This window comes from Ensifer sp. 1H6 (assembly GCF_001976035.1).
Classification (GTDB): domain Bacteria; phylum Pseudomonadota; class Alphaproteobacteria; order Rhizobiales; family Rhizobiaceae; genus Ensifer; species Ensifer canadensis.
The window spans coordinates 54,000-110,226 of the sequence record NZ_MOAI01000006.1 but is presented as its reverse complement, the minus strand read 5'-3'; the positions used below and the strand labels follow the sequence as shown (position 1 = coordinate 110,226).

General features: G+C 62.6%; 55 protein-coding genes and 2 pseudogenes (2 of these 57 only partly in view). 40 read left to right on the top strand and 17 right to left on the bottom strand.

The genetic code is table 11. The features are described from left to right. A pseudogene (gene coaBC, locus BKP54_RS09240) lies at window positions 1–850 on the top strand (bifunctional phosphopantothenoylcysteine decarboxylase/phosphopantothenate--cysteine ligase CoaBC); it begins 370 nt to the left of the window's first position. Between the two features lie 203 nt (window positions 851–1,053). Here the strand turns inward: coaBC and BKP54_RS09230 are convergent. Further along, on the bottom strand, window positions 1,054–1,860 hold the full coding sequence (locus tag BKP54_RS09230; RefSeq protein WP_025425646.1) for a class II glutamine amidotransferase: 807 nt from the start codon (window positions 1,858–1,860) through the stop codon (window positions 1,054–1,056). Between the two features lie 279 nt (window positions 1,861–2,139). On the opposite strand from BKP54_RS09230, the gene BKP54_RS09225 reads away from it, so the two are divergent. The 7 genes from BKP54_RS09225 to BKP54_RS09195 all read left to right on the top strand — a co-directional run bounded on the left by BKP54_RS09225 (window position 2,140) and on the right by BKP54_RS09195 (window position 11,051). Continuing rightward, window positions 2,140–3,270, top strand: a complete 1,131-nt coding sequence (locus tag BKP54_RS09225) for a Gfo/Idh/MocA family oxidoreductase (protein ID WP_025425645.1) — start codon at window positions 2,140–2,142, stop codon at window positions 3,268–3,270. Window positions 3,271–3,387: 117 nt separating this feature from the next. Continuing rightward, window positions 3,388–4,251 carry a MurR/RpiR family transcriptional regulator gene (locus BKP54_RS09220; protein ID WP_025425644.1) on the top strand — a complete coding sequence of 288 codons (864 nt, stop codon included), beginning with the start codon at window positions 3,388–3,390 and terminating at the stop codon, window positions 4,249–4,251. A 115-nt stretch (window positions 4,252–4,366) separates the two neighbouring features. Further along, window positions 4,367–6,304, top strand: a complete 1,938-nt coding sequence (gene iolC, locus BKP54_RS09215; protein ID WP_025425643.1) for a 5-dehydro-2-deoxygluconokinase — start codon at window positions 4,367–4,369, stop codon at window positions 6,302–6,304. Between the two features lie 88 nt (window positions 6,305–6,392). Then, on the top strand, window positions 6,393–8,246 hold the full coding sequence (iolD, locus tag BKP54_RS09210) for a 3D-(3,5/4)-trihydroxycyclohexane-1,2-dione acylhydrolase (decyclizing) (RefSeq protein ID WP_025425642.1): 1,854 nt from the start codon (window positions 6,393–6,395) through the stop codon (window positions 8,244–8,246). A 245-nt stretch (window positions 8,247–8,491) separates the two neighbouring features. Next, complete coding sequence (gene iolE / locus BKP54_RS09205) at window positions 8,492–9,394, top strand: myo-inosose-2 dehydratase (RefSeq protein ID WP_025425641.1); 903 nt, start codon at window positions 8,492–8,494, stop codon at window positions 9,392–9,394. Between the two features lie 235 nt (window positions 9,395–9,629). Then, entirely contained in the window at window positions 9,630–10,430 is an 801-nt protein-coding gene (gene iolB, locus BKP54_RS09200; RefSeq protein ID WP_025425640.1) for a 5-deoxy-glucuronate isomerase, read from the top strand. 216 nt (window positions 10,431–10,646) lie between these two features. Then, a complete protein-coding gene (locus tag BKP54_RS09195; RefSeq protein ID WP_025425639.1) occupies window positions 10,647–11,051 on the top strand; it encodes a GFA family protein in 405 nt (134 codons plus the stop codon). Window positions 11,052–11,131: 80 nt separating this feature from the next. Here BKP54_RS09195 and BKP54_RS09190 read toward each other — a convergent pair whose 3' ends face one another. Beyond that, complete coding sequence (locus BKP54_RS09190) at window positions 11,132–11,761, bottom strand: DUF2268 domain-containing putative Zn-dependent protease (protein WP_158071679.1); 630 nt, start codon at window positions 11,759–11,761, stop codon at window positions 11,132–11,134. A 229-nt stretch (window positions 11,762–11,990) separates the two neighbouring features. Here BKP54_RS09190 and BKP54_RS09185 point away from each other — a divergent pair, with 229 nt between their 5' ends. The 4 genes from BKP54_RS09185 (at window position 11,991) to BKP54_RS09170 (ending at window position 15,126) form a co-directional block, all read left to right on the top strand. Beyond that, on the top strand, window positions 11,991–12,803 hold the full coding sequence (locus BKP54_RS09185) for an AraC family transcriptional regulator (RefSeq protein ID WP_025425637.1): 813 nt from the start codon (window positions 11,991–11,993) through the stop codon (window positions 12,801–12,803). Window positions 12,804–12,955: 152 nt separating this feature from the next. Continuing rightward, window positions 12,956–13,858: a DMT family transporter gene (locus tag BKP54_RS09180; protein WP_025425636.1), complete on the top strand. Its 903-nt coding sequence runs from the start codon at window positions 12,956–12,958 to the stop codon at window positions 13,856–13,858. A 34-nt stretch (window positions 13,859–13,892) separates the two neighbouring features. After that, the gene (locus BKP54_RS09175) at window positions 13,893–14,603 is read left to right on the top strand and encodes a phenylalanine--tRNA ligase beta subunit-related protein (RefSeq protein ID WP_025425635.1); all 711 of its coding nucleotides are present in this window, start codon (window positions 13,893–13,895) and stop codon (window positions 14,601–14,603) included. Window positions 14,604–14,757: 154 nt separating this feature from the next. Continuing rightward, the gene (locus BKP54_RS09170; protein WP_225906196.1) at window positions 14,758–15,126 is read left to right on the top strand and encodes a hypothetical protein; all 369 of its coding nucleotides are present in this window, start codon (window positions 14,758–14,760) and stop codon (window positions 15,124–15,126) included. A 61-nt stretch (window positions 15,127–15,187) separates the two neighbouring features. Here BKP54_RS09170 and BKP54_RS09165 read toward each other — a convergent pair whose 3' ends face one another. After that, window positions 15,188–16,771 carry a peptide chain release factor 3 gene (locus BKP54_RS09165; RefSeq protein ID WP_025425633.1) on the bottom strand — a complete coding sequence of 528 codons (1,584 nt, stop codon included), beginning with the start codon at window positions 16,769–16,771 and terminating at the stop codon, window positions 15,188–15,190. 90 nt (window positions 16,772–16,861) lie between these two features. On the opposite strand from BKP54_RS09165, the gene dut reads away from it, so the two are divergent. Continuing rightward, the gene (dut, locus tag BKP54_RS09160) at window positions 16,862–17,335 is read left to right on the top strand and encodes a dUTP diphosphatase (RefSeq protein WP_025425632.1); all 474 of its coding nucleotides are present in this window, start codon (window positions 16,862–16,864) and stop codon (window positions 17,333–17,335) included. Window positions 17,336–17,399: 64 nt separating this feature from the next. Here dut and BKP54_RS09155 read toward each other — a convergent pair whose 3' ends face one another. Next, window positions 17,400–17,837 carry an Lrp/AsnC family transcriptional regulator gene (locus tag BKP54_RS09155; protein ID WP_025425631.1) on the bottom strand — a complete coding sequence of 146 codons (438 nt, stop codon included), beginning with the start codon at window positions 17,835–17,837 and terminating at the stop codon, window positions 17,400–17,402. A gap of 133 nt (window positions 17,838–17,970) precedes the next feature. On the opposite strand from BKP54_RS09155, the gene BKP54_RS09150 reads away from it, so the two are divergent. Both BKP54_RS09150 and BKP54_RS09145 read left to right on the top strand, forming a co-directional pair. Next, window positions 17,971–18,885 (top strand): DMT family transporter, encoded by a 915-nt coding sequence (locus BKP54_RS09150; RefSeq protein WP_025425630.1) that lies wholly within the window; start codon window positions 17,971–17,973, stop codon window positions 18,883–18,885. Further along, on the top strand, window positions 18,882–19,187 hold the full coding sequence (locus BKP54_RS09145; RefSeq protein WP_025425629.1) for an NIPSNAP family protein: 306 nt from the start codon (window positions 18,882–18,884) through the stop codon (window positions 19,185–19,187). The genes BKP54_RS09150 and BKP54_RS09145 overlap by 4 nt, the downstream gene beginning before the upstream one ends. Window positions 19,188–19,469: 282 nt before the next feature. Here BKP54_RS09145 and BKP54_RS09140 read toward each other — a convergent pair whose 3' ends face one another. Further along, complete coding sequence (locus tag BKP54_RS09140) at window positions 19,470–20,102, bottom strand: LysE family translocator (RefSeq protein ID WP_025425628.1); 633 nt, start codon at window positions 20,100–20,102, stop codon at window positions 19,470–19,472. Between the two features lie 174 nt (window positions 20,103–20,276). Here BKP54_RS09140 and BKP54_RS09135 point away from each other — a divergent pair, with 174 nt between their 5' ends. Both BKP54_RS09135 and cysK read left to right on the top strand, forming a co-directional pair. Next, window positions 20,277–20,894 (top strand): LysE family translocator, encoded by a 618-nt coding sequence (locus BKP54_RS09135; protein WP_057204309.1) that lies wholly within the window; start codon window positions 20,277–20,279, stop codon window positions 20,892–20,894. Between the two features lie 137 nt (window positions 20,895–21,031). Beyond that, window positions 21,032–22,000 carry a cysteine synthase A gene (gene cysK / locus BKP54_RS09130; protein WP_025425626.1) on the top strand — a complete coding sequence of 323 codons (969 nt, stop codon included), beginning with the start codon at window positions 21,032–21,034 and terminating at the stop codon, window positions 21,998–22,000. A gap of 467 nt (window positions 22,001–22,467) precedes the next feature. On the opposite strand, the gene BKP54_RS09125 is transcribed toward cysK, so the two are convergent. Both BKP54_RS09125 and BKP54_RS09120 read right to left on the bottom strand, forming a co-directional pair. Beyond that, entirely contained in the window at window positions 22,468–22,959 is a 492-nt protein-coding gene (locus BKP54_RS09125) for an SRPBCC domain-containing protein (RefSeq protein WP_025425625.1), read from the bottom strand. A 351-nt stretch (window positions 22,960–23,310) separates the two neighbouring features. Continuing rightward, a pseudogene (locus tag BKP54_RS09120) lies at window positions 23,311–24,842 on the bottom strand (YifB family Mg chelatase-like AAA ATPase). A 331-nt stretch (window positions 24,843–25,173) separates the two neighbouring features. Here BKP54_RS09120 and BKP54_RS09110 point away from each other — a divergent pair. Both BKP54_RS09110 and BKP54_RS09105 read left to right on the top strand, forming a co-directional pair. After that, window positions 25,174–25,938: a TylF/MycF family methyltransferase gene (locus BKP54_RS09110; RefSeq protein ID WP_225906194.1), complete on the top strand. Its 765-nt coding sequence runs from the start codon at window positions 25,174–25,176 to the stop codon at window positions 25,936–25,938. A 62-nt stretch (window positions 25,939–26,000) separates the two neighbouring features. Further along, complete coding sequence (locus tag BKP54_RS09105) at window positions 26,001–26,375, top strand: hypothetical protein (protein WP_025425623.1); 375 nt, start codon at window positions 26,001–26,003, stop codon at window positions 26,373–26,375. Window positions 26,376–26,590: 215 nt separating this feature from the next. On the opposite strand, the gene gshB is transcribed toward BKP54_RS09105, so the two are convergent. The 8 genes from gshB to rsmI form a co-directional block, all read right to left on the bottom strand. Further along, window positions 26,591–27,538 carry a glutathione synthase gene (gshB, locus tag BKP54_RS09100; protein WP_057204313.1) on the bottom strand — a complete coding sequence of 316 codons (948 nt, stop codon included), beginning with the start codon at window positions 27,536–27,538 and terminating at the stop codon, window positions 26,591–26,593. Between the two features lie 209 nt (window positions 27,539–27,747). Then, window positions 27,748–28,740 (bottom strand): endonuclease, encoded by a 993-nt coding sequence (locus tag BKP54_RS09095; RefSeq protein WP_025425621.1) that lies wholly within the window; start codon window positions 28,738–28,740, stop codon window positions 27,748–27,750. Next, window positions 28,737–29,852 (bottom strand): sn-glycerol-3-phosphate import ATP-binding protein UgpC, encoded by a 1,116-nt coding sequence (locus tag BKP54_RS09090; protein WP_025425620.1) that lies wholly within the window; start codon window positions 29,850–29,852, stop codon window positions 28,737–28,739. Before BKP54_RS09090 ends, BKP54_RS09095 begins: the two co-directional genes overlap by 4 nt. A gap of 64 nt (window positions 29,853–29,916) precedes the next feature. Further along, on the bottom strand, window positions 29,917–30,759 hold the full coding sequence (gene ugpE / locus BKP54_RS09085) for a sn-glycerol-3-phosphate ABC transporter permease UgpE (protein WP_025425619.1): 843 nt from the start codon (window positions 30,757–30,759) through the stop codon (window positions 29,917–29,919). A 10-nt stretch (window positions 30,760–30,769) separates the two neighbouring features. Next, a complete protein-coding gene (locus tag BKP54_RS09080; protein WP_025425618.1) occupies window positions 30,770–31,765 on the bottom strand; it encodes an ABC transporter permease subunit in 996 nt (331 codons plus the stop codon). Between the two features lie 5 nt (window positions 31,766–31,770). Next, window positions 31,771–33,069 (bottom strand): extracellular solute-binding protein, encoded by a 1,299-nt coding sequence (locus BKP54_RS09075; RefSeq protein WP_025425617.1) that lies wholly within the window; start codon window positions 33,067–33,069, stop codon window positions 31,771–31,773. Window positions 33,070–33,229: 160 nt separating this feature from the next. Beyond that, on the bottom strand, window positions 33,230–33,598 hold the full coding sequence (locus BKP54_RS09070; RefSeq protein ID WP_025425616.1) for a YraN family protein: 369 nt from the start codon (window positions 33,596–33,598) through the stop codon (window positions 33,230–33,232). Further along, entirely contained in the window at window positions 33,588–34,517 is a 930-nt protein-coding gene (rsmI, locus tag BKP54_RS09065) for a 16S rRNA (cytidine(1402)-2'-O)-methyltransferase (RefSeq protein ID WP_025425615.1), read from the bottom strand. The genes BKP54_RS09070 and rsmI overlap by 11 nt, the downstream gene beginning before the upstream one ends. Before the next feature lie 255 nt (window positions 34,518–34,772). Here rsmI and dnaN point away from each other — a divergent pair, with 255 nt between their 5' ends. The 7 genes from dnaN (at window position 34,773) to BKP54_RS34965 (ending at window position 39,955) form a co-directional block, all read left to right on the top strand. Beyond that, window positions 34,773–35,891: a DNA polymerase III subunit beta gene (gene dnaN / locus BKP54_RS09060; RefSeq protein ID WP_057204315.1), complete on the top strand. Its 1,119-nt coding sequence runs from the start codon at window positions 34,773–34,775 to the stop codon at window positions 35,889–35,891. Between the two features lie 222 nt (window positions 35,892–36,113). Beyond that, the gene (gene pmtA / locus BKP54_RS09055) at window positions 36,114–36,716 is read left to right on the top strand and encodes a phospholipid N-methyltransferase PmtA (RefSeq protein WP_025425613.1); all 603 of its coding nucleotides are present in this window, start codon (window positions 36,114–36,116) and stop codon (window positions 36,714–36,716) included. 12 nt (window positions 36,717–36,728) lie between these two features. Beyond that, window positions 36,729–37,325 (top strand): histidine phosphatase family protein, encoded by a 597-nt coding sequence (locus BKP54_RS09050; protein WP_025425612.1) that lies wholly within the window; start codon window positions 36,729–36,731, stop codon window positions 37,323–37,325. Further along, entirely contained in the window at window positions 37,322–38,026 is a 705-nt protein-coding gene (gene pyrF / locus BKP54_RS09045; RefSeq protein WP_025425611.1) for an orotidine-5'-phosphate decarboxylase, read from the top strand. Before BKP54_RS09050 ends, pyrF begins: the two co-directional genes overlap by 4 nt. A gap of 140 nt (window positions 38,027–38,166) precedes the next feature. Then, window positions 38,167–38,454: a DUF1330 domain-containing protein gene (locus BKP54_RS09040; RefSeq protein WP_025425610.1), complete on the top strand. Its 288-nt coding sequence runs from the start codon at window positions 38,167–38,169 to the stop codon at window positions 38,452–38,454. Between the two features lie 119 nt (window positions 38,455–38,573). Continuing rightward, entirely contained in the window at window positions 38,574–39,554 is a 981-nt protein-coding gene (locus BKP54_RS09035) for a complex I NDUFA9 subunit family protein (RefSeq protein WP_025425609.1), read from the top strand. Window positions 39,555–39,793: 239 nt separating this feature from the next. Beyond that, window positions 39,794–39,955 carry a hypothetical protein gene (locus BKP54_RS34965; RefSeq protein ID WP_025425608.1) on the top strand — a complete coding sequence of 54 codons (162 nt, stop codon included), beginning with the start codon at window positions 39,794–39,796 and terminating at the stop codon, window positions 39,953–39,955. Window positions 39,956–40,156: 201 nt separating this feature from the next. Here the strand turns inward: BKP54_RS34965 and BKP54_RS09030 are convergent, their stop codons facing one another. Continuing rightward, on the bottom strand, window positions 40,157–40,963 hold the full coding sequence (locus BKP54_RS09030; protein ID WP_025425607.1) for an undecaprenyl-diphosphate phosphatase: 807 nt from the start codon (window positions 40,961–40,963) through the stop codon (window positions 40,157–40,159). 162 nt (window positions 40,964–41,125) lie between these two features. Between BKP54_RS09030 and BKP54_RS09025 the strand changes: the two genes are divergently transcribed. The 10 genes from BKP54_RS09025 (at window position 41,126) to BKP54_RS08980 (ending at window position 52,727) form a co-directional block, all read left to right on the top strand. After that, the gene (locus tag BKP54_RS09025) at window positions 41,126–41,818 is read left to right on the top strand and encodes a glutathione S-transferase family protein (RefSeq protein ID WP_025425606.1); all 693 of its coding nucleotides are present in this window, start codon (window positions 41,126–41,128) and stop codon (window positions 41,816–41,818) included. A 10-nt stretch (window positions 41,819–41,828) separates the two neighbouring features. Then, window positions 41,829–43,001: a tRNA epoxyqueuosine(34) reductase QueG gene (queG, locus tag BKP54_RS09020; protein ID WP_025425605.1), complete on the top strand. Its 1,173-nt coding sequence runs from the start codon at window positions 41,829–41,831 to the stop codon at window positions 42,999–43,001. Then, window positions 42,989–43,864 carry an SDR family oxidoreductase gene (locus BKP54_RS09015; RefSeq protein ID WP_025425604.1) on the top strand — a complete coding sequence of 292 codons (876 nt, stop codon included), beginning with the start codon at window positions 42,989–42,991 and terminating at the stop codon, window positions 43,862–43,864. The genes queG and BKP54_RS09015 overlap by 13 nt, the downstream gene beginning before the upstream one ends. A gap of 472 nt (window positions 43,865–44,336) precedes the next feature. Beyond that, complete coding sequence (locus BKP54_RS09010; protein WP_025425603.1) at window positions 44,337–44,711, top strand: septal ring lytic transglycosylase RlpA family protein; 375 nt, start codon at window positions 44,337–44,339, stop codon at window positions 44,709–44,711. Window positions 44,712–44,859: 148 nt separating this feature from the next. Then, window positions 44,860–46,149 carry an RsmB/NOP family class I SAM-dependent RNA methyltransferase gene (locus BKP54_RS09005; RefSeq protein ID WP_025425602.1) on the top strand — a complete coding sequence of 430 codons (1,290 nt, stop codon included), beginning with the start codon at window positions 44,860–44,862 and terminating at the stop codon, window positions 46,147–46,149. A 211-nt stretch (window positions 46,150–46,360) separates the two neighbouring features. Next, window positions 46,361–47,641: an imelysin family protein gene (locus BKP54_RS09000; RefSeq protein WP_025425601.1), complete on the top strand. Its 1,281-nt coding sequence runs from the start codon at window positions 46,361–46,363 to the stop codon at window positions 47,639–47,641. 49 nt (window positions 47,642–47,690) lie between these two features. After that, on the top strand, window positions 47,691–49,229 hold the full coding sequence (locus tag BKP54_RS08995) for a di-heme oxidoredictase family protein (protein ID WP_057212524.1): 1,539 nt from the start codon (window positions 47,691–47,693) through the stop codon (window positions 49,227–49,229). Next, window positions 49,229–50,353, top strand: a complete 1,125-nt coding sequence (locus BKP54_RS08990; RefSeq protein WP_025425599.1) for an imelysin family protein — start codon at window positions 49,229–49,231, stop codon at window positions 50,351–50,353. The genes BKP54_RS08995 and BKP54_RS08990 overlap by 1 nt, the downstream gene beginning before the upstream one ends. Before the next feature lie 207 nt (window positions 50,354–50,560). Beyond that, a complete protein-coding gene (locus BKP54_RS08985; protein ID WP_025425598.1) occupies window positions 50,561–51,550 on the top strand; it encodes a magnesium transporter CorA family protein in 990 nt (329 codons plus the stop codon). Between the two features lie 85 nt (window positions 51,551–51,635). Further along, a complete protein-coding gene (locus tag BKP54_RS08980; RefSeq protein WP_025425597.1) occupies window positions 51,636–52,727 on the top strand; it encodes a DUF1513 domain-containing protein in 1,092 nt (363 codons plus the stop codon). A 9-nt stretch (window positions 52,728–52,736) separates the two neighbouring features. Here the strand turns inward: BKP54_RS08980 and BKP54_RS08975 are convergent, their stop codons facing one another. Further along, on the bottom strand, window positions 52,737–53,291 hold the full coding sequence (locus BKP54_RS08975; RefSeq protein ID WP_025425596.1) for a GNAT family N-acetyltransferase: 555 nt from the start codon (window positions 53,289–53,291) through the stop codon (window positions 52,737–52,739). A gap of 84 nt (window positions 53,292–53,375) precedes the next feature. Here BKP54_RS08975 and BKP54_RS08970 point away from each other — a divergent pair, with 84 nt between their 5' ends. The 4 genes from BKP54_RS08970 to guaA form a co-directional block, all read left to right on the top strand. After that, window positions 53,376–53,828, top strand: coding sequence for a TspO/MBR family protein (locus tag BKP54_RS08970; RefSeq protein ID WP_025425595.1), 453 nt, complete (start codon window positions 53,376–53,378; stop codon window positions 53,826–53,828). A gap of 90 nt (window positions 53,829–53,918) precedes the next feature. After that, window positions 53,919–54,371, top strand: a complete 453-nt coding sequence (locus tag BKP54_RS08965; RefSeq protein ID WP_025425594.1) for a PaaI family thioesterase — start codon at window positions 53,919–53,921, stop codon at window positions 54,369–54,371. Continuing rightward, complete coding sequence (locus BKP54_RS08960) at window positions 54,368–55,006, top strand: 5'-methylthioadenosine/S-adenosylhomocysteine nucleosidase (RefSeq protein ID WP_025425593.1); 639 nt, start codon at window positions 54,368–54,370, stop codon at window positions 55,004–55,006. The genes BKP54_RS08965 and BKP54_RS08960 overlap by 4 nt, the downstream gene beginning before the upstream one ends. Before the next feature lie 94 nt (window positions 55,007–55,100). Next, a protein-coding gene (gene guaA / locus BKP54_RS08955; RefSeq protein WP_025425592.1) for a glutamine-hydrolyzing GMP synthase crosses the window boundary here: on the top strand, window positions 55,101–56,227 show its 5' portion. Its footprint extends 436 nt past the window's final position; 1,127 of the gene's 1,563 nt are visible here — the first part of the coding sequence; its start codon is at window positions 55,101–55,103; the stop codon falls past the right edge of the window.

The window sequence follows — 56,227 nt, the reverse complement described above, 5'->3', positions numbered from 1 at the left end:
TGAACCCGAAGATGTGGGCGCACCCGGCAACCCGGCGCAACCGCGCGACGCTCGCCGCCGACGGCATCCATTTCATCGGCCCTGAAGCCGGCGAAATGGCGGAGAGCGGCGAGGCCGGAGAAGGACGGATGAGCGAGCCGCTGGCGATCGTCGCTGCCGTCGAAAACCTGCTTGCAGGCGGCGCGAAGCCACTTGCCGGACGCAAGGCGGTCGTCACATCCGGCCCGACGCATGAGCCGATCGACCCGGTGCGCTACATCGCCAACCGCTCGTCGGGCAAGCAGGGCCACGCCATTGCCGCGGCGCTCGCCAGGCTCGGCGCGGATGTGACGCTGGTGTCCGGCCCTGTGACGATCCCCGATCCCACAGGTGTCAACGTGATCCATGTCGAGCGCGCCGAGGAAATGCGCGATGCAGTGCTTGCCGCCCTTCCCGCCGACGTTGCGGTGATGGTCGCGGCCGTTGCCGACTGGCGGGTGGCAAGTGCGGCCGGCAACAAGATCAAGAAGAAGCCGGGCGAAGCGCCGCCACCGCTTCAATTGGCCGAGAACCCGGACATCCTCAAGACGGTCGGCCACCATGCAAACCGGCCGAAGCTGGTCGTCGGCTTTGCCGCCGAGACGGAGAACGTCGCCGACAACGGCCGCTCGAAGCTCGAGCGCAAGGGTGCCGATTACATTCTCGCCAACGACGTCTCGCCGCAACCGGCATCATGGGTGGCGATCGCAACCGGGTGAAGCTGATCTCGGCCGACGGCAACGACGACTGGCCGGAGATGGACAAGGAAGCGGTTGCCGAAAAATTGGCGGCGCTGATTGCGGCTGAGCTGGAGCGAAGAGAACAGGGTTGATCAATCGCCGTACCTGGCCAAAAAGCCCCTCACCCTAACCCTCTCCCCGCAGGCGGGGCGAGGGAACGTGCCCTGTGTGGATGAAGCATCCGCAGCAAAAGGAACGCGCGAGTGCGGCGTATCCCTTCTCCCCGTGAAAACGGGGAGAAGGTGGCGGCAGCCGAATGAGGGGCCGCTCACTGCCCACCGATATGCTGAAAGCCTCAGGCCGAACGGTGCTTGCGTACCGGCGCGCCCTGCGTCGAGAACAGCCTGACATCGACGCCGTTTTCGCCGACGATCACGGCCGTGCCGTCAGGAATTTCGACCCAGGCGCCGTCGTCGTCGTTGAGCGGTTCGGAGACAAGACAGTAACCGCCGCTCGGGCCCATGGGTGCTGCGTAGAGCGTCGGCGCCTTCCAGTCGGAGGCATAGCGCACCGCATAAAGATCGTTGCCGTCAGAGAAGGCGGCGGTGAAGCGCACCAGAACCTGGCGCTCCAGATGTTCGGCAAGCTGTTCGATGAAGGCCAGCGCTTCGGCGATCGCGCCGAGCGGATTGTGGTCGAGACCAAACTGCATGGCGAGCAGGAACAGGAGTTCGGAATCCGTCGTGCCGGTGCGGGCCGAATAGAGGTCGTTGTCGAGCATGCTCTCCATCGGCCGGCGCAGATGTTCGAAGTCGCCGATCTGGCCGTTGTGCATGAAGGACCAGCGCCCGAAGACGAAGGGATGGCAGTTGTCGCGCCGGGTGCCGCCACCGGTCGACGCCCGCACATGGGCGAGGAACAGCGGCGAGCGGATCTGGCGGGCAATGCTCTTCAGATTGCAGTCGGACCAGGCGGGGAGAATGTCGCGGTAGCGCCCAGGTTCCGGATGGTCGCCGTACCAGGCAATGCCGAAGCCGTCGCCGTTGGTCGCCGTCTTTGCCCGCGTGGCGCAATGGGACTGCTCGATCAGCGAGTGCGCCGGAGAGGTCACCAGTTCCTCGAGATAGAGCGGCTCCCCGCGATAGGCTGCCCAGCGGCACATGCTGAAATCACTCCGGTTTCGCACCGTTCATACGGATGCGATTCGTTAACCATGAGCGATGTTCCGACGAAACATGGTAAAAATGCGTTAACAAATTCATCCAGGCTCTGCCGGGACCGTATTCTCGGCCACCCGATCGCGCTGTCTCGACAGAAACATCAACCAAGGCGCCTCCATAGACCTCCAATATATTTTCGAACAAATATTCCATGTTGACAAATCTTGCACATTTCATTTCATTCCGAGCCACGACACGGTCGTTGACCCCGGAGGAATGGCATGAGCAGCAAGAAGAAACTGGGTGTGGGCCTGATTGGCACGGGCTTCATGGGCAAGGCGCATGCGCTCGGCTTTACCATCGCCGCGCGGGTGTTCGATCTGCCCTTCGAGCTTGACCTGGTTTCGGTTGCCGATGTGACCACCGAAAGCGCGGAAAACGCCCGCCGGCGTCTCGGCTTTCGCAAGGCGACGGCGGACTGGCGCGAACTTTTGACCGACCCCGACATCGACATCATCGACATTACCACGCCGAACCTTCTGCACAAGGAGATGGCGTTGGCGGCCATTGCCCATGGCAAACATGTCTATTGCGAAAAGCCGCTGGCGCCGATGGTCACTGACTGCGCCGAAATGGTCGCGGCTGCGGAAAAGGCCGGCGTCACGACCCAGGTCGGTTTCAACTACCTGAAAAACCCGCTGATCTTCCTCGCCAAGGACATCATCGAGAGCGGCGAGATCGGCGAGATCCGCTCCATGCGCGGCGTCCATGCCGAAGACTTCATGGCCGATGCCTCGGTGCCGTGGGGCTGGCGGCTGAACCCGGCCAGCGGCGGCGGCGCGCTTGCCGATATCGGCAGCCACATCATCGCCTCCATGCGTCACCTCGTCGGGCCGATCAAATCGGTGCTTGCCGAAACCATCATCCAGATCCCTGAGCGCCCCGTCTCTGCCGGCGCCAGCGAGATGCGCGCCGTCGAGGTCGACGACATCACCCGTGCCTTCGTGCGCTTCGAAAACGGCGCGACCGGCAGCTTCGAGGCCAACTGGATCGCCACCGGCCGCAAGATGCAGCACGATTTCGAGATCTACGGCTCCAAGGGCAGCATCGTCTTCACGCAGGAGCGCCTGAACGAGATCCGCGTCTACTCCACCGGCGACGATATTCGCAGCCGCGGCTTCCGCACCATCTGGGCCGGGCCCGAGCATCCGCCCTACGGCGCCTTCTGCGTGGCACCCGGCCACCAGATCGGCTTCAATGATCTGAAGGCCATCGAGGTGAACGAGTTCCTTGAGGCGATCGCCAAGGGCAAACCGCCATCGACCGATTTCCGCGAGGGTTATGAGGTGCAGAAGGTGCTCTCGGCCACCTATCAATCGGCAAAGACCAACGAATGGGTCCAGATCGGCTGACGAAAAGTCGGAATGGAAAAGGCGGCAAAAAATGGAATGCCTGTTCTATCCCAGCCGCCGCTATTCGATTAGTGTGAGGTCACTAGAGAACACGGGTCAGACTGGAGACAGACAAGAATGGCAACGCCTGAAACGACGACGGAGGTCCCGCAGGATTTCGAAGCGCTGAAGGCGGTCATTCTGGAGCGAAAGGCGCAGCTGCCGAAACGGTTGAAGCAGGTGGCCGCCTATTCGCTTGACAATCCCGACGAGATTGCCTTCGGCACCGCCGCAAGCATCGCCACCTCGGCCGACGTCCAGCCGTCGACCCTGGTGCGCTTTGCCCAGCACTTCGGCTTCGAGGGCTTCTCCAGCCTGCAACAGATTTTCCGCGCCCGCCTGCGCGAGCGCACGCCTGGCTACGAAGACCGGCTGAAGGCACTGAGCGAGAACGAACACAGCAAGCTCGAGAGCGGCTCGATCTTCAACGGCTTCGTCGCCGCCGCCCACCGCTCGCTCGACAACATCGCAACCTCGGTCGACCCGGAAGCCTTTGAGCGCGCGGTCGACATCCTCGCCAAGGCCGAGACGGTCTATCTGATCGCCAAGCGCCGCTCCTATCCGATCTCCAGCTACATGGCCTATGCCTTCGGCAAGCTGAAGGTGAAATACCAGCTGGTCGGCACGGCCGCCGGCATCGATGACGACATGCTGGCGATGGCTGGCAAGAACGATGCCGCGTTTGCCGTCAGCTTCTCGCCTTACGCCTCCGAAAGCGCCACCCAGGCGCGGCTGCTTGCCGAGCGCAAGGTGCCGGTGGTGTCGCTGACCGACTCGGCGTTCTCGCCGCTGGCGGAATCTTCCAAGGTCTGGTTCGAACTGGTCGAGGCGGATCACGCCGGCTTCCGCTCGCTTTCCGCCAGCATGGCCTTCGCCATGGCGCTGACAGTCGCCATTGCCGAGAAGCGTCGCCGCCTGCTTGAAGAGACGAGGACGGAATAGAACGGATAGAATGAAAATTCTATATTGACGAAACGCCGGAATTTATGTTTCATACCTGCATCACCCACAGAACGAGAATGGTCGGGGCCGCAAAGGCGTCCGCGGGGAGGAAGCAGTGAGCCAGAACGTTTCGCCACAGGGAGCAAAGCCGCTCGACCTCATCACCATAGGCCGGGCATCGGTCGACCTCTATGGCCAGCAGATCGGCACCCGGCTTGAGGACGTTGCGAGCTTTGCCAAATCGGTCGGCGGCTGCCCCTGCAACATCTCCGTCGGCACCGCGCGGCTCGGGTTGAAGTCGGCGCTTTTGACCCGCGTCGGCGACGAGCAGATGGGCCGTTTCATTCGTGAGCAGCTGACCCGCGAAGGCGTCGAGACCCGCGGCATGGTAACCGACCCGGAGCGCCTGACGGCGCTCGCCATCCTCGCCGTCGAGAACGACAAGTCCTTTCCGCTGCTGTTCTACCGCGACAACTGCGCCGACAATGCGCTGTGCGAAGACGACGTTTCTGAAGACTTCATTCGTTCGGCGCGGGCCATCCTGGTTTCCGGCACGCACTTTTCCAAGCCCAACACCGATGCGGCGCAGCGCAAGGCGATGCGTATCGCCAAGGAAAACGGCGCGAAGATCGTCTTCGACATCGACTACCGCCCGAACCTCTGGGGCCTTGCCGGCCATGATGCCGGCGAAAGCCGCTACATCGCCTCCGACCGCGTCTCGGCCCATCTGAAGACAGTTCTCGCCGACTGCGACCTGATCGTCGGCACCGAGGAAGAAGTGTTGATCGCGTCGGGCGAAAGCGACCTGCTGCAAGCGCTGAAGACGATCCGGGCGCTGTCCACGGCGACGATCGTCCTGAAGCGCGGCCCGATGGGCTGTATCGTCTATGACGGTCCGATTTCCGATAACCTCGAAGACGGCATCGTCGGCAAGGGTTTCCCGATCGAAGTCTACAATGTGCTCGGCGCCGGAGACGCCTTCATGTCCGGCTTCCTGCGCGGCTGGCTGAAGAACGAACCGCATGCGACCTCCGCGACCTGGGCCAACGCCTGCGGCGCCTTTGCCGTCTCCCGCCTGCTCTGCGCGCCTGAGATCCCGACCTGGACCGAGCTGCAGTTCTTCCTGGAGAAGGGCAGCAAGGAACGGGCGCTGCGCAAGGACGAGGCGATCAATCACGTGCATTGGGCGACCACGCGCCGCCGCGAAATCCCGCTGTTGATGGCGCTGGCGATCGACCATCGCAGCCAGCTGGAAGATGTGGCCGCCGGCAACCCGGAGCTACTTGCCCGCATCCCGGCCTTCAAGGTTCTGGCAGTCAAGGCGGCGGCACAGGTGGCGGCCGGCCGTTCCGGCTTCGGCATGTTGATCGACGACAAATACGGCCGCGACGCGCTTTATGCTGCCGGCGCCCACCGCGACTTCTGGATCGGCAAGCCGATCGAGCTTCCGGGCTCGCGGCCGCTGCAGTTCGAATTCAGCCAGGACCTCGGCAGCCGCCTGATCGACTGGCCGGTCGACCACTGCATCAAGGTGCTGTCCTTCTACCATCCGGACGACCCGGCCGAGATGAAAGCGACGCAGGTGGCCAAGCTGCGCTCGGCCTTCGAGGCGGCTCGCAAGGTCGGCCGCGAAATCCTGATCGAGATCATCGCCGGCAAACACGGCAAGCTCGACGACCAGACCATTCCGCGCGCGCTCAACGAGCTTTACGATGCCGGCCTCAAGCCCGACTGGTGGAAGCTCGAGCCGCAGGCAAGCCGCAGCGCCTGGGCAGCGATCGATGCGGTCATCGAAAAGCGCGATCCGCTCTGCCGCGGCGTCGTGCTGCTCGGCCTCGAAGCCCCCTACGAGGCGCTGAAGGACGGCTTTGCCGCGGCCCGCACATCGAAGACGGTCAAGGGTTTTGCCGTCGGCCGCACCATCTTTGCCGATGCCAGCAAGGCCTGGCTCGGCGGCACCATGACCGACGAGCAGGCGATCGCCGACATGGCCGGAAAATTCAAGGCGCTGGTGGATCTCTGGCTGCAACTGGGTGAAACAAAGGCGGCGTAGGATCGGCGGAGTCCTTAACTCGATTCCGATCTGAGAAATTATACAGTCGGCGAAACGGGACGATTTCGCCACGAGGAGGAAACAGAGTATGAGCCAGAAGACCGTGCGCCTGACCATGGCACAGGCCGTGGCGCGGTTCCTGACCCGCCAGATGACCGTCATCGACGGCAACAAGGTACCGATCTTCGGCGGCGTCTTCGCCATCTTCGGCCATGGCAACGTCGCCGGCGTCGGCGAGGCGCTGCACGGCATCAAGGATACGCTGCCCACCTACCGCGCCCAGAACGAGCAGGGCATGGCCAATGCCGCGATCGCCTTTGCCAAGGCGAGCTTCCGCCGCCGCTTCATGGCCTGCACCACCTCGATCGGCCCCGGGGCGCTGAACATGGTGACGTCGGCAGCCCTTGCCCACGTCAACCGCCTGCCCGTTCTTTTCCTGCCCGGCGATGTCTTCGCCAATCGAAGGCCCGATCCGGTGCTGCAGCAGGTGGAAGGTTTTGCCGACGGCACGATCTCGGCCAACGACTGCTTCCGTCCGGTTTCGCGCTATTTCGACCGCATCACCCGGCCGGAGCAGATCATCCCGGCGCTGCGTCGCGCCATGCAGGTTTTGACGGATCCGGCCGATTGCGGCCCGGTCACGCTCTCGCTTTGCCAGGACGTGCAGGCGGAAGCCTATGACTATCCGGAAGCCTTCTTCGACGAGAAGGTCTGGTCTTCGCGCCGCATCGAGCCCGATGCCGATGAGCTCGCCTCTGCTATTGCTGCGCTGAAGGCAGCCGAGAAGCCGGTGATCGTCGCCGGCGGCGGCGTGCTCTATTCGGAAGCCAGCAAGGCGCTGGCCGCCTTCGCGGAAAAGCATGGCATTCCGGTTGTCGAGACCCAGGCCGGCAAGTCCTCCCTGCCGCACAGCCATCCGCTCAACATGGGTTCGGTCGGCGTCACCGGCACGTCAGCCTCCAACCAGCTGGCGGAAGCGGCCGACGTCGTGCTCGCCGTCGGCTCGCGGCTGCAGGACTTCACCACCGGCTCCTGGTCGCTGTTCAAGAACGAAGGGCTGAAGATCGTCGGCCTCAATGTCCAGCCGTTCGATGCGGCCAAGCATGAGGGGCTGCCGCTGGTCGCCGATGCGCGCATCGGCCTCGAACGCATTTCCGCCGGGCTCGGCAATCACAAGGCCGACACCGCCTGGACCGACAAGGCCAAGGCCGGCAAGGCCGAGTGGCTGAAGGCCGCCGACAAGGCGACGGCAACCACGAATGCGGCGCTGCCTTCGGACGCACAGGTCATCGGTGCGGTCCAGCGTGCACGCGGCGGAGCGGAGACGGTCCTCGTCTGTGCGGCAGGCGGGCTGCCCGGCGAGTTGCACAAGCTCTGGCAGGCGGAAACGCCCGGCGGCTACCACATGGAATACGGCTTCTCGACCATGGGCTATGAAGTCGCAGGCGGCCTCGGCGCCAAGCTCGCCCGCCCCGACAGCGACGTCATCGTCATGGTCGGCGACGGCAGCTACATGATGCTGAATTCAGAGATCGCCTCGTCGATCATGCTCGGCGCCAAGATCACCATCGTGCTGCTCGACAATGCCGGCTACGGCTGCATCAACCGGCTGCAGATGGCAACCGGCGGTGCCAACTTCAACAACCTCTTGCGCGACACGCACCATGTCGAGCTGCCGGTGATCGATTTCGCTGCGCACGCCGCGGCGATGGGCGCGCTCACGCGCAAGGTCGGCTCGATTTCCGAACTGGAATCGGCGCTGAAGGAAACGGCAGGCGAAGCCCGCACGACCGTGATCGTCATCGACACCGATCCGCTGATCACCACCGACGAAGGCGGCCATTGGTGGGATGTCGCAGTCCCCGAGGTTTCCAACCGTACGGAAGTCAACGAGGCCCGCAAGGGCTACGAGAAGGCGCTGACCTCCCAGCGCTTTGGCTGAGATTGCCCTTTCGGCGCCCGCGTTGTCCACGTGGGCGCCGTTGCGCATTTATGCCCCTCACCCTAACCGTCTCCCCGCCTGCGGGGAGAGGGAACTTCGGAGAGCGCGGCATATCCCTTCTCCCTGCAAGCGGGGAGAAGGTGGCGGCAGCCGGATGAGGAGCCATCGTCGCCCTCCCCTGCCGTACGAGTGAGACACAACAAACCTTCCGCCCCAAGCGGATGACGCAAGAGAAAGTGAAAGACATGATCCGCTACGGAACCAATCCGATCGCCTGGAGCAACGACGACGATCATTCGATCGGCGCGCATCTGACGCTCGAGGATTGCCTCTCCGATTGCCAGAAGATCGGCTTCGACGGCATCGAGAAGGGCCACAAGATGCCTTCCGATCCGGAAGCACTGAAGGCAAAGCTCGCCTCCTACGACCTCGTCTTCGTCTCCGGCTGGCACTCGACCAACCTGCTCACCCATGACGTCGAGACAGAGAAGAAGGCGATCCAGCCGCATCTCGACCTCCTGAAGCACAATGGCTGCAAGGTGGCGATCGTCTGCGAGACCTCGAACGCCATTCACGGCGATGACACCAAGTCGGTCGCCAACGACAAGCCGGTGCTGCCGGCAGACCAGTGGAAGAAATTCGGTGCAGACCTCGAAGCGATCGCGCAATATTGCGCCGACCAGGGCGTCGATCTCGTCTACCATCACCACATGGGCACGATCGTCCAGACCGGCGAGGAAATCGACCTGTTGATGCAGAACACCGGTCCGGCAACCAAGCTTTTGCTCGACACCGGCCATGCCTGGTTCGGCGGCTCCGACCCGGCCGAGGTTGCGAAAAAATGCATGCACCGCGTCCGCCATATCCATTGCAAGAACGTGCGCACTGCCGTGCGCAAGGTCGTCGAAGGCGAAGGCCTCTCCTTCCTCGAAGGCGTGCGCCGCGGCGTCTTCACCGTTCCGGGCGACAGCGAAGGCGGCGTCGATTTCCTCCCCGTCCTGAAAATCGCCGCCGAACACAATTACGATGGCTGGCTGGTGATCGAAGCCGAGCAGGATTCCGCCGTGCGCAATCCCTTCGAGTATCAGTCGCTCGGACTGAAATCGCTGAAGGCGTTTGCCAAGGAAGCCGGGCTCGATCGGGCTTAGCAGCCCCTCATCCGGCTGCCAGGTTCGAGGGGAACGCCCCTCATCCGGCTGCCGCCACCTTCTCCCGCTCGCGCGGAGAAGGGAAATGCCGCTAGCTCCGCGCCCCCCCTCGCAGCGTAAGGCGAAGAAGATCAGGCGCACTCCAGAATCCCCTCTCCCCGCTTGCGGGGAGAGGGCTAGGGTGAGGGGCAGGCCAAGAATGCCGCCGCCAAGTAAGAAGTCAGGAGACCGCCAAATGTCCAAACTGCTCGTCAAACCGAAGGCCAAGTCCGGCCTGATGCAGAACGTCACACCCGAAAGCGCCGGCTGGACCTATGTCGGTTTCGCGCTCAATCGGCTGAAGCCGGGCGAGACGACGCAGGGCGAGGCGGGCGACAAGGAAATTTGCCTTGTGCTGGTTTCGGGCAAGGCGAAGGTTTCGGTCGATGGCGAGGATTTCGGCGAGCTCGGTGAGCGCATGACGCCGTTCGAGGGGCAGCCCTATGCCGTCTACGTGCCGAAGGGCAGCCGCTGGCAAGTGGCGGCGACGACCGATCTCGATCTTGCGATCTGCTCGGCCCCGGGCGGCGAGGGTTTCAAGGCCAAGGTGATCAAGCCGGGAACACACCCGCAGCTGACCCGCGGCAAGGGCACCAACACCCGCTATGTCACCAACATCATGCCCGAGGACGACAGCTCCGCCCAGTCGCTGCTGGTGGTCGAAGTGATCACGCCGGGCGGACACACCTCTTCCTACCCGCCGCACAAGCACGACCAGGACGATCTGCCCGCCGAGAGCTACCTGGAAGAAACCTATTATCACCGCCTGAACCCGCCGCAGGGATTTGCCGTGCAGCGCGTCTATACCGACGATCGCTCGCTGGACGAGACCATGGCGGTGGAAGACGGGGACGTGACGCTGGTGCCGAGGGGATATCACCCCGTTGCGGCCGTGCACGGCTACGACGTCTATTATCTCAACGTCATGGCCGGGCCGAAGCGGGTCTGGAAGTTCCACAACGCCCGCGAACACGAGTGGCTGTTTACCGGCGTTTAGGAGCGACGTGGCGCACCTACCGATCAGGACCTTAGGTGTGCGCCGATCCGTACGGCACCGTGCCGTACCGTTGCACTGGGATGGACGGATGCGGGCCGCCCCAGAGCCGTTAGTGCGAAGCGGCTTTCCTTCAGGAAATGCGAAAAATGGAGCGTTTCCGTGACTCCGTTTAGGACGGAAACGCTCTAGGTTATGGTCTTTCAGGGAGGCTTTGCCATGCGGATCGACGGACAATGCCATTGCGGCTTCGTGACCTATGAGGCGGAGATCGATCCGGACGATGTCGCGATCTGCCACTGCACCGATTGCCAGCAACTGACGGGAACGGCCTACCGGGTGTCGGCCGGCACGGCCCGCGAGAATTTCCGACTGACCGGGGGCGAACCAAAGCTCTACGTCAAGACCGCAGAGAACGGCCGCAAGCGGCTGCAGTTCTTCTGCCCGAACTGCGGTTCGCCGGTTTACACCACCGGCACGGACGAGGACGCCGAAGAGGTCGGCATTCGCCTCGGGACGATCAACCAGCGCCGTGAGCTCACCCCGAAATCACAGATCTGGCGCTCGTCCGCCCTGCCCTGGATCAACGACGTCGGTGCACTGCCCGGTCACGACAGGGATTAATCCCGGTCATGCCTCGGCCGTCATCCTTATTTTCAAGTGTGCCCAGGCTTGGCCGATCACCTCGGGTGCCGGGGTTCCGGTCATCTGCGACGGACGCGCGTCGGGTTGGCCGCGAGGTAGGCTTTGACGAGATGATAGCCGATCGAATAACCGGCCCAGCGGGGAAGCGGGTTGCCATGGCTGCTCCAGCCGAAGAACCAGGCGCTGTGGTTGTAGGCGTCGGCCCAGAGCTCCAGCTCGGCCTGCTCGATAACCCCCAACCAGTCTTCGGCAGGGATAGCGTGGTTCCAGCGATTGCCATCGCCACCGTTGATCTCGGCGTCGAAAGCGTCCGCCAGGCCCTCGGTGACCAAGACTTCTCCCAGCCTGAAACCATAACCGCACATCGCGTGGCGGAAGGAATGGTGAAGTTCGTGCGTGAGCGTCTTTCGCAGCTCGCCATTGGCGAGACTGGCGGCGAAGTTGGGATTGTCCGGATCGAGCGTGACCGTCACGAGCCCGCGGCGGTAGCAGGCACCCGACAACCCAAGCTCCGGAATCGTCTCGCCCGGCCGGCGCTCGACGATGACATCGACGGGCGCAGCCCTGTCGGCCGCGGAAACGCGGCCGCCGACACGCTCTGCCGTCACTTGCACGTCTGCGAGGATCTGCTCGCGCCATTGTGCAAGGGCTCCATCGGCTTCGAGGAAGTGAACGCGCAGGTCCAGCATTCGGCACATCTCCGGTCGTCATCGTCATTCGACGGCGGAATTTAAGCATGCGGCCGTCGATTGCAACGCCGGAAGGACAAAAGCATCAGCCCATGCCTGCGCCCATTGTCGCGCCGACCTTGCGGCCGTCGCAGCGGTTACAGTCGATCGCCATGGCCGGAAAGGCGCGGCCGGTGTAAGAAAGAACTGAAACATCCGACGGGCCACCAGTGCCCGACCAGGCGAGGCGATGGCAAAGGGCCGATTCACGATATTCCCCGGCCGCATTGGCGGCATCGAGGCCGTCGAGGCGGCGTCGGGGCACGTGTTTGCCCGCCACACGCATGAGCAATTCGGCATCGGCCTCATCCACCAGGGCGCCCAGAAATCGCTGAGCGGTCGCGGCATGGTGGAAGCCGGCGCCGGCGACATGATCACGGTCAACCCCGGCGAGGTCCATGACGGCATGCCGATCGGCGATGCGGGACGGTCCTGGCGGATGCTCTATTTCGAGCCTTCCGCAATCGCCGACGCCATGGAGGACATCAGCCAGGGCAGGACGCGAAGTGCAGAATTCACCGCTCCCGCCTTCCATGATGAGCGAACGTCGAAACACTTCCAGGCTCTTTTTAGCGCGATCACCGCACCCGATGGCGATCGGACGGGGATGCAGGGCGAGGAGCACGTCCTGACGCTGCTGGCCGATGTGATGCGCGTGCGTGAGGGGAAAACGCATGGCGGACATGTGCCGTCGGCGATGCGCAGAGCGCAAAGCCTGATCGACGACGATCCGACCGTCGCCATCACCCTGTCCGACCTTGCGCAGGCAACCGGCCTCAGCCGATTTCAGGTGGTGCGCGGTTTTTCGAAAACCTTCGGGCTCACGCCGCATGCCTATCTCGTGCAACGCCGCATCGATCTGGCGCGGCGGCTGATTGCGCGGGGCGTGCCGCTTGCCGAGGCGGCAGTGGAAGGCGGCTTTGCCGACCAGAGCCACATGACCCGAATCTTCGTGCGCAAGTACGGCATTTCGCCGGGCGCCTATGCCGATGCATTCCATTGACCTGAAGACGCGCTTTGCGTTCTTGTTTTCGCGGATGTCGTCAATGCAGAATCGCTACACAGTTTTGCTCGCCACGCCTTAACGCCTGCAATTCCGTTCAAGACCGAAAGATCCGGATGAGGTTTTCTGCGCGCCAACGCAGGAGTGGCCGCATGACGGAAAAAATTCAGGGATACCTCTACCTCTCGCTGGCGATGATCACGGTCGGCAGCACGGTGATTGCCAGCAAGCTGATCGCTTCCGGCTTACCGCCGTTTAGCGCCACCGCCTTGCGCTTCGCGGTCGCCTTTCCGCTGTTCTTCACCTTGGTGCGACTGACCGGCACGCCTTGGCCAAGGTTGGAGCGGCGCGAGTGGCTGATCCTGCTCTTGCAGGCCGGAGCCGGCAGCGTCGGCTACACGACACTTCTGATTGCCGGGTTGCGCTACAGTTCGGCGACGGATGCCGGCGTCGTTATCGGCACTCTACCGGTCGTCTCTGCCGGAATCGCCATCCTGCTGCTCGGCGAACGGCCCAGCCGCTCGACCCTTGTCGCGATCGGGCTGGCGGCAGCGGGCGTTCTGACCATCGTGCTTCGGCCCGACGATGGTGCACACCATTCGCCGCTCGGCATCACTCTCGTCTTCGGCGCGGTGATCTGCGAAGGGTTGTTCATCCTGATCAACAAACGCATCCGAACGCCGATCGCACCTCTCGCCTTGTCCACCATCATGGCCGGCATGGGCGTTGCCGTCGCCATCGTGCCCGCTCTGTTCGAAGCGCCGTCGCAGCAAGGGGTCACGATGCAGTCGCTGGCAGCCGTGCTTTATTATGCCCTGGTCCCGACCGTTGCCGGCTTCATCCTCTGGTACGCAGGATCCGCCAGGGTGAGCGGAACGGAAGCCTCGGTTTTCACCGCTCTTGCACCCGTCTCCGCCGTGCTGCTGGCCTTCGTCATTCTCGGCGAACCCGTCAGCATCAACCAGCTCGCCGGCATCGGCTGCGTGCTTGTCGCCGTCCTCAGTCTTGCCATGCCGCATTTCCGGCCCAAGACTGCCGGCCAAACGCAGAGCTGACGCCGTCATCATCTCTTCCACTTCGAGGCATCCCATGCATTTCCAGCATTCAGACAGCATCTGGCGTGATTTTCCCGAGCTTGCAGCCGGCGCGCTCCACGTCGAGGGCATTCGCAGCGACGTTTCGGTCGCCGATGCCGTCGAGCGGTTTCAGGCGATCGCCAGGGACGTTCTTGCAACGCGCGCCGAAGGCGAACTTGCGGAAATTCAGGCGTGGCGCCGCACCTTCGCCAGGATGGGACTGAAGCCGACGCAGTATCGCTGCGCGTCCGAAGCCTTGCTGCGCCGGTTCAGGAAGGAGGGCGACCTGCCGTCGATCCATCCGTTGATCGACCTGTGCAACGCCGTGTCGCTGGCCTTTGCCATGCCCATCGCCGTCTTCGACGTTTCCCGCATCTCCGGCAATCTCGAGGTTACCCGCGCGGGCGGAGACGAGGTCTATGCAACCTTCTCCGGTGAAACGGAACACCCTGAACCTGATGAAGTGATCTTTCGCGATGCGGAGGGACGCGCCCATGCGCGCCGATGGACCAACCGGCAAAGCGGCTATTCGGCGATCCACCCGCAGACCACGTCGGCCCTCATCGTCGCGGAGGCGCTGCATGAAACCGCAGCGGCTGACGTGGCCGAACTCGTTGCCGCATTGGAGGAAGCCATCGCCGCCGCCTGGCATGTCCGCCCGACCTCTATGCTGCTCAGCCGAGCGGCGCCGCGGTTTGCCTTTGCCACACATGAGAGTCTTTGACGCAAGGCCACCGGTCATACTATCGCAGCCTCCCGGCAGCCTGCAGCGCCCCACGTCAAAAGGGGCGCGATGCTGCCGTTCTTTAAATTTGCCGCAAAGTTCCGCCTTTAACTCGACCCCGATTTAAGGATCATGCGGCGAGCAAGAGGCGATGATGACTGAAGGTACGCGATCAAAACTCGGTCTGGCGCGGCGAATGCTGTTCGATAATGGCGGGCTCGAAGAGATTTTTCGCCATGTGCGCAACCTGGTGATGGCGACCTTGGTGATCGCCGCCGGCATGCATGCGATCGAGAATGGCCGCAGCCTGGAGATCAAGGGCCTGCCCAACATCGCCGTGGCGGGCTACATCGTCTCCGTCATCGGCACAGTCCTGTTTCTGCTCAACCTGGCGGATGGTCTGCACAGGCTGTCGAAGGTGCGCCGGCACCTGGCGCTGCAGATCCTGCTTTTGGCGATCTACGTCTTCATAACCCTCAGGGTGACGCAGCTGGTGCTGGCGCTGCGCATGTCGGCCTTCTGATCGGCCGATGGTCAGCCGGCGAACGCCGCCGGCTGACAGTGTCATCGTTCACGCCGCCTTCTCACGCCGCTTTGGCGACGTGATATTCCTTGATCGCGACCATCTTGATCGCGGGATAACGTTCAGCCTCATAGCGCAGCGAGAAGCTGTCCTGCGCCAGGAACACCGGGTCGCCGTCGAGGTCGCGGGCGATATCGCCGCGACGGGCAGTGACGAACTTGTCGAGGTCACCAGGCTGATCGGCCGAAATCCAGCGGCAGACAGAGAAGCGCGACATTTCGAAGGAGACAGGCAGGCCGTATTCGGCCTGCAGGCGCTCCTTCAGAACGTCGAGCTGCAGCGCGCCGACGACGCCGACGATCGCCGGTGAGCCGTCTTCCGGCGAGAACAGCTGCACGACGCCCTCCTCCGCCATCTGCTGCAGGGCTTCCTTCAGCTTCTTGGCCTTCATCGCATCCTCAAGTCGCACGCGGCGCAGGATTTCCGGCGAGAAGTTCGGCACGCCCTGGAAAACGAGATGTTCGCCTTCCGTGAGCGTGTCGCCGATGCGCAGGGTTCCGTGGTTCGGAATGCCGACGACATCGCCCGCATAGGCCGTGTCGGCCAGCTGGCGCTGTGAAGCGAAGAAGAACTGCGGGGCGCTCAGACCCAGCTGCTTGCCGGTGCGCGACAGCCGCGCCTTCATGCCGCGCTCCAGCTTGCCGGAGCAGACGCGCGCAAAGGCGATGCGGTCGCGGTGGTTCGGGTCCATGTTCGCCTGAATCTTGAAGACAAAGGCGGTCATCTTGTCGTCGGTCGCATGCACCGTGCGCGTGTCGGCAACCTGGTCGCGCGGCGGCGGGGCGATCTCGCCAAGCGCGTTGATCAGGTCGCGCACACCGTAGTTGCGGAGCGCCGAGCCGAAGAAGACCGGCGTCAGGTGACCTTCAAGGAAGGCTTTCTTGTCGAACGGCTTGCAGGCCTCGATCGCCAGCGACGTCTCTTCGATGAAAGCATCGCGCTCGTTTTCCGGCAGGCGGTGAGCCACCATCTCAGGACCGTTGACCCTGGTCAGCACTTCCTGCGTATCGGCACCGCGCACGGTGTTGTCGGCAAGGTGATAGGAGCCGCAGAAGGTCTTGGAGCGACCGATCGGCCAGGTCACCGGCGCACAATCGAGCGCCAGCTTTTCTTCGACTTCATCGAGGATCTCGAAGGGGTCACGGCTCTCGCGGTCCATCTTGTTGACGAAGGTGATGATCGGGATGTCGCGCATGCGGCAGACTTCGAACAGCTTCAGCGTCCGCGGCTCGATACCCTTTGCCGCGTCGATGACCATGATCGCCGCATCGACCGCCGTCAGCGTGCGGTAGGTGTCGTCGGCGAAGTCTTCGTGACCGGGGGTGTCGAGAATGTTGAAGACATTGCCGCCATATTCGAAGGTCATCACCGAGGTGACGACCGAGATGCCGCGCTCGCGCTCGATCTTCATCCAGTCCGAACGGGTCTGGATGCGATCCTTCTTGGCCTTGACCTCGCCGGCGAGTTGGATGGCGCCGCCGAACAGCAGCAGCTTTTCGGTGAGTGTGGTTTTACCCGCGTCCGGGTGGGCGATGATCGCAAATGTGCGGCGGCGGGAGACCGCCTCGGCGAGACTTTCGGCCATGTCGTAGATTCCTGTGAGTTGCGGCGTCTTTACAGGCTCAGCCCTCATTATGCAATTGACCGGCGCAGTGAGCGCCCGGCTTATGAAACGATGACCATGCACACGCCCCAGACAAAACCCGCCTTGACCTTCATCCGCCTGCCGCATGCCGAGGCGTTGGACCTGCCGGCCTATGAGACCGAGGGTGCTGCCGGCATGGACCTGCGCGCCGCAGTGGCAGTCGGCGAGCCGATGACGCTTGCGCCAGGAAAGCGGGCGCTGGTGCCGACCGGCTTCATCTTCGAGATCCCGGCCGGCTATGAGGCGCAGATCCGTCCGCGCTCGGGCCTTGCCTTCAAGCACGGCATCACCTGCCTCAACACTCCGGGCACGATCGACAGCGATTATCGCGGCGAGGTGAAGGTTCTGCTGGTCAACCTCGGCGACGAGGACTTCGTCATCGAACGCGGCATGCGCATTGCGCAGATGGTGATCGCGCCAGTGACACAGGTGAGCGTTCGGGAAGCCGACAGCGCCAGCGACACGGCACGCGGTGCCGGTGGCTTCGGCTCCACGGGCGTCTAGACCATTTCCAGGAAAAGTGCGAAGCGGTTTTCCGTCCGGAATTGCGTGATCTCGAAACGTTGGATCAGATAAGCGGCGGCAAGCGCCGCTTGACCGGTGTCGACTTGACGATCGACGTATTGGTCTGCGCCTTCTCGGCGATGCGATCGAGCAGCGTGTCCAGTTCCCCCATATCGCGCACGAACAGCTTGGCGATGAAGCAATCGTCGCCGGTGACCTTGTCGCATTCGACGATCTGCGGCGTCTCCTGGATCAATTTCTCGACGATATGCAGCATGCCCGGCATCGGCCGCACGCGGATGATCGCCTGCAGCGGATAACCAAGCTTCACCGGATTGAGGGCGATGGTGAAGCCGTCGAGGACGCCGCGTTCCTCCAGTTTGCGCAAACGTTCGGCGGCACTTGGCGAGGACAGACCCACCTCCTGCGCCAGCTCCTTCAGCGACACGCGCGCATTCGCCGCCAGGATACCCAGAATGCGGCGATCGAGTTCATCGAGCATGGGCAACCTCATAAGCCAAAAGATCGAAACCATCTTAGATGATGAGGTATAATAGCAGAAACACCTGCGATCCTCCATATAAACCTGCGCTCTGGCCGATTAATCTTGGAGCCTCAACCGAGGAGTGATCGCCATGGGCGCAGACATTAAAAGAGGCAGTGCGGAGATGACGGCGGCCATGCTGATATCGGGCACGATCGGCTGGTTCGTGCTGATGTCGGGCCAGCCGGTGACGAGCGTCGTCTTCTGGCGCTGCGTATTCGGCGCGGTGACGCTGGTGGCGATCGCGGCCATGCTCGGCCTGCTCGACCGGCGCCATTTCACCCGGCGGACGGTGCTCCTGTCGATTGCCGGCGGCATCGCCATCGTCGTCAACTGGCTCTTGCTGTTTGCGGCCTATTCGCATGCCTCGATCTCGATCGCGACGATGGTCTACAACACCCAGCCGTTCATGCTTTTGGGGCTCGGAGCCTTGTTCCTCGGCGAAAAGATCACCGCGACCAAGGTGTTCTGGCTTTCGATCTCCTTTGCCGGCATGCTGGCGATCATTTCAGCCAAGCCCGGCGGCGGCTTTGCGCCGGAGGATTACCTGATCGGCATCGCGCTTGCGATCGGTGCCGCCTTCTTCTACGCGATCGCGGCCCTGTTGACGAAGTTGCTCAAGGGAACGCCTCCGCATCTGATCGCGTTGATCCAGGTGGTCACCGGCACGCTGATGCTGGCGCCGATGGCGCTTGCCGCCCCGGCACCTTCCGGCGCCGAACAGTGGTCGATCCTGATTGCCGTCGGCGTCATCCATACCGGCATCATGTATGTGCTGCTTTACGGCGCGATCCAGCGGCTGCCGACGCACATGACCGGGGCGCTATCCTTCATCTACCCGATCGCTGCCATCGTCGTCGATCGGCTGGCTTTCGGCCATGCGCTGCAGCCGATCCAGATCTTCGGTTCGATCGCCATCCTGGTCGCCGCAGCCGGCATGAATCTCGGCTGGAAACTTCGCCTGCCCTCGCCTATCAAGCGGAGACGCGAAGGGAGAACCGCATGATCACCTGCTATCTGAAATACGTTATCGACCCTTACAAGCTGGCCGAGTTCGAGCACTACGCCAAGCTCTGGATACCGCTCGTCAACCGGCTCGGCGGCACCCATCACGGCTATTTCATGCCGCACGAGGGCGCAAACAACATCGCACTGGCGCTCTTCACCTTCCCGAGCCTGGCCGAATATGAAGTCTATCGCGGGAAAATGGCCAAGGACCCGGAATGCCTGGAGGCTTTCGCCTTCGGCGAAAAGACGCGCTGCATCGTCAGCTACGAGCGCAGCTTCATGCGGCCGGTGTTCGAATAGGAAAGACCACGCCGCGTGTCGCCGTAGAGCGGCGCGCGGCAGCGAATTGCCTGAAGCCCGATAGAGGCCGCTTATCTGAAACGCGTCGCGATCTCTACAGCGCCGCGCGTCCTATTAGACGCGCAAAGGTCGCTGTAGCACTTTGAATGGCTGCATGTTTTTATCGCTAAATCGAATAGGATTTAACGAAACATGCAGTAGGATTCGCTGACTGCGCTTTAAGCTTTGGTTTTTGCGCATGTCGTGATCGCAAAGCCGCTGCCCACTTTTGCGCGACATGTGTCAACGGCGCGCTTCGGCGGCCATGCTGAGGGCAAAGCCGAACAGTGCCGTGCCCATCGCCCAGCGCTGCACGACCATGAACAGGGGACGCCCGGCCAGGAAGGCGGCGATAGAACTTGCCGCCAGCGCAATCATCGCGTTGACCGAGACACTGGTGGCGATCTGGATCGAGCCGAAGATCATCGACTGCGCCAGCACATTGCCCGCCTCCGGGCGGATGAACTGCGGCAGGAGCGAGAGATAGAGCACGGCCACCTTCGGGTTGAGCAGGCTCGTCAGGAAGCCCATCAGGAACAGCTTGCGCGGACCGTCCTTCGGCAGGTTCTTGATCTGGAACGGCGAGCGCCCGCCGGGCCTGACCGCCTGCCAGGCGAGATAGACGAGATATCCGGCACCGGCGAGCCGCAGGACATCATAGGCGAAAGGCACGGCCAAGAGCAGCGCGGTGATGCCGAGCGCCGCCGAGACCATATAGACGACGAAACCGAGCGCGACGCCGCCAAGCGAGATCAGGCCGGCCGCCGGCCCCTGGCTGATCGAGCGGGAGATCAGGTAGATCATGTTCGGCCCGGGTGTCAGCACCATGCCGAGAGCAATGAGGGCAAAGCCGATGATGTTTTGGATCTCGGGCATAACGCGCGCCTTTATTGAGTATTTCCCAAAGCTCTACGCATCTCCAAAAACCGGGCAACGCCAGACTTGTCACCCGATCAATTTTGTCGCGAAATTGCCGCTCGCCCGCCGATCCCGATTTCCATTTTCGACGCTCTTTGGTAAAAGCGGCGTCGCCACCCGGGAGGAACGATCATGACGCTTGCAGCCCTGCTTGCCTATAGCGGCGCTCTCTTCATCGCAGCCATCATTCCCGGCCCCGGCGTGACGGCGCTCGTTGCGCGAGCGCTCGGCTCCGGCTTTCGCGAGACCTTCTTCATGGGGCTCGGCCTGATCCTCGGCGACATGGTTTACCTGACCGCCGTGGTGCTCGGTCTGGCGCTGATCGCCCAGACCTTCACGACCGCTTTCCTGATCGTCAAGTTCGCCGGCGTGCTCTACCTCGGCTACATCGCATGGAAGCTTTGGACCGCCGGCCTGTTGCCGCAGGACATCAAGGCGAAGACATCCGCAAGCGTGTCGATGTCGTTCCTTTCGGGCCTATTCGTCACGCTCGGCAACCCGAAGACAATGCTGTTTTATGTGGCGCTGGTGCCGACGCTGATCGACATTGCGGTGATCGGGCCGCGCGAATACGGGCTGCTTTTGATCGCGACGTTCCTCGTGCTGCTGACCGTGCTTCTGCCCTATATCCTGCTTGCCGCACGGGCGCGCACGCTGCTCAAACAGCCCAAGGCATTGCTGGCGCTGAACCGCGTTGCCGCTGGCGTGCTGGCAGGCACCGCCGCCTATATCGCTACCCGCGCCGCCTGAAAAAACATTCCCCGGACTGGGCTTCCGCCGGTGGTTTTTCCTCCGGCTGATCGTCGCGTCGCGGTTACCGTTCTGGAATAGAACGGGCATGGCCCCTATTGTCACAACCAAATCGTCACACCCAAGGGAGAAACTTAATGTCTGACACGCGCAAGCCCGGCCGCGGCCGCGTCTACTCCTCGATCACGGAAACGATCGGCGACACTCCCATCGTGCGGCTCGACAAGCTTGCCAAGGAAAAGGGCGTGAAGGCCAACCTTCTCGCCAAGCTCGAATTCTTCAACCCGATCGCTTCGGTCAAGGACCGCATCGGCGTTGCCATGATCGAGAGCCTGGAAGCGCAGGGCAAGATCGTTCCCGGCCGCACGACACTGGTCGAGCCGACCTCGGGCAACACCGGCATTGCGCTCGCCTTCGTCGCCGCCGCCAAGGGCTACAAGCTGATCCTCACCATGCCGGAAACCATGTCGGTCGAGCGCCGCAAGATGCTGGCGCTGTTCGGCGCCGAGCTGGTACTGACCGAGGGCGCCAAGGGCATGAAGGGCGCGATCGCCAAGGCGCAGGAGCTGGTCGAGACCTTGCCGTATGCCATCATCCCGCAGCAGTTCGAAAACCCGGCCAACCCGGAAATCCACCGCAAGACGACGGCCGAGGAGATCTGGAACGACACCGACGGCAGCGTCGACATCCTCGTCTCGGGCATCGGCACCGGCGGCACAATCACTGGCGCCGGCCAAGTGTTGAAGGCACGCAAGCCGTCGATCAAGGTGATCGCCGTCGAGCCAGAGGAATCGCCCGTGCTTTCGGGCGGAAACCCTGGCCCACACAAGATCCAGGGCATCGGCGCCGGCTTCGCGCCCGCGATCCTCGACACCAGCGTCTATGACGAAGTCGTCACCGTCAACAGCGGCGAAGCCGTCGAGATCGCCCGGCTCGTTGCCCGGCTCGAAGGCGTGCCGGTCGGCATCTCCTCGGGTGCGGCCCTCACCGCCGCCATCGAGATCGGCCAGCGCCCGGAAAACGCCGGCAAGAACATCGTCGTCATCATCCCATCCTTTGCCGAGCGGTACCTTTCGACGGTTCTGTTCGAAGGCCTGGGCGCGTAAGCCGATCATTGCAAAGTGCAAACGAAAGGGCGCTTCGGGCGCCCTTTTTTGTTGCCCACTGCTGGACTGCGGGCGTCACCGCCGGCCCCGCGTGCGCCAAACCGGACCTTCAAACCACGTCGCTGGCCTGAAACACCGGCATCCGTTCTCTTCATTGAGAATGTTCCGGTTTAAACGGAGGCGCAAAAGCGCTCTATCTTCTTGTTTTTACGAATTCTGACGAGATTCCGCTTCGTACTTTTTCTCGAAGCGCTCGAAAGCGCTTCACGATCTCCAGGATTCGCTTGCTGCCCTTTCAGCTCTTGTTTTTTGCGCATGTCGTGATCGCGAACCCGCTGAACACTTTGCGCGACATGCTTTTCGCGCCGCGATCTTTCAGATTCGCTTTCTGCGCTTTAAGCTCTTGTTTTTGCGCATGTCGTTATCGCAAAACCGCTGCACACTTTTGCGCGACATGCTTTAGGAAGCTATGCTCTGGGGTTTCGCTCGGTGAAACCAGCAAGATTGGCAAGCGTCGATGAAAGACCCGCCTCGTGATCCTCCCGCGATATGCCTTCAGGAACATTCGCGCAGGTTACACGCACCCGGGTGCCACCGGATATCGTCTCCGGTGCCCAGGTGATCGTCATGATCCCGGCAAATGCCGGATCTTCGGATTCGAACTCCACCTGCTGCACGACGCGTTCATTCGGGCGCAACTCGACGAAGCGCCCCTCGACAATATCGGTCTCATCCGACGTCTTGCCGCGATTGCCATGTTCGGATTTATCGTAGACGAGCGCCATGCGATAGCGACCGCCCTCTTTCGCCTCAAATGCATGGACATGGCCCGTCATCCCCTCCGGGGGCAGCCATCGCGTCACGGCTTTCGGATCAAGCAGTGCCAGATAAACCACCTGCGCGGACGCCACGATCACACGTTCGGCGCTATCCGTTCGTCTGAGCGAACCGTTCGTCATGACAAACCTCCCAAATTGAGCAGTGCGGCAAGTATCCGGTGCCGTCATCAAGATAGGGCACTCGACCGTTTCCGCCTATTGCCGACGGCAAGCGCGGAAGAAGCGTTGCAATGACCACTCGAGAGAACCTGCAACGAAGGACGACCATCGCCGCAGAGCGCCGCGACTCCGCCAGTCAGACATGGCGCCCAGTGGACGCGGCAAGGCTCCAAACTTGCCCCGTTAGTTTCCAACTTGGGTCGATGCGCATGTCAGGAATTGTGCGGCAGCATACAAAAGCAAAGTCGCCGACTTCCGAAACCGCAATTGCAGGTAACGCGGACGGCGACTGCCCGACGCCGTCAACGACCGTCAGGCGGCCGCTTGCAGACGCTCGCCGGCGATGCGGTAGGAGATCGCTTCGGCCAAGTGCAGCCGGCCGACGGTCGCGCTGCCATCGAGATCTGCGAGCGTACGCGCCACCTTCAGGACGCGGTGGTAGCCGCGCGCTGAGAACTTCAGTTTTTCGGCAGCGTCGCGCAGCAACTGCAGGCCGGCTGCATCCGGTTCGGCAATGCGTTCGATCATCGCCGTCGAGCAGCGTTCGTTGCTGGATGGCTCGCGACTGCCGAGCGCGGCGAAGCGATCGATCTGCAATTGCCGGGCGCGGGCGACACGTCTTGCCACAGCAGCACTGGCCTCTGCCGCCATCGGCCGGATCAGGTCTGCGGCGCTGACAGCCGGTACGTCGATGCGCAGATCGATCCGGTCCATCAGCGGGCCGGAGATGCGCGCCTGGTAATCGCTCATGCAGCGCGGGCCACGGGCGCAGGTGCGGCCGGGTTCACCCGCCATGCCGCACCGGCACGGGTTCATCGCTGCCACCAGTTGGATCGCGGCGGGATAGGTGACGCGATGGTTGGCACGGGCAATGATGCATTCCGCCGTTTCCAGCGGCTGACGCAGGGCATCAAGCACCTGCGGGGGGAACTCGGGAAACTCGTCAAGGAACAGAACGCCGTTGTGGGCGAGCGATGCCTCGCCTGGTTTCGCTCGCAAGCCGCCACCGATCATCGCCGCCATGGTGGCGGAATGGTGCGGCGTGCGGAACGGCCGCCGGTCGGACAGCTTGCCGCCCGGCAACTGGCCGGCGATCGAGTGGATCATCGAGACTTCGAGAAGCTCGGCAGGCGTCAAGGGCGGCAGGATCGACGGCAAACGCGAGGCCAGCATCGATTTGCCCGAGCCCGGCGGTCCAACCATCAGCAGATTGTGGTTGCCGGCGGCGGCGACTTCGAGCGCCCGCTTGGCGCTCTCCTGTCCCTTGATATCGGCAAGATCAGGCAGATCGGTAGCGCCGGCGCGAATGGCAGGCTCCGGCCGGGAGAGCACCTGCGTGCCCCTGAAATGATTGGCGATGGCGATCAGGCTGCGGGGTGCAAGAATATCGATCTCGGCGCCGGCCCAGGCGGCCTCCGGACCGCTTTCGGCCGGACAGATCAGCCCCTTGCCGAGCGCATTGGCGCCAATTGCGGCCGGCAGCGCGCCGGCGACGGCCGCGACCGTACCGTCGAGATTGAGCTCGCCGATCACCACATAGCCATTCAGCGCGTCGCCGGGGATGGCACCGAGCGCGGCCATCAGCCCTAGCGCGATCGCGAGATCAAAGTGGCTGCCTTCCTTGGGCAGATCCGCGGGCGCGAGATTGACGGTGACTTTCTTGGCTGGCAGCGCTAGACCAGACGCATGAAGGGCTGCCTGCACCCGCTCGCGGCTTTCGGCCACGGCCTTGTCGGGCAGGCAACGATCTGCATGCCGACCCGCCCGGGTGCAACCATCACCTGAACGTCGACCGGCACACCTTCTATCCCCTGGAATGCAACCGTACTGACCCGCGCAACCATGACCGCCTCTTCGACCAGGGCGGCCCGCCATGCCGCCGCAACCCCGGTGGTTGCAGCGATAAATCTTGCACGGAAAACACACAAAAACAAGAACAATAACAGAACATCACGCCTTGCGTCGCGCAGATGCTTGAGCAGCACATCGCTCGACCGTCCCACCGTCACCAGACGTGCTGAAACCCAGAGATCGCCCGCCGGCCATCGGCGCGCGTTCGCAATCGGTCTCGAAACGTATCAACCGCTTGCGCTCAACTTGGATCCAAGCGGCCACAGGCGGATTGCCGATGCCATTCGAACGCCTACTTAGTCCTCATGTTTCCAGAGGGGATTGATGATGGTTGGCATCCGCGAACTGAAAAAGCGCACTCGATACTTTCTACATGGAGACAAAACGCTGCCTGGGTATGCCGCTGACGGCCTCAGGACGACGAACAAGAACACGTCGTTCATGGACGAGCCGCAGTTTGCAGCAGCATGGACCATTGCCGAGGAAGGCAACCGGGAGGCCTGGCGGAAGCGCGGCCGCGTTCCCGATGTTCGCTGGCGCGCGCACACGTGCTGTTGGGCGGCATCGCGGGCGCTTCGCCTGGAAGGCGACTTTGTGGAATTCGGCGTGAACGCCGGTCTTCTGTCAATGACGGTGTGCCGGTATCTCGGTTTCGAAGCGCTCGATCGCAAATTCTGGCTGTTCGACACGTTCGGCGGCATCCCGCACGGGCACATGACCGACGTGGAACGCCGCCTGACAACGCAGCGAAACACCGGCATCTACGAGGACGTTTTTGAGGTCGCGAAGCGCAACTTTGCACCTTTCCCCAATGCACATCTCATTCGCGGCGTGCTGCCCGATACCCTCGAAGGCGTTCCGCTCGGAAACATTGCCTATCTTTCGATCGACCTGAACGTCGCGCAATACGAGAAGGAATGCATCGAACGAGTGTGGGACAATCTCGTACTGGGGGCAACAATCGTTCTCGATGACTATGCGTTCCGCGGCAGCGAGGAACAAAACGCGATGTGGAACGACTTTGCGAGGAAAAACGGTCAGGCGATTTTGACGCTGCCGACCGGCCAGGGAGTGATTGTCGTCCAGTGAACCGTTTTGCTCCCGTTCATGATTCCGTCGGTAAAATGCTCGGGCAGTCAAAGGAGAGCCCTATGATCAGGATGATCAAAACATGTGCGATAGCCACCATCGCGTGCACCTTCGTAGTAGGAGCGGCAGCTTCCCAGGATCTGGATATTTATATCGACGGCGGTGGCCCGCGCTACCGTGATCAGCCACGCTACTATGACGAGCCCCGGTACTATGACGAAGACGACGGCTGGGGCGAGCAGCAATATCGCCGCCGACCGCCGGAAGCCTATCAGTGCACACCGCGCCAGGCGCTTAACAAAGCCCAAAGATATCTTCGCAATCCACGCGTCGGCCGGACGTCGCAGGAGATTATTGAAATTCGCGGAATCGGCAGCCGTGGCGAACGCAATCGCATCATCTTCGGTACGCGACGCGGGTGCCCGCGCATAGGCTGACAAAGCAACCAATCACGGTCCAGGGAGCACTCGCTCGGCTGGCCTTTTTGGAACGGTATTGCTGGGAGCCTGTTCCCATAGAGCGTCTGCAACAGCTCGGTGATGGACGCCAGCCAATCAGCACCACGATCGGGATCGGCCAGAGCGCGTCTGCGCGCTGGTAGCATCTCGTGGCTACAGCGCGCGCCTGTCGTCTAACACGTGCGCCGCCTGCGCTAGGCGCGCTTGCGCTCGATCGCGTCCCAAAGCAGGCTGGCGACGTCGGCGCCGCCGAACTTCTTGACTTCGCGGATGCCGGTCGGCGACGTCACGTTGATTTCGGTCATGTAGTCGCCGATGACGTCGATACCGACGAAGAGGAAGCCGCGCTCCTTCAGCGCCGGTGCGATGCGGGCGCAGATTTCCTTCTCGCGCGCCGTCAGTTCGGTCGGCTCGGGCCGGCCACCGGCGTGCATGTTGGAGCGGGCGTCGTGCTCGGCAGGCACGCGGTTGATGGCGCCGACCGGCTCGCCGTCGACGAGCAGGATGCGCTTGTCGCCCTTGCGCACCGCCGGCAAATACTCCTGCGCGATGAAGGGCTCGCGGAACATCTGGCCGAACATTTCAAGCAGCGACGACATGTTGCGATCGTCGCGCGCGGAATGAAACACACCAGCGCCGCCATTGCCGTAGAGCGGCTTCAGGATGATGTCGCCCATTTCCTCGCGGAATCGCGCGATCTCGGCGGCATCGCGGGTAATCAGCGTCTTCGGCATCAGATCAGCGAATTCGGTGACGAAGATCTTTTCCGGCGAGTTGCGCACCCAGGCCGGGTCGTTGACGACAAGCGTCCTCGGATGCAGGCGCTCGAGCAGATGCGTCGAGGTGATGTAGGCCATGTCGAAGGGCGGATCCTGGCGCAACAGGATCACGTCCATGGTCGAAAGATCAAGCCGTTCCGGCTCGCCGAGCGTGAAGTGGTCGCCCTTGACGTCGCGCAACGTCATCTGCTGCGCAGTGGCGAAAACCTTGCCGTCACGCAGCGACAGCTTCTCCGGGGTGTAGTGGAAGAGCCGGTAGCCGCGGGCCTGTGCCTCAAGGCACATCGCGAAGGTGGAATCACCTGCGATGTTGATGCCCGACACATGGTCCATCTGGACCCCGACATTGACGATTTTCGCCATCTTCCTATCCCCGTTAGATCGCGATGACCTTGGAGCGGTCCGATCCAAGGTCATAAACGTGATCGATATTAATACGTTAGAGCGAGATGCGGGCGGAGAACCGAGCAAACGTTTCCTCATCCCGCTCTAGAAATGCCCGCAACATGTAGAATGCGGACTCGCCTTAGGCAAGGCTCGAGCGCCAAGCATCGAGCGCTTCAGCGGCAAGGCTATTCAAAGCCCTCGATGACGCAGGTGATGAGATCATGATCCGAAAGCGGACGGCCGTCCGCGTCGAGCGAAGGAATGATCCCGCTTTCGCCGATCTTCAAGCCCCGTGACAGAAACCAGTCGAGTTTCATCGCCCGCTCCGGCCAGCGCGTGATCAGGCTGGGGCGGGTCGTCATCAGCTCGATCGGCCCGCCATGGCGGGTGAAGCCGCGCGCAGCGCTCGTGGTGAACAGCCCTTCGGCCTCGAAATCACCGCCAGCGTGGTTGCCGGTGTTGAGGTCGCCGCCGATCAGCACAGGCAAGGCCAGGAAGGCTTCATCGAGCGCCTCGATCAGTTCCTTCACCTGGCGCTCGCGATAGGGCGCCGTGGTGGCGCTTTCGAGATGGGTGGAAACGGCAACGAAGGGCCCGGCTTGCGTCTCGATCACCGCGCCGATGGCAAAGCGTTCGCCGACGCGCGGCTGATCGCCGCCATCCATGAACCACAGCCGTTTGCCCCAGAGGCGGAGCATGAACGGCCGGCCGAGCGGCACCGCAGCCATCAACGCATTGCCGTGAAAACCCTTTTCGTTGAAGTCGTCCTTGCAGAATTCCAGTTCAGTATCGGAACCGAGGCCGAGCTCGATGAACTCGACGCCGTAGGCATATTGCATCTGGAGCGTGGCTGCGACCTCCGCGGTCGGGTGGCGCTGGCCGGTGCGGGCCATGCCGTTGTCCATTTCCGAGAGCAGCACGACCGGCGCGTCGGTTGCCGCCAGATGCGCGGCACTTTCCGGCGCAAACAGGCAGCGCTCCAGGTTCCAGGCGGCGATGGTAAACGGAAAGGCAAGCGGCTCGCCCGACGACGGCGCGCCGCCGATCTCGATGCTGTTCATCTCGGGAAGTGCTGCCATCACGGCATCATGGGCTGCGATCGAACGTTCAATCGCCGTGAAACCGGCGCGGGTTTCCTGCGAGGGCACGGTGAGGCTGATGACAGTCTTTTCGATCACAATGCCGGCTCCAGGCTGACGGGACGAGCGCTTTCGGCAGTATTGGCGAAAGACGTTCCGCGCTCCAGTCGCTTGCCGTTCTCGGGCGAGAAGAAATGCAGGCGGCCCGTTGCAATCGTGACAGCAAGATCGCCGGACAAGGGAATTTCGGGAGAAAGCGCCACGGTCAGCGCCTGATCCTCGATGGTGCCGTGGACGAGGCGTTGCGCGCCGAGTTCCTCGACATAGTCGACCTGAAACAGCATCGCATCCTCGCCGACGGCGGCAAGCCGCAGGTCCTCGGCGCGCAGGCCGACGGTGACCGGCCCTTCGACCGGCGCACTGTCGCCAAGCTCGATCCTGTAGGTGCCGACAGAAAGGCGCGAGCCTTCGATGCGGCCCTTGATCAGGTTCATGGCGGGCGAGCCGATGAAGCTCGCGACGAAGGTCGAGGCCGGGCGATGGTAGACATCGAGCGGGCGGCCGATCTGCTCGATCCGGCCACCGTTGAACACCACAAGCCGATCGGCCAGCGTCATCGCCTCGAGCTGGTCGTGCGTGACATAAAGCGATGTGGTGCCGAGGCGCTTCTGCAGCCGCTTGATCTCGCCACGCATGGAAACGCGCAGCTTGGCGTCGAGGTTGGACAACGGCTCGTCGAAAAGGAAGGCTGCCGGCTTGCGCACGATGGCGCGGCCCATGGCCACACGCTGACGCTGGCCACCGGAAAGCGCACGCGGCTTGCGGTCGAGATAGGGCTCGATCTCCAGCATGCGCGCGGCTTCCGCTACACGGGCGTCGATCTCGGCTTTCGGCGTCTTGCGGTTCTTCAGACCGTAGGCGAGGTTCTGGTAGACCGTCATATGCGGATAGAGCGCATAGTTCTGGAAAACCATGGCGATGTCGCGCTCAGCCGGATCGACCTCGTTGATGACGCGTGGGCCAATCTTGACCGTGCCTTTCGAGATGCCTTCAAGGCCTGCGACCATGCGCAGAAGCGTGGACTTGCCGCAGCCGGACGGGCCGACAAGCACGATGAACTCGCCGTCCTCGATATCGATCGAGACGGACTTTACCGCCTCGACGTTGCCGGTATAGATCTTCGAGACCTCGGCGATGGTGATGGCCGCCATGGCTGCCTCCGTTGGTAAATTGCGGTTTGAGGAAGCGGCGAAGACGGCTTCGCCTCTCCTTTGTCTACTTGTCGCTTTCCGTCAGGCCCTTGATGAACCAGCGCTGGAAGATCACCACGATCAGGACCGGCGGCAGCATGGCAAGGATCGCCAGAGCAAAGGCCTCGTTGTAATCGGGGATGTTCGAGCCGACCCAGACGAGCAGGATCTGCTTGATGCCGCGCACCAGCGTGAAGAAACCTTCGTCCGTGGTCATCAATGTCGGCCAGAGATACTGGTTCCAACCATAGACGAACATGATGATGAAGATCGCCGCCATCATGGTGCGCGACAGCGGCACCAGCACGTCGATGAAGAACTTGAACGGGCCGGCGCCATCGATGCGCGCTGCCTCGAGCAATTCGTCCGGCACCGACTTGAAGAACTGACGGAAATAGAAGGTACCCGTCGCCGACGCGAGCAGCGGCACGATCAGGCCGGTATAGGTGTTGGTCAGCTTCAGCGTGTTCATCACCTCGTAGGAGGGAAGAATGCGCACTTCGAGCGGCAGGAGCAGCGTCGTGAAGATGATCCAGAAGAAGAAGGTCGCGAGCCGGAAGCGGAAATAGACGATCGCATAGGCGGCCAGCATCGACAAGACGATCTTGCCGAGCGCGAAGCCGAGGCCGAGGATCATCGAGTTCATCATCATGTTGAGGCCGGTGATCTTGCCGGTGAAGCCGCCCTTGCGGGTGAGCACCGTCTCGTAGGTCTCGACGAAATGGCCGCCCCAGCTGAGGCTGAGGCCGTTGCGGTGGATATCCGCCGCCTCGTGCGTCGACGTCATGAAGGCGACCACGACCGGTGCCACCATGATGAAGACGCCGGTGAGGAGGATGACGTGGTCGAAAAACTTGGTGCGATACATCGGCCCCGCCTCAATTGTAGTGCACGCGCCGCTCGATGAAGCGAAACTGGAAGATGGTGAGCACGAAGACGATGAGCATCAGGATGACCGACTGCGCCGAGGAGCCGCCAAGGTCGTTGCCGCGGAAACCGTCCATGTAGACCTTGTAGACAAGGGTGATCGGATTGTTCGCCGCCTTGTCTTTCACCATGACGTCGATGACGCCGAAGGTGTCGAACAGTGCGTAGGTGACATTGATGATCAGAAGGAAGAAGGCGGTCGGCGCGAGCAGCGGCAGGATCACGGTCCAGAAGCGGCGGAAGCCCGAGCGGCAATCCATGGCCGCCGCCTCGCGCACCGCGACCGGAATACCCTGCAGGCCGGAGAGGAAAAAGATGAAGTTGTAAGGGATCTGCTTCCAGACCGAGACGACGATCATCGAAAAAGCCGTATCGAAATAGTTGAGACCGACCTTGATATCCCAGCCGAACCAGCGGGCAAGCTCGACGATCGGGCCGATATGCTGGTCGAAGAACATCATGCCGATGAGGCCGGCAACCGGGGGCGCGATCGCATAGACCCAGATGAGCAGCGTCTTGTAGGTGGCGTTGCCGCGGATGACCCCATCCGCCTTGACGGCGAGCAACAGGCCGATCGACAGCGCGAAGAAGGTGACGAGCGTGGTGAAGATCGCCGTGAAGCGCGAGATGCCCAGATATTCGCCCGACTTCAGCACGTCGGTGTAGTTCGCCATGCCGACGAAGGTCGAGCCGAAGCCGAACGGGTCTTCCAGATAAAAGGACGACTGGATCGCCTGGATCGACGGCCAGTAGAAGAACACGAAGATGATCGCCAGCTGCGGCGCGAGAAAGAGGTAGGGCAGGTAAGGCGAGGAGAACTGCACGCGCTTGGCAGTCGCGTCGCCGTCCTTCGGTTTGCCGCCGAACAGCCGGAGGGCGCCGAAGCGACGCCCGTCCGTTCCCGTCCCTCCCCGCGGTGCGGGGAGGCTTTCCGTTCCAGAGGTCATCGAGATCAGCCAGCCGTCTTGGCGAAGCGGGCGAGCAGCTCGTTGCCGTCCTTCTCGATCGTGTCGAAGGCGTCCTTGACCGTGGTTTCACCGGAGAAGATGCGGCCGTATTCGCGTTCCATGATCTCGCGGATCTGCGGGTAGAAGCCGAGGCGGTAGCCCTTCGACCAGTCGCCGGCCGGCAGCATCAGCTGCTTGATGCCGACTTCCGCGACCGGCTTTTCCTTGTAGTAGCCGTCCTTCTGGGCAAGCTCGTAGGCTGCCTTGGTGATGGCCACGTAGCCGGTTGCCTTGTGGTAGAAGTATTGGATTTCAGGCGAGGTCAGGAACTGGAAGAAGTCGGCGACGCACTTATTTTCCTCGTCCGACTTGCCCGACATGGCAAACAGTGCCGCGCCGCCGATGAAGGAGTTAGTGCCGGCACCCTCGATTGCGTTCCAGTAGGGCAGGAACGTCGCCGAGAACGGCATCTGCGCCGTCTTCTGCAGGCCGCCGAACGAACCGGACGAACCGATCCAGAATGCAGCCTTGCCTTCTTCGAAGACCTTCTGGTTGTCGTTCCAGCCGGCGCCGTAAAAGGCGAAGTAACCTTCGTCCTTCCAGGCCTTGAGCTTGTCGAACATCATGACCAGGTTCGGATCGGTGACCTTGAGCTTGGTGTCGGCGACGCTGTCGTAGCCGTTGTTGTTGGTGGCGAACTGGATGTTGTTGCGCGAGAAGAAGTTCTCGGTGAACTGCCAGGTGAGCTGCGACTGGACGAGCGGGATGTAGCCGGCGGCTTTCAGCTTCGGTGCTGCAGCCTCGAACTCCTCCCAGGTCTTCGGTGCTTCGACGCCGGCCTTTTTCAGGGCTTCGTCGTTCACGTACATGATCGGGGCCGACGAGTTGAACGGCATGCCGACGAACTTGCCTTCGCTATCGGCGTAGAAGTAGCGCACGCCGTCGATGAAGGCATTGCGGTCGAAGTTGTGGCCGGCCTTGATGATCAGATCTTCGGCGGGAACGACGGCGCCCTTGGCGTTGATGATGGTCGCTGCACCGGCGTCGAAGACCTGCAGAATGTTCGGCTGTTCGCCAGAGCGGAATGCGGCGATGCCGGAAGCGAGCGCTTCCTCATAGGTGCCCTTCGAAACCGGGGTCAGCGCGCAGGCGCTCTGGGCTTCGTTGAACTTCTGCGAGATCTCGTTGATGACCTCGCCGTTGCGGCCGGCCATGCCGTGCCACCAGGTAATATTGGTTGCGGCTAGCGACGAGGTTGCCGAAAAAGCAAGGGTGAAAGCTGCGAGTGAAATTTTCTTGAACATGACTGGTCCTCTCCACCGAGTTGCGGATGGCAGTGGACTAGTGGCCTTCAATGACAGGCCGGTAACGCTTTTATGTCGGGACGATTACAAATTCGCGAATCTGTTCCAAGACGGGATGCGGGCGGAACACCGCAATCATTTTCCCTCATCCCGCGCCGGTTCAGAACGCATCGGGCAGGTGTCGCGGCCAGCGCCAGGGTGTCACCGTGATGATATCGTAACGGACGGAAAGCCTGGCGAAATCGGGTTGGCGTGCGAGCCAGAGATCGCTGGCCGCGCGAATGCGGTGCTGCGCCGTTCCGGTGACGGCGAAGACCCCGTCGTCGGCCGAGCGCCGGGCCTTGACCTCGACGCAGGCGATGAGATCACCCCGCCGCGCAATGATGTCGATTTCGCCCAGTTTGGTGCGATGACGCATGGCGACGATGCGGTACCCTTTGACGATCAGGCAGAGGGCCGCGCGATACTCGGCGAACCGACCGCGCCTCTGAGCCCCAAGCCTGCGTCGATCGGGCCCTTCAGTCGCCATGGCGGCCCTTGAGTTCCAGCAGCCGGTCGTAAAGCTCCTTGCGCGGAAGGCCCGTCTGCTTTGCTGCCTCGGTCGCCGCCTTGCCGGTCGACATATCGGCGATGAGCCGCGTCAACAGCGCATCAACGTCGGCGGCCTCCGGTTCCGGCGGCGCGTCCGGCGGGCCGATCACGAACACGATCTCGCCCTTGACCGCGCCGGCATCGTCGTAAAACGCCTTGAGTTCGCCGAGCGTGCCACGGCGGAATTCCTCGAAGGTCTTGGTCAGTTCGCGGCACACGGCCGCCTTTCTGTTTTCGCCGAGCACGGCGGCGGCAGCCGCCACCGTGGCGGCAATCCGGTGCGGCGATTCGAAGAACATGAGCGTCGACGGCACCGTCGCCAACTCCTGCAGCCGATCGCGCTTGGCCTTGTCCTTGGTCGGCAGGAAACCGGCGAAGAGAAAGGCGTCGTTGGGCAGGCCCGAACCGACAAGGGCGGCAAGCGGGGCTGAGGCGCCTGGGATCGGCACGACGCGATAGCCTGCATCGATCGCCAGCTGCGCCAGGCGATAGCCGGGATCGGAGACAAGCGGCGTGCCGGCATCGGAGACTAGCGCCACCGATCTGCCCTCGCCAAGAGCCGCCAGCAGCCGCGGGCCGACCTCGTCGGCATTATGCTCGTGGTAGGCGTAGGGCCGGTTGACGATGCCGTAACGGTCGAGCAGCACGCGGGTGACGCGGGTGTCCTCGCAGGCGAGCACGTCGGCGCCGGCAAGCGTTTCAAGCGCCCGCAGGGTGATGTCGCCAAGATTGCCGATCGGCGTCGCCACCAGATAGAGCGCGACATCGAGCGGACGCGCGGGAATGCTGGCATTGTGCAGCCGATAGCTGCGCTGCTTCTGCCCATCCGAGGCGTCCGACGTCTTATGTTTTTCCAACTGCAGCTTCCTGATGGCGATGCCGGCTGACCGGTTTTAGTCTTTATGAGTGAGCCGACATGGCAGAGCAAGGGCGCCAAGCGGCCGGCTGGTGCGTCATCTGGGGACAGCGCCAGTCAAACCCCTTGCTTTTCAGGCGCTGTTTCTGCCATTTTGCCGGTCCACATCCTTCCGGTCGGTCGGCCGGGACACTCGCAGTTGACGCTGCGGCGGGAGCCTCGCCCGCCCAGCAACGGTTGAAAGCGGTAGCATCCCATGCGCATTACTCTCGAGCGGTCCAATCTCCTGAAGTCGCTGAACCACGTTCACCGCGTGGTCGAACGGCGAAACACGATCCCGATCCTCTCGAACGTTCTTTTGCGCTCCGACGGCGCGAGCCTCGAGATGAAGGCGACCGACCTCGATCTCGAGATCACCGAGGCGACGCCGGCGCAGGTGGAACAGGCCGGCGCCACCACGGTTCCGGCGCACCTGCTTTATGACATCGTGCGCAAGCTGCCCGATGGCTCGGAAGTGCTGCTGGCGACCAACGCCGAAGGCACAGCGATGACGGTCGCCTCCGGCCGCTCGAAATTCTCACTGCAGTGCCTGCCGCAATCCGATTTCCCCGACCTGACGGCCGGCAGCTTCTCCCACACCTTCCGCCTCAAGGCGACCGACCTGAAGATGCTGATCGACCGGACGCAGTTCGCGATCTCGACCGAGGAGACCCGCTACTATCTCAACGGCATCTTCGTGCACACGGTCGAGAGCAAGGGCGACCTGAAGCTGCGCGCCGTGGCAACCGACGGCCACCGCCTTGCGCGCGCCGACGTCGAAGCGCCGTCCGGCTCCGAGGGCATGCCGGGCATCATCATTCCGCGCAAGACCGTCAGCGAACTGCAGAAGCTACTCGACAACCCCGATATCATCGTGACGCTCGAAGTATCGGACGCCAAAATTCGCCTGACGATCGGCTCGATCGTGATGACCTCAAAGCTGATCGACGGCACCTTCCCGGATTACCAGCGCGTTATACCGGCCAACAACGACAAGGAACTGCGCGTCGATTGCCAGTCCTTCGCCCAGGCCGTCGACCGCGTTTCGACGATTTCCTCCGAACGCGGACGCGCCGTGAAGCTGGCGCTGGCCGACGGCCAGATGACGCTGACGGTCAACAACCCGGATTCGGGCAGCGCGACGGAAGAGCTGCCGGTCGGCTACGAGCACGACCCGCTCGAAATCGGTTTCAATGCAAAATACCTGCTCGACATCACCTCGCAGCTGACGGGAACCGACGCCATCTTCATGCTGGCCGACCCGGGCTCGCCGACGCTGGTGCGCGATCTGGCGGCCGAGGACGCGCTTTACGTGCTGATGCCGATGCGGGTTTAGCCGCCCGTGCCGCGGTGAAAAATTAAGACCCGTCACGCCGCGCGTGGCGGGTTTTTTGTTGGCGCTGATATTCGCGTGCTGTTGATAAGACGACGCTTTCAGGCGTAGACAGACTTGTTTTTGCCGCAGATGGGATCACATTATGTCTGCAATGTCCGTTCCCCGCTCGAATCAGCGGAACCGGACGATCCGTATGAGAGGACGACGGTTTTGAGGGGTTCAATGAATTTGCGCGTGAAGGTGAAGGAACGGCTTGGCCGGAAATTCGACGAGGAGATCCGTTTCTTCAAGGGGTGGATGAGCAATGCGAAGGCGGTCGGGGCAATCCTTCCGACGTCTTCCGTCACCGCCCGCCGCATGGCGAGCGTCATCAATCCCCATTCCGGATTGCCGGTTCTTGAACTCGGCCCCGGAACCGGCGTCATCACCAAGGCGATCCTGGAGCGCGGTCTAGCAGCGGAAGATCTGGTGTCCGTCGAGTACTCCACCGACTTCTACCAGCAGCTCAAGGCAAACTTTGCCGGCGTCAACTTCATCAACGGCGACGCGTTCGATCTCAAGCAGACGCTTGGCGCGATGACGGACCGGACCTTCGACAGCGTCGTGTCTGCCGTGCCGCTGCTCAATTTCCCGATGCATCGTCGCGTCGAGCTGATCGTGGATCTTTTGTCGCGCATCCCGGTCGGCCGTCCCGTCGTGCAGATCTCCTATGGTCCGCTGTCGCCTGTGGTTGCCATGCCCGACCGCTACAGCATCCAGCATCTCGATTTCGTCGTGCGCAACATTCCCCCGGCGCAGCTCTGGGTCTACCGCAAAGCGCACTGACAGGGCACACCATTGTTCGGTCTGTATATCACGCACCCGCAAGTGCAGATCGATCCGGCAGTTCCCGTGCCGAAATGGGGACTGTCGGAGATCGGATATGCGCGAGCGGAAGCGACGGCGCGGCAGCCGTGGGTTCGAACGCTCGGGCGGATCGTTTCGAGCGACGAGACCAAGGCGATCGAGACCGCGAACCTTCTGGCCGGAGCGGCCGGCGTCGCGATCGAGACCGACGACACGATGGGCGAGAACGACCGCTCGGCCACCGGCTTCCTGCCGCCCCCGGAATTCGAGAGGGCGGCGGACTGGTTCTTCGCCAATCCGAACGAAAGCTTCAACGGCTGGGAGCGCGCCGTCGACGCGCAGGCCCGCATCTCGGCTGCCGTCTTTCGTATCCTTGACGAACACGACGCCAAAATCCCGATCGCTTTCGTCGGCCATGGCGGCGTCGGTACCCTCTTGAAGTGCAAGCTGGGCGGCACCGCCATCAGCCGAAGCGCCGACCAGAAGGGCGGCGGCGGCGGCAATCTCTTCGCGTTCCGTCTTGCGGATCGCGCCCTCACATGCGACTGGACCCCGATGGAATTCTGGCAGGGGGTGACCGCGACATGACCGAGACCGCACGCGACCGACTGATCGTCGGCCTGGATCTTCCGACAATCGCAGAGGCTGAAAAGATCGTTACCACGCTTGGTGACGACGTGACCTTCTACAAGATCGGCTACCAACTGGTGTTTGCCGGAGGGCTCGAGTTCGCCCGCGATCTGGCCGCAAGCCGCAAGAAGGTCTTCCTCGACATGAAGCTGCTCGACATCGACAACACGGTGGCCAAGGGCGTCGAGAACATCGTCAAGATGGGCATGTCGATGCTGACGCTGCACGCCTACCCCAAGGCGATGAAGGCGGCGGTCGAGGCAGCCAGGGGATCGGATCTCTGCCTGCTCGGCGTTACCGTGCTCACCTCGATGGACGAGCAGGACGTGATCGATGCGGGCTACGAATACGACCCGCACACGCTGGTGCTGCGCCGGGCCGAACAGGCCCGTGCCGCCGGCATGGGCGGCATCGTCTGCTCGGCCGAGGAATCCTCCGCGGTGCGCAAGATCATCGGCCCCGACATGGCTCTGGTGACCCCAGGCATCCGCCCGGCCGGAGCCGAGAAGGGCGACCAGAAGCGCGTCATGACACCCGCCGACGCGCTGAAGGCCGGATCGAGCCACCTCGTCGTCGCGCGCCCAATCGTCGCAGCCGCAGATCCGCTTGTCGCCGCGCGCGGCATCCTCGACGAGATGAACGGCGCGCTTTCGCGCTGATCGTGACACCCGCGTGCAACAGGTCGGCGATCCCTCTCGTACATCGCCGCCCTCTGCAACCGTTCCGCTTGACCTTGCCCGGAATTTGCCGGAAGTAACACTCCCGTCTGCTTTCGATGCCTGAAGACGAGGAGTTCAGCATGGCAAAAGGATATTGGATCGCACGGGTCGATGTGCGAGACCCCGAACGCTACAAGGACTATGTGGCGGCCGCAAAGCCGGCCTTCGAGAAATACGGCGCCAATTTCCTGGCGCGCGGCGGTGAATTCGAGCGGCTGGAAGGTGGGGTTCGCGCCCGCAACGTCGTCATCGAATTTCCATCGCTTCAGGCCGCTGTCGACTGCTATAATTCCCCCGAGTACCAGATTGCCGCGGCGATCCGCCAACAGGTGGCAGACGCCGAGATGGTGGTCGTCGAGGGCATCTGACCGACGAGTGTTGCCAACCACGGCAACGCCGCCCGCCGCGAGGATTGGCCTTCACCTCTCGCGGCTGTTGGGCTATGTAGCAAACAATTCTTCCAAATGAGATCAGGAGTGCACTTCCCATGACCTTGTCCAACCTTCCGCCGCTGGTGACGATTTTCGGCGGATCCGGGTTCGTCGGCCGTCATGTCGTACGTGCACTCGCCAAGCGCGGCTACCGCATCCGCGTTGCCGTTCGCCGGCCGGATCTTGCAGGCCACCTGCAGCCGCTCGGCAATGTCGGCCAGATCTCGTTCGTCCAGGCCAACCTGCGCTATCGCAAGTCGGTCGACCGCGCCGTCGAAGGCTCCGACCATGTCATCAACTGCGTCGGCGTCCTGTTCGAGAGCGGCCGCAACACCTTCGACGCCGTGCAGGATTTCGGCGCCCGAGCGGTTGCGGAAGCCGCGCGCAATGTCGGCGCCAAGCTAACGCATATCTCGGCGATCGGCGCGGACGCCAAGTCGGAATCGAGCTACGCCCGCACCAAGGGGCGTGCCGAAGCCGCGATCCTGGAAACGCTGCCGGACGCGATCATCCTGCGCCCGTCGATCGTCTTCGGACCGGAGGACGGCTTCTTCAACAAGTTCGCCCAAATGGCCCGGTTCGCACCGGCGCTGCCACTGATCGGCGGCGGGAACACCAAGTTCCAGCCGGTCTATGTCACCGATGTCGCCGAGGTCGTTGCCCGCTCGGTCGACGGCAAGCTGTCGGCTGGCACGATTTACGAACTCGGCGGACCTGACGTCCTCACCTTCCGCGAATGTCTCGAGATCATGCTCCAGACCATCGATCGCAAGCGCTCGCTGGTATCGGTGCCCTTCGGCATCGCCTCGCTGATGGGCCGCGTCGCGTCGATGATCCCCTTCATCACGCCGCCGATAACGCCCGACCAGGTGGTGTTGCTGAAATCCGACAATATCGTCTCGGCCAAGGCCGAATCCGAAGGCCGGACGCTTGGCGGCATCGGCATCACGCCGACGATGCTGGAATCGATCCTGTCGACCTATCTCGTGCGCTATCGCCCGCAGGGCCAGTATACACGCAGCGGCCGCGCCGCCTGAGGCAGCAGCCCAGAAAGCCTCTTTCGATCGCCGCCGGCCCTGCCGGCGGCTTTTTTATTGTGTCATCAAGGCAACAGCGTTGCAGTTCTGCCGCAGTGACAAAAGCGAATGGCATTTACCGCAGATTCAACATGTCCTGATATTGATCAAGACATATCCAACGCATAAAAACCGCCCCGCGCCCCGATGACAGGTAAGTCTCGGCGGCGGCAGCATCACTCTCGAAAGGCATGGCGTCCATGGGCAAGTCGATCGCAATCTTTTTTGCGTCTGCGGCACTGATCATTCTGGCTGGCTCCTTCGTCGCGCCGAACACGGTCGCGAGCAGCCGCAAGGGCTGCACGCCGGCCTATGGCGTCGACCCGTGCACGACGGCGTCGATCGACCTTTCCGGCAAGTAAGCCGGCGCCCATCGGGCGATTAGCTACAAGTTTTTGGCGGGGGCCAGGGACCGCGTGCGTTTCATCTGAAACGCACGCGGTTTTATTTTTACAGCGCCGCGCGTCAAATATGACGCGCAAAGGACGCTGTATCTCTTTATATTTGCTGCATAATTTCGCCCTTAAATCGGATCGATTTAGAGAATTATGCAGTAGCTGTTCTCAACCGAGCATCCAGAGGCCGATAAGGCCGGCGGTGCCGACGACGATGCGCCAGATCGCAAATGGCGTGAAGCCGCGGCGCGAGACGAAGTCCAAGAGCGAGCGGACGACGAAGATGCCGGCGACGAACGCCGCGATGAAGCCGACGGCAATCAGTGTGAAATCGTCGAACGACAGCGCATCACGGTTCTTGTAGAGGTCGAGCGTGAAGGCGCCGAGCATCGTCGGCATGGCCAGGAAGAACGAGAACTCCGCCGCCGACCGCTTGTCCGTTCCCATCAGCAGAGCGCCGGCAATCGTCGCACCGGAGCGCGAGGTGCCGGGAATCATCGCCAGGCACTGGAACAGGCCGATCTTCAGCGCCAGCGACGGCGGATAGTCCATGACGTCGGTGTAGCGCGGCGTCAGCGGCATCCGATCGATCGCAAGCAGGATGAAGCCGCCAATGATCAGCACGACACAGATCAGGATCGGCGTTTCGAACAGCACGGTCTTGATGAAGTCATGGGCGATTGCGCCGATGATGGCGGCCGGCAGGAAGGCGAGCAGCACCGACACGACGAAGCGGCGGGCCTTGACGCTCGTCGGCAGCGCCAGTGCGATCGACAGAAGTCTTTGGAAATAGACGAGCAGGATCGCCAGGATGGCGCCGAGCTGTATCAGAACGGCAAAGGTGTTGCCCGGCGATCTGAAGCCGAGGAAGTGCCCGGCGAGGAGCACATGCGCCGTCGAAGACACGGGGATGAACTCCGTCAATCCCTCGATGAGACCGAGGACGAGCGCGCTGATGATCGATTGATCCGCCATATATAAGATTTTCCTGACAAGTTTTGGAGTGGGAGGAAAAGGCTGATTCGCTTGTGTTTGCCACCACAAGTTCCTATAGCTTTTTCTGATGAGCCGTGGCCAGACGCATGCGCCGCCACGCTGACGTTCCCTGAAAAAAGACCATAAGAAGCCAGATCATCGATGCCGACACTGTACCATCACCCCATGTCCTCCGCTTCGCGGTTCGTGCGCCTGATCCTTTCGGAATACGGCTACCAGACGGAATTGACCGAGGAACAGCCCTGGGAAAACCGGCGAGACTTTCTGACGCTGAATCCGGCGGGCACGTTACCGGTCTATGTTGACGACAGTATGAGGGCGCTTTGTGGCGCCACGATCATCTCGGAATATCTCGACGAGACGAACGGCATCATGAAGCGGGATCGGCGGCTTCTGGCGGAAGATCCGTTCCAGCGCGCCGAAATCCGCCGGCTGGCCGAATGGTTCCTTCACAAGATGGAAGCCGACGTGACGCGCCCCTTGGTGCGCGAGCGCATCTTCAAACTGCAGATGACGCCGGACCAGGGCGGCGGCGCACCTGACAGCAAGGTGCTGCGCACCTCGCGCGCCAATATCCGCCAGCACATGAAGTACCTGTCGTGGCTTGCCGGGTCGCGGCCCTGGCTTGCAGGCGACCGGATCTCCTATGCCGACCTTGCGGCGGCCGCGACGGTTTCGGTGCTCGACTATCTCGGCGAGATCGACTGGTCGGACGCGCCGACCGCCAAGGAATGGTATCAGCGGCTGAAGTCCCGCCCCTCCTTCCGCCCGCTGCTCTCCGAGCGCGTGCGCGGTATCACACCGGTTCCGCATTATGCGGATCTCGATTTCTGAGGATAGTGCCGTGCCCGGCAGTGCTGCCAAGGCTGAAAACCAGGAGCGACGGCGGCAGAAGCTGACGGAATTCCTGAAGGCCGAGGCGGCCGACAAGGGCTTCGACGTCTGTCGCATCACCCGGCCCGATGCCATACCGGAGGCGCCGGCGCGGCTCGTGGAATTCCTCGACGAGGGCTTCCACGGCACGATGGAATGGCTGGCCGAAACGGCGGAGCGCCGCTCCGATCCGCGAACCCTCTGGAGCAACGTGCGCTCGGTCGTCATGTTCGGAATGAACTACGGCCCGGAGGAAGACCCGCGCGGCATCCTCGACCAGCCGGATCGCGGTGCGATCTCCGTCTATGCCCAGAACCGCGACTATCACGATATCATCAAGGGCCGCCTGAAAGAGGTCGCGACCCGCTTTGCGGCACGTGCCGGCGAAGACGTGAAGGTGTTCGTCGACACGGCACCGGTGATGGAAAAGCCGCTCGCCGAAAAGGCAGGCATCGGCTGGCAAGGCAAACACACCAATCTCGTCAGCCGCGAGTTCGGCTCCTGGCTGTTTCTCGGCAGCCTGTTCACCACGGCGGAACTTGCCTTCGACGCCGCCGAGCGCGACCATTGCGGCTCCTGTCGTGCCTGTGTCAACGCCTGTCCCACCGCTGCCTTCCCCGCCCCCTACCGCATCGACGCGCGGCGCTGCATTTCCTACCTGACAATCGAGCACAAGGGGCCGATCGACCCGACGCTGCGTCCGCTGATCGGCAATCGCATCTATGGCTGCGACGACTGTCTTGCCGCCTGCCCCTGGAACAAGTTCGCGCAGCAGGCGTCGGAGATGAAACTGAAGGCGCGCGATGACCTGAAGGCGCCGTCGCTCGCCTTTCTCCTGACCCTCGACGACCCGACATTTAGGACCTTCTTCTCGGGCTCGCCGGTCAAACGCATCGGGCGTGACCGCTTCGTCAGAAATGTCTTGATCGCAGCGGGCAATTCCGGCGATGACAGCCTGGTCGCAGCCTGCAAGACGTTGACCAGCGATACCTCCCCGATGGTGAGGGCGATGGCGGTGTGGGCTTTGTCACTATTGATCTCGCCCGATGCGCTTGCGGCCCATGAGAGGCAATGCGGTGCGGAGAGCGACGAAGAAGTGTTGTCCGAATGGCAAATGGCGGGAGTAAGCCGATGCATGTCCTGATTCTTGGCGCCGGTTATTCCGGCATGGCGATCGCGCGCGCACTGGCCGACAAGGCCGATAGCGTCACTGGTACGACCCGCAGTGCGGAAAAGGCTGCCAAACTCGCAAAAGCGGGCATCCGCCCGATCGTCTTCGACGGCGATACGGTTTCCGACGAACTGGCAGACGCCTTGCGGCAGGCGACCCATCTGATCCAGTCGATCGCTCCCGGCCGCGACGGCGACCCGATGTTCCGCCCCGGCAGCACCGACCTCGCCACGCTTGCCCCTGCCCTTCGCTGGATCGGCTATCTCTCCACCGTCGGCGTCTATGGCGACCATGGCGGTCAGTGGGTGACGGAAGACATGTTGTCCAAACCGGTCTCGGCGCGCTCGGTGGAGCGAGTCGAGGCGGAAGACGCCTGGCTTGCCTTCGGCGCCAAACACGCTGTTCCCGTCGCTGTGCTACGGCTTTCCGGCATTTACGGCCCCGGACGCAACGCCTTCTGCAATCTCGCCAACGGCACGGCCCGCCGGCTGATCAAGCCCGGCCAGGTGTTCAATCGCATTCGTGTGGAAGATATCGGCGCTGCCACATCCTACCTCTCCGAAAGACTTCAGGGTGGGATCTTCAACATCACCGACAACGAGCCGGCACCACCGCAGGATATCGTTGCCGAGGCCGCGCGGCTGATGGGCGTCGAGCCGCCGCCCGAGATGCCGTTCGAAACCGCCGAGCTTTCGCCGATGGCCCGATCCTTCTATGGCGAAAACAAGCGCGTTTCGAATGCACGCCTGCGGGAAACCGGCTTCGAACTCGCCTATCCCGATTATCGCGTCTCGCTTGCGCAAATGTGGCAGACGGACAGCTGGCGCGGCCAATGAACAATTGCTGCGCGAACCAGTCAAAATATTCCGTTCGCAATGGAACATTGTCGATAGCATGATCGTTAGTAATGGTGATCTCACGGAGGCGCTTAATTGTGACCTTCGTGAGATATTCATTCTATACTCGGCGAATTGAATGCAACCACAGCGGTAGTGACGCATTTTTGACCATCCGGATTCCGGACGATTCGTTCAATTCGAAATTTTTAATGATTTTTTTCGTTAAGCCGATATCTCGGCTCGCGTGCGCGCCGCATTTAGCGTTCAACCGCTGATTCCAAAGAACTTCCGGGTTCCATTTAAACTATTTCAAACAATCTTCGTTTTTTAATTTTCGTCCTTTTTTAATAGATCCTAATAAAACGTAAATGGTTGAAGCACGTTTTCGCCATTTTTCGCCCCAATTAGCGATCTTCGACAGAATTAACCAAGAGCTCCAGCCCAAGAGCTCTAACCGAGGGTCGCCAGTTTGACGCCAGCGAAAATCAAGACTGTTGCTGCGGCAGCGCTGTTCACCGCCGGGATCGGCCTCGGTTCCGTTTCCGACAGCCAGGCAGCAGGCGCCGGCTGCGGCGGTGCTTCCTGGTATGCGCTGACCTCCAAGACGGCTTCCGGCGAACGTATGAACGCCGCCCGCCTCACCGCCGCCCATCGCAGTCTGAAATTCGGCACCAAGGTGCAGGTCACCAACAAGCGCAACGGCAAGAGTGTAATCGTTCGCATCAACGATCGTGGCCCGTTCATCCGTGGCCGTGTGATCGATCTTTCCAAAGCAGCCGCCTCGCAGATCGGCATGATCAGCTCCGGCCACGCCAGCATCTGTTATCGCGTCGTCAATTCCTGATCGTAAAATACTTCCGTCCGGCATCCGATCCGGGCGGTTCTGCTTTGAGAAGTACTGTTCCTCGCCACTTCCCCGCGTTTAATCCCGGCCAGCGTCTTGCTCTTCGATGCCATCGCCGCTACCACGGCGAAAAAGGAGTTGATCGAAGATGCGATTGGGCGGCAGGCTCGCTGGAGCCATTGAGGTTCTTGAGGACATCGAAAAGCGGAAGCGCCCGGTCGCCGACGCACTCAAGGACTGGGGCCTTTCCCATCGCTTCGCCGGCTCCGGCGATCGATCGGCGATCGGCAACATCGTCTATGACGCGCTTCGCATGAAGCTCTCCCACGCCTACCTGATGGACAGCGACAGCGCCGCCGCTCTCGGCCACGCCGTGATGTACCGCCAGTGGGGCTTTTCCCCCGAAGCGCTGGCGGCCGAACTCGATGGCGACAAATTCGCACCCGAGATGCCGTCCGCCGACATGGCGCAGGCCTTCGCGACGCGCCGCCTCGATGATGCCGCGCCCCACATCCAGGGCGACATTCCCGAATGGGTGCAGGCATCCTTCGAGGAAAACTTCTCCGAGGATTGGCTCGACGAAGCCAAGGCGCTCGCCGGGCGTCCGACGCTCGATCTGCGCGCCAACACGCTCAAGTCGACCCGGGACAAGGTGCTGAAGGCGCTGGAGCGCAGCGGCGCTGAAGCCGCAACGATCGCCCGCAACGGTATTCGTATTCCCGCCGGCGAAGGCGCCTCGCGCCTGCCGAACGTCACCGCCGAGCTTTCCTTCCAGAAAGGCTGGTTCGAAGTCCAGGACGAGGGATCGCAGATCGTCGCCGATCTCGCCTTCCCGCAGGAAGGCGAACAGGTGCTCGACTATTGCGCCGGCGGCGGCGGCAAGACGCTCGCCATGTCGGCTGCGATGAACAACAAGGGCCAGGTGCACGCCTACGACACCGACCGCAAGCGCCTGGCGCCGATCATCGAACGGCTGAAGCGCGCTGGAACGCGCAATGTCCAGGTACACGATTCCGCCGACAGCCTGGCGCCGCTTGCCGGCCGTTTCGATCGGGTTCTCGTCGATGCGCCTTGCACCGGCACCGGAACGTGGCGTCGCCGCCCCGACACCAAGTGGCGGCTCAACCAGAAGAACCTCGAAGAGCGGATCTCCCAGCAGGAAGAAGCGCTGGCAAGTGCTGCGCAGTTCGTGCGGCCGGGCGGACACCTGATCTACGTCACCTGCTCGGTGCTTCCCGAGGAGAACGAGGCGCAAGTCTACGGCTTCTGCGAAGACAATCCGGAATTCGAGATCCTGTCGGCCGCCGACATCTGGGCCGGGCTATTCGGTACCGACAAGCCGCAGCCATGGTCCGCCGACATGAAGACGGTGACGCTGACGCCGGCTTCCACCGGCACCGACGGCTTCTTCTTCTGCCTGATGCAGCGCAAGGCCTGAGCGCCTCGCCGGCGGCTTCGACACTGCGCCAAACCGCCGGCATCAGATTGAAAACGTTCTAAACTATACACTTTGACACCAGTTTACTTTTGGTTCATGACAATCAAGCTCCGGCGGGTCGGCGGGGGATTTTCCACGACCCATTGCCGAGCAATGACGCCGTCCCGCGGTGTCCGTTCCGGTCACGCCGGGAGAAGAACAGGAGAGGGTCATGACCAAGAATTTCATCCGCGCCGCGGCGCTGGCGCTCATGACGGCAACGTCGACGCTGGCCCTGCAGCCGGCGCAGGCCGCCACCGATGCGGCCGCCGTTGTAAAGCACTACACCGTCGTCGCGCACGCCAAGTTCGAAGATGCGCTGATCACCGCTGAGGCGCTCGACAAGGCAATCGACGCGCTGATCGCGACCCCCAGCGAAGCAACGCTGAAGGCGGCGCGCGAAGCCTGGCTCAAGGCCCGCCACCCCTACCAGGAAACGGAAGTCTACCGCTTCGGCAACGCCATCGTTGACGAGTGGGAAGGCAAGGTCAACGCCTGGCCGCTGGACGAAGGCCTGATCGACTATGTCGATCCGAGCTACGGCAGCGAGAGCGACGAGAACGGTCTCTTCACCGCCAACGTGATCGCCAACAAGACGATCAAGATCGACGGCAAGGATGTCGACGCCACCAACATCACGCCGGAACTGCTGGCGGGTACCCTACAGGAAGCAGGCGGCATCGAGGCGAACGTCGCCACGGGCTATCACGCCATCGAATTCCTGCTCTGGGGCCAGGACCTGAACGGCACCAAGGCTGGCGCCGGCAACCGCCCCTACACGGATTACGACACCAAGGCCTGCACCGGCGGCAATTGCGATCGGCGTGGCGCCTATTTGAAGGCTGCATCCGAACTGCTCGTTTCGGACCTGAAGGAAATGGTTGCCAACTGGACGCCGGATGGCGCGGCGACCAAGGCCGTCGAAGCCGATCCGAAGGCTGGCCTGACCGCCATCCTGACCGGCATGGGATCGCTCTCCTATGGCGAGCTTGCAGGCGAGCGCATGAAGCTCGGCATCCTGCTGCATGACCCGGAAGAAGAGCACGACTGCTTCTCCGACAACACCCACAACTCGCACCTGCACGACGCGATCGGCATCCAGTCGGCCTATACCGGCGAATATACCCGCGTCGACGGCACCAAGCTGACCGGCGCCTCGCTTTCCGAACTCGTTGCCACCAAGGACGCGGCACTCGACAAGGAAATGACCAAGGATCTCGCCACCACGGTCGAGAAGATGCAGGCGATGGCCAAGCGCGCCGAAACCGTCGAGGCCTACGACCAGATGATCGGCGAAGGCAATGCCGAGGGCAACGCCACCGTCCAGGCCGCGATCGACGGCCTGATCGCCCAGGCCAAGACCGTGCAGCGCGTCATCGCGTCGCTCGACCTCGGCACGATTGAGCTTGAAGGTTCCGACAGCTTGGATAATCCTAACGCTGTTTTCCAATAAGCTGAAAAGGCGGGCCGCGCCGTTACGGACGCGGCCCGATCCTCAATCGATGAACGCATGCATTGCCCGCTCCCTTCTGCAGTCGCTCCTGGCGCTGTTTCTTGTTGCGGCGGCAGTTCAGGCGTCAGACGATACCTCCGCGCTCAAGCACAAGCGCGACGATCTCTCCGAGGCCGACCTTCGCCGCGTCGAGGCGATCACTGTGCCGGTCACGGATTTCTCCAAGGCAGAACGATACGAGGCGATGTCGGCGGGAGCCGGAACGTCGATCGCCCCGAACGATCAGGACAGCTTCACTCAGTTTTCCGCAAACTTGGCTTTCGAGGATGAAGAGGGATTCAAGCTGGGCGATGCGCTGTTCGAAAAGCTCTGGGTGTCCTCGCCCTCGTCAACCCAGGCGTCCGATGGCCTGGGGCCGCTCTACAATGCAAGGTCCTGCCTCAGCTGCCATCCGCGCGATGGGCGTGGCGGCCCGCCCGAAGGCGCCAGCGACGGCACCTCGATGCTCTACCGGCTCGCCCGGGCGCCGCGCAACGACGGCGAACGGCAGATGCTGGCGACCTACGACATGGCCAATTTCCCCGACCCGATCTACGGCGCGCAGTTGCAGGACAGGGCGGTGCCGGGGCTTGCCGCCGAAGGTCAGATGAAGATGACCTACTCCGAGCTGCCGGTCACGCTGGCGGACGGCGAACTGGTCTTCCTGCGCAAGCCGACCTATGCGGTGCGCGATCTCGCCTACGGCGCCCTTGATCCGACAACGACGCTTTCGCCGCGGGTGGCGCCGCAGATGATCGGATTGGGACTGATCGAGGCGATCCATGAGGCGGATATCCTTTCCCGTGCAGACCCTGATGACGCCGACGGCGACGGCATCAGCGGGCGCGCCTCGCTGGTTCGCGATCGCGCGACCGGAGAAATTGCGCTTGGTCGCTTTGGCTGGAAGGCACAGACCCCGACGGTGCGCCAGCAGACGGCGGATGCCTTCGCCGCCGATATCGGCCTTTCGACCCCGGATCTCGACCGCAGTTTTGGCGACTGCACCGAAGGGCAAACGGCCTGCCTCGGCCTGCCGACCGGCGTCCAGGCGCGTCTCGGCGCGGTCGAGGCTCCGGACCCGGTGCTGGGACTGGTCACCTTCTACTCGGCCAATCTGGCCGTTCCGGCGCGGCGCAAGGCGAGCTTTCCAAAAACCCTGCGCGGCAAGGAGATCTTCTACCAGAGCGGCTGCGCTTCCTGCCACACCCCGAAATACGTGACGCGTCGCGACGCTGCCCACAAGGCACAGGCGTTCCAGCTGATCTGGCCCTATTCCGACTTCCTGCTCCATGACATGGGAGACGGCCTTGCCGATGGCCAGACCGTAGGTATCGCCAATGGCCGCGAATGGCGCACGCCGCCGCTCTGGGGCATCGGACTGACGAAGGCGGTGAGCGGCCATACGTTCCTGCTGCACGACGGGCGGGCCCGCAATTTTACCGAAGCCATTCTGTGGCATGGTGGAGAGGGCGAAAAAGCGCGAGACGCCTTTGCCGCGCTTTCCACACGTGACCGCCGTGACCTCCTCGCATTCCTGGAGTCTCTTTGATGTCTCATATGCCTTCGCTTGCCCTCGGCCTTTGCCTGGCCGCTCTGTCCCTGCCGGCCATGGCGCAGGAGGGAAGCGCGCTGTCGCCCCGTGTCGTCAACGAGGCTGCCGTGCCAGCCGTGATGGCTAGGGCGGTCGACGATTTCATTATCCCCGGCTACCGCAACCTGTCGGACAAGACCGCGCTGCTGACGAAGGCGTCGGCCGCCCTTTGCGAGGTCCCGTCGGCGGCATCGCAGGAGAAAGCGCAAGAAGCATTTTCCGACCTGGTACAGGCCTGGTCGACGGTCGAAATCATCCGTTTGGGGCCGGCGCTCGAGCAGAACCGCTTCGAGCGCTTCCTGTTCTACCCCGACCGCAAGAGCACGGGCCTGAAACAGGTGCAGGCCATTCTTGCCAAGGGCGACGAGACGGCGACCGACGTCGCATCGCTCAAGGGCAAGAGCGTCGCGGCGCAAGGACTGGGCGCACTGGAATACGTGCTCTACGGCAATGGCTCCGATGTGCTGGCGAGCAAGGACGGCGATTTCCGTTGCCGCTACGGCGTGGCGATCTCGCAGAACCTCGACGCCATCGCCAACGAGTTCCTGGCGGAGTGGCAAAAGCCTGAGGGCATCCAGGCCGCCTGGAAAAAGCCGGGCCCTGGAAATCCTCAATTTCGCGACAGCAAGGAGGCGGCAACCGAGCTGCTCGGCATTTTCGTGCACGGCGTCGAGATGGTGAAGGACCAGCGGCTGAAGCCGTTCTATGCCGGAACCGTCGACGGCAAGCAGGACAAGGGACATCCGAAGTCGGCGATCTACTGGCGGTCGGAAAACACCATGCCCTCGATCGCCGCCAACTTCCGCGGCCTGCATACCCTGTTCAAGGTGGCCGACATGGAAAGCCTGCTTCCGAACGACAGCCGCTCGGTCGCCGGGTCGGCAGACTTCGTCTTCAAGTCGGTCATCGGCATCTCGCAGACCATCGACGGTCCGATCGGCGAGGCGATCGCCGATGACAAGAGCCGGGCCAAGCTCGATTTTCTCACGCTCAACACCGCCGATCTTCTCGACCGGCTGAACAAGGATTTCGGCGGTGCCATCGGCCTTGGCGCCGGCTTCTCCTTTGCCGACGGCGACTGAGCAGACAGCCCTTAGCCGAGGCTGTTGACAATCCCCCCGTTTGGGCGCAAAGCGCTCCCGTGTCCGCTCTCGCGGCCACGTTTCACCACAAGGATCAACTTGCAATGAACCCCGACAGTCGAAGTCGAGCCTTCATGCTCACGACCGCTCGGTCCTGATTGATCAGGGCTTCGTGGCGGTCGGATGACTCGCCCTATGGAGCCCAAAATGCTGCGCATCTACAAAAGCCAGAACAGCCATCTCGTGCTCGTCGACATGCTCGACGGCCTTGCCTCTCCGACGCCGGTCATCTGGTTCGACCTGCTCAATCCGTCCGTGGAGGAGACCCGGCTGGTCGAAGGCCAACTCGGCATCGAAATCCCGACCCGGGACGAGATGCAGGAAATCGAGCTGTCCGACCGGCTCTACCAGGAAGACGGCGCGCAGTTCATGACCATGACGGCCGTTGCCAAGCTCGACAGCGACTACCCGGTCAAGGTTCCCGTGACCTTCATCGTCAAGGGCGTGACGCTCGTGACCGTACGCCACGCCGACCCGAAGCCGTTCCAGACCTATGCCAACCGGCTGCAGAAGGCCAACGGCCAAGGCTGCGAAACTGGCGAACTGGCGATGCTGGGGCTTCTCGAAGCGATGATCGACCGCACCGCCGACGCACTCGAGCGGGCCGGCAGCGAGGTCGACGGTATTTCGCGTGAAGTGTTCCGCAAGACCAATGCCAGCGCCACCAAGAAGACACGCGACTTGCAGTCGCTGATCGAGCAGATCGGCCAGAAGGGTGACCTTCTGACGATCATTCGCGAAAGCCTGGTCAGCATCGGTCGGCTGGTCGCCTATCACGTGGCGCTCGAAGGCATCGGTCCGCGCAAGGCGGCCAAGGAAAGCCGGCAGCGGATCAAGTTGATCCAGCGCGATGCGACATCGCTCGGCGACCACGCGCTGTTCCTGTCGAACAAGATCAACTTCTTGCTCGACGCGACGCTCGGCCTGATCAATCTGGAGCAGAACCAGATCATCAAGATATTCTCGGTCGCTGCCGTCGTGTTCCTGCCGCCGACACTGGTCGCCTCGATCTACGGCATGAACTTCGAGGTCATGCCCGAGCTGCAGTGGCAGTTCGGATATCCCTATGCCCTGGCGCTGATGGTGCTTTCGGCGATCGTGCCGTTCCTCTACTTCAAGCGGCGGGGCTGGCTCTGACAGAGTCATCTGCTACATCGTAGCGACAAGGATCGGCGGCGGAATTCCGGTGCCGGTCCGATAAGATGGCAGGCGAGGAATGGCCATGCGCGCCACCACGGGTCTGATCGACCGTCGCAATTTCATCAAGATGGCCGGCGCCGCCTGGGTGGCGACGCTCGGCGCTCGCGGCGCCTTTGCGCTCGAGCGCGCCGACGCGGTCTTTGCCTCCGCTTTCATGGCGCCGGACGGAAGCTATGGCGTTGCCACACTGACCGAGGCCGGCGAGATCGTCGAGCGCACGGCGCTTCCGGCACGCGCCCACGGCATGGCCCATTCAGCCGCCAGCAAACGGACGGTGGCGTTTTCCCGCCGCCCCGGCACCTATGCGATGATCCTTGCGACCGACGGCAGCGCCGAGCCGGTGGTCATCGCGGCCGCCGAGGGCCGGCACTTCTATGGCCATGGCTGCTTTTCTGCCGATGGCCGCCTGCTCTACGCCACCGAAAACGACTTTGCCGCCAATCGCGGCATGATCGGCATCTACGACGGCAGCCGACATTTTGCCCGCATCGGCGAGTTCCCGACCTATGGCATCGGCCCGCATGACATGACGCTTTCCGCCGATGGACGGATGCTGGCCATCGCCAATGGCGGCATCGAGACTCATCCGGATTTCGGCCGCACCAAGCTCAATCTCGACCATATGGAACCGAGCCTGACACTGGTCGACACCGAGACCGGCGCGCTGATCCAAAAACACATACTGCCGGGCGAACTCAACCGTCTCTCCACCCGCCACGTCGATATCGGCCCGAAGGGCGAAATCTGGTTTGCCTGCCAATACGAAGGTGCGCGCGACGACCTGCCGCCGCTCGTCGGCCATTTTTCCCATGGCGAAGATCTCGCCTTCGTGTCGCTGCCCGAAAGCACGACCGAGGCCTTGGCCAATTATGTCGGCGCCATAGCCGTCAACCGCCAGGAGGGATTGATCGGCCTCACCTCGCCCAAGGGTGGCGTTGCCGTGACGCTCGATGCCCGCACGGGTGCGGTGTTGAGGCAAGAGCGCGTGACCGACGCCGCCGGTGTCGCGGCGGCCGAGCATGGTTTTGCCGTGTCGTCCTATGACGGCCGCTTCAAGGACCGTCAAAGCCGTGTCGCCTGGGACCAGCATATCGTCCGGCTCGGCCGGGACTGACGGCCCACGTCACGCGGAGAAGCGACCCTCGCCGGCCAGCTTTGCCAAATTGTCCCATCGATAGGCGGTCTGATCGTGGTTCTCACCGCCGAGGCTGACCTGGCCCTGGCCGACGGCGACCGCCCCCAGGCGTTCGTAAAACGCTCGGTTCGGATTGCTGGAAAGCACCCAGGCAAACAGCGACGCGCCGCCCAGCTCCCGGCAGTGGGCCGCGACGCTGCGCACGAGCGCCGAGCCGATGCCGGCCCCTTGAAACTCCTTGAGGATATAAAGCGCATAGAGTTCGCGGTCGAAGCGCGGCGGCATCGAGCGGGCCTTTCCATAATTGGCAAAGCCGATCACCCGGTTCGTGCTCATGTCGACCGCGACCAGGTGGAAAACGTCGACAACGCGCATGCGCCGGGCATGGCGCAACGCCTGTTCCTCGATGCTCATGGCATCGAGGAAGGCATCGGAAATCAGCCCGCGAAACGTCGATCGCCAGGTTTCGACGATGACGGAAGCGATCATCATGATGTCATCAGGACCGGCCGGCCGGATGTCGATGCGTCGGAAGCTTTTCATGGCAGAGATATAGGTGGCGCATGGTCGCTTCGAAACAGCAGCCCCCGCTGGAAAGCGCATCAGGGCACTCTATCTGTCGACGCCATGAACAGACCCCTCGTCTACACAGTCTTCATCGCTGCCGTTCTCGGTCTCGGGCTTCTCATCGGCTACAACAACATCCCCGGCGAATGGTACCAGTCACTGGCAAAGCCGGTCTTCAATCCACCCAACTGGATCTTCGCCCCGGTCTGGTCGGTGCTCTACGTGATGATCGGCATCGTCGGCGCCCGGCTGTTTCTTGACCATCGCCGTACCGCCGCGATGCGATTGTGGCTCGCGCAGATGATCTTCAACTTCCTGTGGTCGCCGCTGTTCTTCGGCCTGCAGGACATCGCGTCGGCACTGATTGTCATCATCGCGCTGCTGATCGCAGTCGCCGGTGTCATCGTCGCAAGCTGGCAAAGAGACCGCGCTTCGGCCTTGCTCTTCCTGCCCTATCTCGCCTGGGTGGCATTCGCGACCGTACTCAACGGCTCGATTTTCCTCATGAATTGAGCTTGTCGCACTGGTGCGGCCGTGCCACTGTCCGTCGATCGATATGGGAGGCAATCGGGCCTGCCGCGACAGCCAGGGCCGTACAGACTGATGGACGACAGCGATCCCCCAGATTTCCGCAGGCGCATAAGGGAAAGCTTCGCACGGCAGGCGGCCATGGAAACGATCGGCGCAGAACTGACGCTGGTCGAGCAGGGTACCGTCGAGATCGAGCTGCCCTTTGACGAAAAGCTGACGCAGCAGCACGGCTTCCTGCATGCGGGCGTGATCTCCGCCGCGCTCGATTCGGCCGGCACCTATGCCGCCTATTCCGTCATCGACCCCGACGCCTCTATCCTGACGATCGAATTCAAGGTCAACCTGCTGTCGCCGGGGCGCGGCGAGCGCTTCCTGTTTCGCGGCGAGGTCACCAAGCCCGGCACGACGATCATCGTCTCCGACGGGCGCGGCTACGCCATCCGCTCGGACGGGCCGGCCAAGCTGATCGCCTCGATGACCGGCACGATGATGGTCATCCGCGGACGCGAGGGTATCGAAGGATGAAGGTCGAAATGAAGGACGTCGCCGGCCGCAAGGTTCTCTATGTCATGGCTGTCGATGCCGAGTACGGTCCTCATCTCAAGGCACGGATCGCGCCGCTGATGACCGGCGTCGGACCGGTCGAGGCCGCAGTCACGCTGACGAAGACGCTGGCAGGCCTTGCCTCCAAAGACACTCTGCCTGATCTCGTCGTCTCGCTCGGTTCGGCGGGTGCGGCCAAGCTTGAACAGACCGAAGTCTATCAGGCGACATCGGTCGGCTACCGCGACATGGACGCCTCGGTGCTCGGTTTCGAGAAAGGCGCGACGCCGTTTCTCGACCTTCCCGCCGTCGTTTCGCTGCCGCTGCGCATTCCTGGGATCAAGGAGGCCCGGCTTTCGACCGGCGCCAACATCGTCTCCGGCACCGCCTATGACGGCATCGACGCCGACATGGTGGAAATGGAGACCTATGCGGTGCTACGCGCCTGCCAGTCTTTCGGCGTGCCGCTCATCGCGCTTCGCGGCATTTCCGACGGTAAGGCGGAACTCAAGCACGTCAACGACTGGACGGAATATCTAGATGTCATCGACGAGAAGCTCGCCGGCGTCATCGACAGGCTTGAGACAGCGATCGGCACGGGCGAAATCCGGCTCTGAAAGCCCGGAATTGTCGGGGTGCAATCTAATCGTTGCGCAGAGGACGGGCTTTGATTAAAGGCTCGCCATGATCAAGCTTGTTTGAAGGCCCGACATGACCCAGACAGCCCATCCCGACACCGTTCTCATCGTCGATTTCGGCAGCCAGGTGACGCAGCTCATCGCCCGGCGCGTGCGCGAATCCGGTGTTTATTGCGAAATCGTGCCGTTCCAGTCGGCGGACGAAGGTTTTCAGCGGCTAAAGCCGAAGGCCGTCATCCTCTCCGGCAGCCCGGCTTCCACCCTCGACATCGGCTCGCCGCGCGCGCCTTCGATGATCTTCGATTCCGGCCTGCCGGTCTTCGGCATCTGTTACGGCCAGCAAACCATGTGCGCCCAGCTGGGCGGCAAGGTCGAGAGCGGCCATCACCGCGAATTCGGCCGCGCCTTCCTCGAAGTCGAGAAGGACTGCGCGCTGTTCGACGGCGTCTGGTCGCTCGGCTCGCGCCACCAGGTCTGGATGTCGCATGGCGACCGCGTCACGGCGATCCCCGAAGGCTTCGAGGTCGTGGCGACATCCGCCAACGCCCCCTTTGCCTTCATTGCCGACGAGAAGCGCAAGTACTACGCCGTGCAGTTCCACCCGGAAGTGGTGCACACGCCCGACGGCGCCAAGCTGATCGCCAACTTCGTGCACAAGATCGCCGGCATCAAGGGCGACTGGTCGATGTCGGCCTACCGCGCCAAGGCCGTGGACGCGATCCGCAAACAGGTCGGCGACAAGAAGGTGATCTGCGCGCTTTCCGGCGGCGTCGACAGCTCGGTCGCAGCGCTCCTGATCCACGAGGCAGTCGGCGACCAGCTGACCTGCATCCTCGTCGACCATGGCCTGATGCGCAAGGACGAGGCGAAGAACGTCGTCGCCATGTTTGAAGAGCACTATAATCTGCACCTGCTGCACGTCGACGCTTCCGACCGCTTCATCGGCGAACTGGAAGGCCAAAGCGATCCGGAAACCAAGCGCAAGATCATCGGCCGCCTGTTCATCGAGGTGTTCGAGGAAGAGGCAAAGAAGCTCGGCGGCGCGGATTTCCTTGCCCAGGGCACGCTTTATCCCGACGTCATCGAAAGCGTTTCCTTCACCGGCGGCCCGTCGGTGACGATCAAGTCGCACCACAATGTCGGCGGCCTGCCGGAACGCATGAACATGCAGCTGGTCGAGCCGCTGCGCGAGCTGTTCAA

Coding starts and splice junctions, on each gene's coding strand:
- BKP54_RS09080 (WP_025425618.1), bottom strand. CDS start 31,765: ATGACCTCTGGAACGGAAAGCCTCCCCGCACCGCGGGGAGGGACGGGA.
- BKP54_RS09230 (WP_025425646.1), bottom strand. CDS start 1,860: ATGTGCCGCTGGGCAGCCTATCGCGGGGAGCCGCTCTATCTCGAGGAA.
- BKP54_RS09190 (WP_158071679.1), bottom strand. CDS start 11,761: ATGCTGGACCTGCGCGTTCACTTCCTCGAAGCCGATGGAGCCCTTGCA.
- BKP54_RS09040 (WP_025425610.1), top strand. CDS start 38,167: ATGGCAAAAGGATATTGGATCGCACGGGTCGATGTGCGAGACCCCGAA.
- BKP54_RS09135 (WP_057204309.1), top strand. CDS start 20,277: ATGACGCTTGCAGCCCTGCTTGCCTATAGCGGCGCTCTCTTCATCGCA.
- dut (WP_025425632.1), top strand. CDS start 16,862: ATGACCATGCACACGCCCCAGACAAAACCCGCCTTGACCTTCATCCGC.
- BKP54_RS34965 (WP_025425608.1), top strand. CDS start 39,794: ATGGGCAAGTCGATCGCAATCTTTTTTGCGTCTGCGGCACTGATCATT.
- BKP54_RS09175 (WP_025425635.1), top strand. CDS start 13,893: ATGCATTTCCAGCATTCAGACAGCATCTGGCGTGATTTTCCCGAGCTT.
- pmtA (WP_025425613.1), top strand. CDS start 36,114: ATGAATTTGCGCGTGAAGGTGAAGGAACGGCTTGGCCGGAAATTCGAC.
- BKP54_RS09105 (WP_025425623.1), top strand. CDS start 26,001: ATGATCAGGATGATCAAAACATGTGCGATAGCCACCATCGCGTGCACC.
- BKP54_RS09185 (WP_025425637.1), top strand. CDS start 11,991: ATGGCAAAGGGCCGATTCACGATATTCCCCGGCCGCATTGGCGGCATC.
- BKP54_RS09195 (WP_025425639.1), top strand. CDS start 10,647: ATGCGGATCGACGGACAATGCCATTGCGGCTTCGTGACCTATGAGGCG.
- BKP54_RS09075 (WP_025425617.1), bottom strand. CDS start 33,069: ATGTTCAAGAAAATTTCACTCGCAGCTTTCACCCTTGCTTTTTCGGCA.
- BKP54_RS09225 (WP_025425645.1), top strand. CDS start 2,140: ATGAGCAGCAAGAAGAAACTGGGTGTGGGCCTGATTGGCACGGGCTTC.
- BKP54_RS09030 (WP_025425607.1), bottom strand. CDS start 40,963: ATGGCGGATCAATCGATCATCAGCGCGCTCGTCCTCGGTCTCATCGAG.
- iolE (WP_025425641.1), top strand. CDS start 8,492: ATGATCCGCTACGGAACCAATCCGATCGCCTGGAGCAACGACGACGAT.
- cysK (WP_025425626.1), top strand. CDS start 21,032: ATGTCTGACACGCGCAAGCCCGGCCGCGGCCGCGTCTACTCCTCGATC.
- BKP54_RS08960 (WP_025425593.1), top strand. CDS start 54,368: ATGAAGGTCGAAATGAAGGACGTCGCCGGCCGCAAGGTTCTCTATGTC.
- BKP54_RS09090 (WP_025425620.1), bottom strand. CDS start 29,852: ATGGCGGCCATCACCATCGCCGAGGTCTCGAAGATCTATACCGGCAAC.
- dnaN (WP_057204315.1), top strand. CDS start 34,773: ATGCGCATTACTCTCGAGCGGTCCAATCTCCTGAAGTCGCTGAACCAC.
- BKP54_RS09150 (WP_025425630.1), top strand. CDS start 17,971: ATGGGCGCAGACATTAAAAGAGGCAGTGCGGAGATGACGGCGGCCATG.
- BKP54_RS08995 (WP_057212524.1), top strand. CDS start 47,691: ATGAACGCATGCATTGCCCGCTCCCTTCTGCAGTCGCTCCTGGCGCTG.
- BKP54_RS08980 (WP_025425597.1), top strand. CDS start 51,636: ATGCGCGCCACCACGGGTCTGATCGACCGTCGCAATTTCATCAAGATG.
- BKP54_RS08975 (WP_025425596.1), bottom strand. CDS start 53,291: ATGAAAAGCTTCCGACGCATCGACATCCGGCCGGCCGGTCCTGATGAC.
- BKP54_RS09110 (WP_225906194.1), top strand. CDS start 25,174: ATGATGGTTGGCATCCGCGAACTGAAAAAGCGCACTCGATACTTTCTA.
- BKP54_RS08985 (WP_025425598.1), top strand. CDS start 50,561: ATGCTGCGCATCTACAAAAGCCAGAACAGCCATCTCGTGCTCGTCGAC.
- BKP54_RS09145 (WP_025425629.1), top strand. CDS start 18,882: ATGATCACCTGCTATCTGAAATACGTTATCGACCCTTACAAGCTGGCC.
- BKP54_RS09025 (WP_025425606.1), top strand. CDS start 41,126: ATGCCGACACTGTACCATCACCCCATGTCCTCCGCTTCGCGGTTCGTG.
- ugpE (WP_025425619.1), bottom strand. CDS start 30,759: ATGTATCGCACCAAGTTTTTCGACCACGTCATCCTCCTCACCGGCGTC.
- BKP54_RS09170 (WP_225906196.1), top strand. CDS start 14,758: ATGACTGAAGGTACGCGATCAAAACTCGGTCTGGCGCGGCGAATGCTG.
- BKP54_RS08990 (WP_025425599.1), top strand. CDS start 49,229: ATGTCTCATATGCCTTCGCTTGCCCTCGGCCTTTGCCTGGCCGCTCTG.
- BKP54_RS09125 (WP_025425625.1), bottom strand. CDS start 22,959: ATGACGAACGGTTCGCTCAGACGAACGGATAGCGCCGAACGTGTGATC.
- BKP54_RS09155 (WP_025425631.1), bottom strand. CDS start 17,837: ATGCTCGATGAACTCGATCGCCGCATTCTGGGTATCCTGGCGGCGAAT.
- BKP54_RS09035 (WP_025425609.1), top strand. CDS start 38,574: ATGACCTTGTCCAACCTTCCGCCGCTGGTGACGATTTTCGGCGGATCC.
- iolB (WP_025425640.1), top strand. CDS start 9,630: ATGTCCAAACTGCTCGTCAAACCGAAGGCCAAGTCCGGCCTGATGCAG.
- BKP54_RS09015 (WP_025425604.1), top strand. CDS start 42,989: ATGCATGTCCTGATTCTTGGCGCCGGTTATTCCGGCATGGCGATCGCG.
- BKP54_RS09220 (WP_025425644.1), top strand. CDS start 3,388: ATGGCAACGCCTGAAACGACGACGGAGGTCCCGCAGGATTTCGAAGCG.
- iolD (WP_025425642.1), top strand. CDS start 6,393: ATGAGCCAGAAGACCGTGCGCCTGACCATGGCACAGGCCGTGGCGCGG.
- BKP54_RS08970 (WP_025425595.1), top strand. CDS start 53,376: ATGAACAGACCCCTCGTCTACACAGTCTTCATCGCTGCCGTTCTCGGT.
- BKP54_RS08965 (WP_025425594.1), top strand. CDS start 53,919: ATGGACGACAGCGATCCCCCAGATTTCCGCAGGCGCATAAGGGAAAGC.
- BKP54_RS09180 (WP_025425636.1), top strand. CDS start 12,956: ATGACGGAAAAAATTCAGGGATACCTCTACCTCTCGCTGGCGATGATC.
- BKP54_RS09165 (WP_025425633.1), bottom strand. CDS start 16,771: ATGGCCGAAAGTCTCGCCGAGGCGGTCTCCCGCCGCCGCACATTTGCG.
- pyrF (WP_025425611.1), top strand. CDS start 37,322: ATGACCGAGACCGCACGCGACCGACTGATCGTCGGCCTGGATCTTCCG.
- gshB (WP_057204313.1), bottom strand. CDS start 27,538: ATGGCGAAAATCGTCAATGTCGGGGTCCAGATGGACCATGTGTCGGGC.
- BKP54_RS09070 (WP_025425616.1), bottom strand. CDS start 33,598: ATGGCGACTGAAGGGCCCGATCGACGCAGGCTTGGGGCTCAGAGGCGC.
- BKP54_RS09140 (WP_025425628.1), bottom strand. CDS start 20,102: ATGCCCGAGATCCAAAACATCATCGGCTTTGCCCTCATTGCTCTCGGC.
- BKP54_RS09005 (WP_025425602.1), top strand. CDS start 44,860: ATGCGATTGGGCGGCAGGCTCGCTGGAGCCATTGAGGTTCTTGAGGAC.
- BKP54_RS09000 (WP_025425601.1), top strand. CDS start 46,361: ATGACCAAGAATTTCATCCGCGCCGCGGCGCTGGCGCTCATGACGGCA.